Genomic DNA, 57,671 nt, shown 5'->3' with positions numbered 1-57,671 from the left:
ACTGAGACCCAAATAATTTCACCGGACTTACGAATGTATCGCTTTTCGTAGGTATATTCCGATCGAATCCCGCGAAAAAATTCGTCCGTCAGCACAATGTTGGCGGAAAGATCCTCCGGATGTGTAAACCGCGCATAGGAACTGCCGATCAGTTCATGTTCTTCATATCCTGTCAGTGCACACAAGGCTTTGTTGACGCTGACCAGTCGCCAGGTTCTATCGAGGATACCGAGGCCGACCGGGGCTTCGGCCAGGAAGCGCTGAAGCCTACCCTCGCTCGTGCGTAAGGCTTCCTCGGCACGTCTGTGCTCGGTGACATCTCGGAAACTCCAGACACGGCCGACGGTCTCACCATCGAGAATCTGCGGTCGAGAATAGCGCTCGAAGACCCGTCCGTCCTTGAACTCAAGGACATCGAAGCTCTCTTGTTTCGGATTCTGGTACAGCTCTCGAACCTTGCGCAGGAAAGCATCGGGATCTTGGAGTTGGTCCAAGACAAACGCCAGCAATGCCTCATCATCTCGGCAGTCGGCCAGGGACTGCGGAATATTCCACAGATGTAGGAAACGCTGGTTGGCGCTGGTCACCTTACCCTGCCGATCTATCACGAGCAGGCCGTCCGCGACCGAATTAATGGCGGCCTCAAGAAGTGAATAGGACCGTTTGCGATCGGAGATGTCGCGCACGATGCACCCGACCGTGGCGCGATCCGGTCCGCTTCCCGGAATAAGCGTCAGAATGCCTGAAAAATACCGTAACTCCCCACCCAACGACAGGGTATAGTCAACGGTCGCTGCTTCGCCTGTCGTAATGACGCGACGAATCGTTTCAAGATAGTAGGAACCTGTCTCGAGCCCAAAGATGTCGGTCAATCGCTTGCCGACCAAATCCTGCTTCGGCAGAAGCAGTTTGTCTGCATTGCGGGTCCACACATTGAGATATTGTCCGTTCTCATCGAACTCAAACGCGAGATCGTCCAGGGCGTCCAGAAATGAGCGGAGTCGGGCTTCGCTCTTAATCTTGGCTTCCTCGGCCCGCTTCAGGTCCGACCGATCCACATAGATACCGACGGCGACCGAGACCTGCTCGAACTCGTCGTAGATAAAAACGGGCCAGAGGAGGAGATCGAGCACAATCCCGTCTTTGCGCCGGCGTTTCAGCTCGATGGGGCCGGCCAACTTGCCTTGAGTGCCCGCTTGCCACAGGATATCAGCGACTGCCTCTTCGCCAGGTTGGATGTAGGGGAGTTCGCGCCCCAGCACTTCCTCTTCCGACCAACCAAACAGGCGTGTGGCGGCCTGATTCCAGCTGGTCACACGCGCGGCTCGATCGAGGCTGACGAGCGGGAGCGCTGATTCTCTGACGAGGGTACGGAGCAGGCCCGAGGTTTGTGTGAGCTGATTTTCCATCACCCTGGGCTCCGTGATGTCTTCGCAGACCACCAGAACGAGGATATGGCCTGTCTGGTCATGGATTGCCCGCGCTTGTTCTCTGACCCACAGCCTGGCTCCGTCCTTCCGAATCATTTGAACTTCCCATTGAAAGAGCTGGTAGGGACTGTCGGCACAGTCCCTCAGATGTGTCAGCACGGTTTGCTGGTCGCGTGAATCACACAGCTTCGCGATGGATTGGCCGATCAGGTCCTCCTTCAGGTATCCCAGACGATCAGCTCCCAAGCGGTTTACGGATAGCACGAGGCCGTCGGTGGTGAGGGCAAAACACATGCAGGGATTCTGTTCATAGAGTGCCTGGTATCGCTGCTCGCTCGCCTTGAGCGTTGATTCAGCCTGTTGACGCAGTTCGATTTCCTGCTTGAGTTCGCCGACGGTTCGTTCCAACGCTTTGCATGCCGAGCTGTGTTCTGGAACACGGTTGCGTTCGGCGTCGACCAACGCCTGTTGCAATTCGAAAACCTGGCGGCGGAGATCACCGAGTTCGGTTGATATTGAGCTGTCGGTACCCAGCGGCACAGTCATAGAGAAGGGCCTAGGTGTTACACATGGGGAAGCTATATGGCTAGTCCGCTTCCCGTCACAGGTGAGTCTATCTTGCGCGGGTAGTATAGAACCAGCGGGTCTACCGATGCCAGAGGGAGCGTCGCGGTCAGGAGGTCTTACGAAGGCGGACGCACCAGGGGCTCGAGCAGGTTACAGAGGCGCTAGAAGTTTTGACCTCGTGTGGCACCGGGCACATGGGCCTCTTTCATGAACCATGCGACGGCTTCCGTACGACGCTTGACATGAAGCTTATCGAAGATATTGGCCAGATAGTTTTTCACGGTTTTATCGCTCAATCGAAGCTGGACGGCGATCTCCTTATTTGTTTTTCCTTCAGCCAGAAGCGGCAGGATTAAGCGTTCTTGTGGAGACAGCCGGGAAGTCCCATTGGAGGCCTCCCCAAGATGTGAACTGGTCCGAATCCAATGCAGAGCCTGCTGGGTGACTCGCGGGTCGAGATAACCATGGCCACCAGCAACGGTGCGAATGGCACGAATCAGGTCATCCATACGGACATCCTTGAGGACGTATCCGTGGGCACCATTCTGGACTGCTGCCATCACCGTAGAATCTTCAGCGTAACTGGTGAGGACGAGAATCCGAAGTTTGGGTACAACGGCCAGAAGCCGCCGACAGGCCTCGGTCACCGAAGCGTCAGGAAGCTTCACGTCGAGTAGCACCATGTGGGGGGTCAGACGTTCAACGAGCGCCACGCCTGCCGCCACGTTTGCTGCCTCCCCGACGATCGCCAGATCCGGTTCGAGATGGAGCAGCGCACGTAGCCCTCTACGGACCATCTCATGGTCGTCGATAAGCACGATGCTGGTCTGTGACTGTTTCATATGGACACCTCATACGGACACTAGAAGTGGTTCCAAAGAAAACTCTGCGATGACTTGTGTGCCCTGTCCGGCCTTGGACTGAACCTTCAACGTCCCACCGAGTCGTTTCGCTCGAGCCTCCATATTGGCCAACCCATATCCTCGTGGCTGTCCGTCCGCCGTCGAAAATCCGATGCCATCGTCAAGGATACTCACCCGAATTCTGGCCCCTCGCATGCGAAGCGAGACGACGACCTCTGTCGCGTGGGCATGGCGGACGCTGTTGCTGAGGGCTTCCCGCACGATGTTCAGAATCTCTCGCTCTTCCTCATTCGTGAGAACATCAATGGCGCCGCGTTGGAGATCCAGCTGTACGTGTAGCCGTCCTGTTTGCTCATAGGTCGCGCACAACGCGACGAGCTCTGACGACAAGTCAAACGCCTGCACACTTCCCGATTCCAACTCTCGAATCATCCCACGGACCTCATGAATCAGTTGATTGAGCTGCAGGATTACCTGGTCGTCAGCCTCCGTTGCGTCCGCCGTTTGGTGGTTCCTCCGGGCCCGCTGATCCGTTCCAATGTTCAAGCCGATGGCATACAACGACTGCAGGACGCAGTCATGGAGATCGCGACCGATACGGGTGCGATCTTCCAGGAGGGTATTCAAGCGGCTTTCAGTCGCTTGAATCGCCGTCGTCAACTCACCCGCACAAGGCTTTAGCTGGTGCAGGTTGATCGAGGCTTCCGCCGGTCGGACCGACGTGGTAGCTGAGACTGCAGAGGTCGATCGACGTCTACCGTGCAATAATCGAAGCCGTGTCCTACCTTCTCTCATACTTACCTCCTTGGTTCCCGATCTTCTTGGTTCCCGATCCTCTTGCTTGAGCTTTGCGAAGCCAAACCACCCAGATGACGCTTGGATATTTAGTGCATCACGGACGGGAAATCACCTGGCGGATCCGCCAGGGGGTGGCTGGCGGCACTTCATGATTCATCGGCACCTGGCTCCAACTGGCGCAGGCCGAAGGATTCCTTGATACGTCCAACCCACCCCCAGCTAGACGGAGAGTGCTGTTGTGGGTCGAAGTTCGCCGTCCAACAATTCAATCGAAGACTGGTCTTGTCATCTGTCACGCCACTACCCCCCTTCACCTCCTCTGTGTTTTTTCAAAAGAGCCCACTCCTTCGAAATCGAATGGAAAATATTTGCGCTAAGGCGACAAGTAAAACGCCCACATATCAGCCAGGCAATTCCTAGGTGAATAAGCTGGAACAGCCTGCCTCGCTCTAGTACGTCAGCGTTTGCACTTCACGTAAGCCCTCAAAAAGCGGCCAGATCAGGTCCGAATGTCCAGTACTTGTAGGGTGTAATGACTAGTAAAACCCCTGGCTAATGCGCCAGGTGACCTATTGCTCCAGAAATGAAACCATCTGGACCCATTGAGGCAAACCATCCCGAACGACCCTATGTCCGCAAATAAATAGGGTTTATATCGGGCGCTTACCCCCCAAAGGAGGTCCACATGCAAGCCACAGCAGTCGGAGAGGAAAGAGGAATCGCATTCTACGAGGGAGAATTTCTTGTCAAGACACTCGAAACAAGGGAAGAGATGACCCAGGCCTATCGGTTACGACATCGCGTATTCGCTGAACGGCTGAAGTGGGTACCGGAACAGGCCAACCGACTCGAAGCCGATGTGTATGATGCGTGGAGTACTTCAATCGGGGTATTTGCAGATGAAACCAGATTGCTGGGATTGGTCCGCATGACCCATGCACCGGTCCCGTTCATGCTGGAGAGCGAATTCAGCGCCTGTCTCGTGGGTAGTCACCGGGTTCGAAAGGAAACCGATACGGCGGAAATTACTCGACTGGCCGTTGATCCAGCGATCGCGGATCGTGGTCTTTCGGCAAGGCTGATGAAAACAATCTTTAAGGGCATGTATCAATGGTGTCTGCTTCATGAAGTCCGCTACACCTATATGGTGGTGGAGCACAGGCTCTTGCGGGTGGTCCAGCGCATGGGATGGCCATGCCTGGCCATAGGTGAACCGGTAGCATTACCACCGGCCGAGGTTCTTTCTATCGGCGGATTACTCGATCTGGAAGAATTTCGCCTGCAAGCTTCAACGGATCGTCCCAGCATGCTCGATTGGCTCACAGCAACGAAGCCGGTCACCAGCCCGGCATACCTACCGTCTCTAAGAAATGGCCAGGAAAGCGACATACGGGAATATGCCGAATTGGCAGAAGATCGGCTTCTGGTACGCGCCGCCTAGCCGCTAGAAGCGGATTTGCAACAGCAATTGCGGGTGACCCGCAATTGCTCCAATTCATGCTTGGGTGGCGGCTGGCAACCCATGAATGGCTGGCAGCCCGTGTTCTATGGCAGTCGCAACGGCCTGAGAGCGGGAGGTCACCTCGAGTTTGGAAAAGATGCCCTCGATGTGGAATCGTACGGTTCGTTCACTGACTCCGAGAATCTTGCCGATCTCCCAATTGGTTTTTCCATTCTTCATCCAATTGAGTATCGTGACTTCTCGGGAAGAAAGCTCTTTGACGCATCGATTCGTTGCCGGCACCGATTTCGGCGCGGTTCTGAGCAGAGCCATATGTATGTAATATCCGATGTATTCGACAATGGGCATCACTCGCTTTGCATCAAGCGACTGCTCGCTGGCAAACGAACAGAACGTGGCGACTCCACAGGCCTGATCGACGGAGCCCGTGGTGATGCCGTCACGCAGACCGAATCGGCGCGCGGTGGCGATAAACTCCTGCTCCTTTTCGGAGGACATGTTCTGATAGATCTCTTGCCAATGTTGCGTGCCTGGTGATTTCAAGGCTGACTTGAACACCGGGTCGACCTCCGCAAACCCGTTTTTCCAGTACATGTAGAGCCAGTCATCAGGATAACTGGCGTTGACGACATTACCGAAGCCCGCAAAGGTTCGATTTGGTCCAAGGCGAACGAGTCCCCCAAGCGCCCTTGTAAAGGAGAAATAATTCTGGAATCGAAGAAGCACGTCCCGCACGTCATCAGGAGTCTCAACCTGCATCATGAAATGAAGAATCTCCATGAAGTTCCGGCAGTCGGTCTTGGAGAGCGTGTCGAACGTCTTGTGCGGGAAAGGCAGTCTTGTTGGTGTATGAGTCATCGGGGAACCTCCGGAGCTGACAGCACAAGTAGAACATACTATACAATCAAGTCAAGAATCACGACAAATTTTACTGGGATCGTCCCAGTTTTACTCTAGAGCTAATCGCCTCTATCCCTGTGACCCATTCCACCATTACGGTTAACATCGAATGAAATGCGTTGACGAGGATCACAGCCGGACATTGTAGCCGCTCCTCAGGCGGGAGGAACGTTTTGGAGAGGGTTCATGCCGTGACGCATGCATGGTATCTCGGCAGAGGTATCGTCATCGTCATCCTCTTGTCTTGTCTCATGGAACCCACGGGTGTCGAGGCTCAGGCGCTTCGTTTTCAGCCTCAAGGGGCACGCGCCGCAGGACAGGGGAATGCCTTTGCGGCCCAGGCCGATGATGCATCAGCTATCAACTACAACCCCGCCGGTTTGGCCCAAGTAGAAGGCATTCAAACCGTGTTCGGCTCCGCTGCGGTCGGCGGCTCTGTCGACTACCAGAGCCCTACCGGCGTTGACAGTCGCGGCGATTTCAACGGCAGCGTGAACTGGCCCCCTCCAAGCCACTTTTATCTCAGCACCAACCTCTCCTCGGTCAGATTTCCCATTCTTTCCTCCGTGACCGTCGGAATTGGGCTGACTTCGCCCTTCGGCCTAAATACGCGCTACCCGGTCGATGGTCCTTTCAACACGGCTGTAACCTCGGCTGCGCTGCCGTTAATTGATATCAAGCCAACCGTCGCTTACAGAGTGACCAAAAATCTGTCGATCGGGGTGGGCGTCGATATCTATACATTTGCGAGCTTTCTTGGCGAAGGCCAAGCGGAGCAAACAAGGATCAGCGCTGGAGCTCTCGGGATCCCACCGGGAGCATCAATCGAATTCAACGGAACCGGAACCGGCGCCGGTGTAAAGGCCAGCCTGCTCTATATACCTGTGAGAAACGGAGACGGTCGACCAATCGTCTCCCTCGGGTTCGTCTATCGCTCGCAGGCCGTCGTGCCCTTGAATGGGTCTCTGTTGGTCAACGGAGCCAAGATCGCCGACGCTTCCACCGATCTAGCGCTGCCGCAAGTCTTTACTGGAGCTGTGGCTGTTTGGCCGGTGCGCACAAGCAAACGGGAGTGGAAGGTGGAACTCGATGTCGAGTATGTGGGCTGGAGTTCAAATAAGAACCTTGATGTCAGCCTGTCGAACGGAGGAACGGTCCCACAACCTCAGGACTGGAAGGATGTCCCGGTCATCGCACTTGGAACCGAGTACCGATGGTTGAATCCTGCCTGGCTGCCTCACTGGGAGATAGCCGTTCGGTCCGGTTATACGTATACGGATGATCCCGTTCCCGATCGGACCTTTAGCCCTTCCACCATTTCCTTGCCGGCTCATACCCTGTCTCTTGGTACAGGTTTTCTTTGCAAGGGCACAGGGCGATTACTGGGGATAATTCCCTGCAGCGGACAGTCACCTCTTTGGCCGAAGGGCATCGGACTGGACCTCGCTTATCAGGAGTGGTTCTATGAATCACGCACCGTTGTGGACAATCTGAATCCGACCGTCAATGGAACGTACCACGCGTCCGTACACCTAGGAACGTTCAGCTTGCTCACTCTATTTTAGCGGCGAGTCGTGGCTGATGGATGCTATGTATCCAGCGCTCGACGGAGATTTGAGACGGTCGTTGCAGTGAGTCCGGCTTCCCGGAGAGCTTCGTCGCTGGCCGAAGCCAGGTTGTCGAGACTGCCGAATTTCTCTAACAGCTGATTGCGACGAATCTCACCGATTCCGATGACCTGATCCAATTTGGAGCCGACCAGTGATTTGCCGCGCAGCTTGCGATGGAATGTGATCGCGAAGCGATGGGCTTCGTCACGAATGCGTTGGAGCAAATGGGTGGAAGGAGATTGCGGCCTGAGCGCGATCGGGTTTTTTCTCCCCGCCAGGAAGACCCGCTCCTCCTTGTCGCCGCGTGCCTTGGCCAATCCAATCATGGGTAGCCCTTGTCGTCCGGCTTCTTTGAGCCCCTCCAGAGCGGCAGCCAATTGGCCTAATCCGCCGTCAATGAGAATCAGATCCGGCTGAGCCAACTGTTCACCGGTTCGACTCGGCTCGTCACAGGTCTCGCCATAGCGACGCATCACCACCTCTTTCATACTTGCGAAGTCATTGGCCCCCGTGACCGTTTGGATTTTGAACCGCCGATAGTCCGCCTTCTTCATCTGTCCGTCTTCCCAAACGACCATCGAAGCCACCGATTGGTCGCCCATCGTATTAGAGATGTCGAACCCTTCAATACGACGCGGAGCCTGTTCCAGACGCAGCAGCCGTTTCAGTTCTTCACCGGCCTGCCGGTCAAGCTCTTCATCACGGAGATGATCAGCGACGGCTGCAGCCGCATTTTCCTCGGCTAACAGGACGAGCTGATGCTTGGCGCCTCGCTCAGGCGAACGGACATGAACAGATTCGCCTCGCTTGTCGGAGAGCCATTGTTGAATCAGCGCAGCATCCTCGATGTCGGTTGGGATCAGAACCTCTCTCGGTGGCTGCCCGTCCTTGTTATAAAACTGCTCGATGGCGGAATGGACCAGCTCCTCATCGGGCACCTCGGCCGCCTGAGGCCAGAAGAAATCTTTCCGTCCGATCAGCAAGCCGCCGCGTACGAACAGGATCTGGAGGTCCACCGCCGAACCCTGTCTGGCCAAGCCGATCACGTCCTGATCGGTAGCCGAGGTCTGCGTGATCCGCTGCCTTTCCAGCATCCGTTCGATCTTGAAGAGGCGGTCCCGCAGTCGAGCTGCCTCTTCGAACTCTTCCCGCTCCGCCGCCGCTTCCATGCGGGCACGGAGATCGTCCAGCAACTCGCGATCCCGGCCCTCCAGGAATTGACGGACCTGTTTGACGATCTGATGGTACTCCTCCTTCGACTGATTGCCGGTGCAGGGTGCCATGCATCGCTTAATCTCAAATTCGATGCAGGCGCGGGCGGCGGTCCCGTCGATATCGATCGTGCACGTGGCGAGAGGAAAGACATGTTTGATGACTTTCAACGTCTCCCGAAGCGCGTTCGCCGGGGTATAGGGCCCGTAGTACAACGCCCCATCTTTTTGCACGCGGCGCACGATCGAGAGGCGAGGAAAATCGTCTTTGACCGGCAGCCGCACATAGGGATACTGCTTGTCGTCCCGCAACACGATGTTGAAGCGAGGTCTGTGCCGCTTGACCAGGTTGCTCTCAAGAATCAAGGCTTCGAGCTCGGAGCGAGTCACCATCGTTTCTACGTCGGCGATGTGGCTGACGAGAAGACTGGTCTTGGGGTTGTGGTCCGCCCCCTTCTGGAAATAGGATCGGACCCGGTCTGCGAGCACCGCGGCTTTTCCGATGTAGATGATATCTCCTTGCTCGTTCTTGAAGAGGTAGACGCCGGGGCTGCCGGGCAGGTGAGCGAGCTTGGACTGTAAGTCAACAGTCATTGGCCACGGTCAATGGTCATTAGTCATTGGCAGAGATGAATGAGAATATGACCTATTGTACAGCTCGACGATGGGCTAGCGTAATCCGCGCAAGAAGGATGGACTCAACGTGCCACGCGCGACTTCTGCTACCGGTCCTTTCATGGTCAGGCTGAAGTCCGGAGCCACATCGATTTTCAGAACCCCGCCCGGCATCTTGACGGTGACGGGACTCTTGACCAATCCTAACCGCACCGCTGCGCCGGCTGCGGCGCAGGATGAAGAGCCCGAGGCCTGCGTCTCCCCGGCTCCTCGCTCCCAAATCAGAATGGAGATTTCCTTAGGCCCGGTAGGAACAGCCAGTTGGACGTTCGTCCGTTTAGGAAACAGCTCGTGGTTTTCTATGGCCGGCCCAAGCACCAAGAGTTCTTCTCGTGACCAGGCTTCTTCGGCAGGCTTGAAGACGACACAATGTGGATTGCCGACGCTCACGCCGGTAAAAGTCAGGGCCCGTCCGGCAGCTTGGATCGACTGCTGAATCACCTCGGGTACGTCAAGTGAACAGGGGAGGGCACCTGGCTTGAACGTGGCGATCCCCATCTCAACGGTTGCCGCGCTCGCATCACCATGACGGTCTACATGCAGCTCAATGCTGACCAGCCCGCCCTTGGTCTCGACTGTGAAGTGCTTTTTCCTTGTTTTACCGGTCGCGTGAAGATAGCGCGCAAAGATTCTGAGGCCGTTCCCCGATTTTTCCGCCTCGCTGCCATCTGGGTTGAAAATGCGCAGCCCGAAATTGGCCCTTTGGGAAGGGATCAAGGCCAAAATCCCATCACTGCCTATGCCCCAATTGCGATCGCAAATAGCCTTGATGTTCTTGGGAGTCAATTGAAAGGTCATTTCCTTGGGATCCATTACCAGATAGTCATTGCCGAGCCCATGTCCGCGAAAGAAACCGTTCTTCATGCAGCGCTCCTTTGGTGTCGCAGTCTTCGTGAAGCGTGAAGCGGGTGCACAATACTGTGGGAACGCGGAATCGTCAATGGGCGAAGAAGTCCAGGATCGGAAACCGCCAGGTTGCTTTTGCAGCGACGAACGGCGCTCGCCTCGCACGCCTCGCGGCCTCGTCGACCCGGGCTGAGCTGACGAAGCGGGCTCTTCTCGGGTTACACGATCTTCATGCCCACCGGCCGTTCGATCAGCTCGATGTTATAGACATCGGGCGCGTCATTGAAGATCGACCGGCTGTCGGAAGAGTTTGAGATCTGACAGATATCAAAGTTGTTACTGTTGCTCGAGCGCCTTTCGTGCCAACATAGTTGGATCACCAAAGTGGAAATCTTTCAGCTCGTCCGGAGGAGGTGCTTCATGAGATAGTTCAAGTGGGTGAACTTGAAGGGCTGGCTTGCCTTTCTCTTCCAGAGCAGTGTGCCATTCCCAGGATACCCATGGAGAATCCTTGGCGTGGCGTGACCAAAACAACAAAAATAAGTCGCGCTGACAGATCTCTTGGTGTAACCGTGGTTTCCACTGCTCACCAGGATTCAGAGACAAACAATCCACCCATACATCAAGCCCCGCACTAATGCTTACGGCGGCGACGCGATCCAGAACCCTCGATCTATCTTGGGAAGCGTAGGAGGCAAATGCGGTTTGCGCGGTATAAATTGAAGCAGTTCTGACCATACGAGAATTCCGCAGGTGAGAAATTTCGATGTCCAGCCGTCCCTTGCAACGATAACGTCTTGCTTAATGACAACATCACGCTCAAGCCTAAGGTCGAAGGCTTTGTAAATCACCCCCATCCCGCCCTGGGCGATCTCCTCCCGAACCTCATATTTTCCGGCTAAGATGATTCGTCCCATAGACGTAAGAAACTCAGTTTCCGGACAAATGGCTGAGGTCGAACCTGCATAGAAGTCGGGACACAGTCGTCATATTACTTACCGAGTATTATCACTTAGATACCTATATGATTCGAACACCAGACTGACAGCTTTGCCCAACACCTTCGGCCATTTCTGTCCGCCATATATTTTGTCCTGATCACGCCATACAGAAACCTCCGGGTGGCTCTTGAGCTGTGTCTCAGGTTGCTCGATGAGTGGAAGGTCCTCGTGGGAATAGCTGAGAAAGACACTGGGCATGACAGGCTTGCGTCGGGTGAAAGCCAGTAACTTCGGATACGTACGCTACCCGAAACTTCTTACGCAGACAAGGGGAGGTGGAGGCGAATGACAGCTTGAGAGAAGCGGCTCGTTACGGTCTGGGAATCTGTTCGGTCTTCTGGTCCATTGAGGACGTTCCTCCCGAGGCACGAGCCAGCGCGGCCCGTAAGATTGCCGACTGAGGATTGGTCACGGTTTGTTTCACGAGGATATCGGTCGGCCTGACGTCCTTGCCATAATAGTCCCGATTCCATTCGTCTCTCGTAGCGATCACCGCTTCTTCCAAGGAGATCCCACCGAATAAACCCTTGGATCTGGCAAACGAGAGGAGGTCGACGCTGAGGTTCATGGCTGTCGAACCTTCGATGCCGCCGCCGACCGGCCCAACGGCGACGGACACGTCACCACCGAGCTTGAAGGTGCTGGAGAGCATCGATTCAACTCCCCGCTGCGACATGACGAGCAGGACCACTTCCGAAGCCTGGGCACCGAATTGAAACCCAAAACTGCCCGCCCCCATTGTGTAGAAGGCCGGCTCGCTCCAGTCCCCGGTCTTTTCATCCTTCACAAGGAAGACACCGCTTCCACCCGAAGCGCCGAAGAAGAAGGCTCCCTTGAGCAGTTGGGGTACGATAAAAATGCCCTTCGCGTCCTTGATGTGGTCACGAAACCACCCCATGTTGGAGTCTCCGAGGAAGCTGCGCAACGTCATCCTGGACTGATCCACGATGTTCTCTTGCTCGACGTCCGACGCAGACAGCAGCTGCGCCGGTATGACCGACAAGAGGAGGAACAACACAAAAGGCTTGACCAATCGAGCGATCGTCATGGCACATCCTCGGTTCAAGATGGAGTCTATTCCATGATTCTCTTCTCTCCGAGAGTCTGATGCAAGTGACCGTTGTTCGTCGGTGCCCTTGGTTGTGATAGACAAAGGTGTCTGGTATGGTGCGGGCTTACGATTATTTTGATGAAGGAGGGCGGCAGGGCTCATGGCAACGAACGACAAACAAGTTATTTTTTCTCTCGTCAATGTCGGGAAGGTCTATCCACCGAAGAAGCAGGTCTTACGGGAGATCTACCTGGGCTTCTACTACGGAGCGAAGATCGGGGTGCTGGGCTTGAATGGCTCAGGCAAGAGTTCGCTGCTCAAAATCATCGCAGGCGTCGATCTGAACTATACGGGCGAGATCACGCGATCCAAGGGCTACAGCGTCGGTCTGCTTGAGCAGGAACCCCAGCTCGATCCAAACAAGACAGTCAAAGCAGTCGTGGAAGAGGGAAAGCAGGAGCTGGTTGCCCTGCTCAAAGAATATGAGGATGTGAGCAACGAGATCGGGTCTGCCGACCCTGACACAATGGAAAAGCTGCTCGACAAGCAGGCTCAGCTGCAAGAGAAGATCGAAGCGGCCAACGGATGGGAGCTCGAAAACCAGCTCGACATCGCGATGGATGCGCTGCGCTGTCCCCCCGCCGATCAAAAAGTCGGGACCCTGTCGGGTGGTGAAAAACGCCGGGTCGCACTCTGTCGGTTGATGATCCAAGAACCGGATATTCTGTTGCTCGACGAACCGACGAATCATCTGGATGCCGAGTCGGTCCAATGGCTTGAGCAACATTTGCAACAGTACAAGGGAACGGTCATCGCCGTGACCCACGATCGGTACTTTCTCGACAATGTCGCCGGCTGGATTTTGGAATTGGACCGAGGCCACGGGATTCCATTCCAAGGCAATTACAGTTCTTGGTTGGAGCAGAAGAAGGACCGATTGGAAAAGGAGGAAAAGGCCGAGTCGAAGCGGAAGAAAACACTGGAACATGAATTGGAATGGATCAGGATGTCGCCCAAGGCTCGCCAATCGAAGGGCAAGGCGCGCTTGAACCGATACGAAGAACTGGTCAATCAGAAGCAGGACCAGGTGGCGGAGGATCTGGAAATTTACATTCCGCCGGGCCCACGGTTGGGCGACGTGGTTGTCGAAGCGAAAGGCATCAGCAAAGCCTTCGGTGACAACGTGCTCTATGAAAGCGTGAACTTCAGTCTGCCGAAGGGTGGCATCGTCGGTGTGATCGGTCCGAACGGCGCCGGCAAGACCACCATGTTCAAAATGATCATCGGCAAGGAAAGTCCGGACGCAGGATCAATCAAGCTGGGCGAGACCGTCAAGCTCGGCTATGTCGATCAGGATCGGAGCCTGGACGGCAACAAGAGCGTCTACGAAATCATTTCGGACGGCCAGGACAGCATCAAACTGGGCAAGACCGAAGTAAATGCCCGTGGCTACTGTGCCCGGTTCAACTTTGCCGGGACCGATCAACAGAAAAAGGTGAAGGATCTCTCTGGCGGCGAGCGAAATCGCGTGCACCTGGCCCGCATGTTGAAAGAGGGAGCAAACCTGATCATCCTCGACGAGCCGACGAACGATCTCGACGTGAATACCTTGCGGGCTCTCGAAGAGGGGCTTGAGAACTTCGCCGGCTGTGCCGTGATCAGCAGCCACGACCGTTGGTTTCTCGACCGGATCGCCACGCACATTCTCGCCTTTGAAGGCGACAGCAAGGTCGTCTGGTTCGAAGGGAACTACAGCGAGTACGAAGCGGATCGAAAGAAACGCTTGGGCAAAGAGGCCGATCAGCCGCATCGAATTCGGTACCGCAAATTGACGCGTCAGTAGGCCATCTGCCATGGCACCTCGGGTCATCGTCACCGGAGCGGCGGGATTGATCGGGCAATATGTTGTGAAGTCCGCCTCTCGATGGGCGCCTGGCCGGCAGGTTCACGGCCTCACTCGTGCTGATCTCGATCTGACTGATTCCGTCGCTGTCGAGCGAACCTGGCAATCGATCAAGCCCGATATTGTCGTTCATTGTGCGGCATTAAGCCGCACAAAGGATTGCGAGCAAGATCCTCAGCTGGCCCATCGTGTCAACGTGGAATCGACGGCCCATCTGGCTCGGTTGTGCAAAGACATCGCCTTCATCTTCTTGTCGAGCGGCGAAGTTTTCGATGGCAAGCGAGGCTGGTATCGGGAGGAGGACGCCCCCAACCCGATCAATTTCTACGGCAAGACGAAGCTTCAAGCGGAACAGCTTGTTCTGCAGAATCCTCGTCATACGGTGGTTCGGATCGTCCTCACGGCGGGAACCTCACAGAACGGCGATCGAAGTTTCGTTGAGGACATGTGCCGTGCGGCTCAGGGTGGTAAGCCCGTGACGCTCTACGGCGATGAATTTCGCTGTCCGTTGCCGGCAGGAGCCATTGCGCGTGCGCTCTGGGAGTTAACCGATAAGGACCTACCGGGCCTCTATCATCTCGGCGGTCAAGAACGGTTGTCGCGCTGGGAGATCGGCCAGACGTTGCTTCCATGGTATCCGGAGTTACAAGCCCGTCTGGCAGAAGGGTCCGCTCGCTCTCATACAGGTGCGTCGCGGCCTGCCGATCTCTCACTGAACTGTGAAAAAATCCAAACGCACCTGTCGTTTCCCATACCTGGTTTTCGGAGTTGGTTGAAGGATCGGGAACATCGAGATGTCGATTTGTGGGACTATGAGCCCGTCTGTCGTGAGGCGTAACAGATAATGGAATCAGAGAACGGGATCTTTGCATCAGATCCGTTGCCGCTTGTCCTGGCGGCGTATCTTTTCATGACAATAGTCATGGGGACTTTGTGGGCTGTGCAGCGGAAGACCAGGAACGCCTCGATCGGAGATGTCGGATGGTGCTTTGGACTTATTCTTGTCGTGCTGTGGTATGCCACACAGGCAAGCGGCGGTTTCGAGCGAGTCGCTTTGACCGTCATGCTGGTGGCCCTCTACGCCGGACGACTGGGTCTCCACATTCTCTTCAATCGCGTGATCGACAAGGAAGAGGATGCTCGGTATCGCCGCCTACGGGAGGAATGGGGCGAGTCGGAGTCGGCCAAAATGCTCGCGTACTTTCTCCTGCAAGCGCTGGCCGTTGCCGTCTTTTCGCTCCCGTTTCTGGTGCTGATGTGGAATCCCCGACCTCCCTCCGCATTGGTTGAGTTGATTGGTTTGATGATCTGGGGGGTGGCCGTGGCCGGGGAAGCAAGGGCGGACCGCCAACTCGCACATTTCCGCGCCGATCCAAGAAATCAAGGCCGCGTCTGTCGTGAGGGTCTCTGGAAATACTCCCGCCACCCGAATTATTTTTTCGAATGGCTGCACTGGTGCTCGTACGTTGTCATGACGTTGGGAGCACCAGGCTGGGTATTTACCTGGATCGGGCCGATCGGGATGGGGGTGGCGCTCCTCAAGCTGACGGGTATTCCACGGACAGAAGCGCAAGCCTTATCCAGCCGGGGAGAGGAGTATAAAGCCTACCAGGCGACGACCAATGCGTTTTTCCCGTGGTTCCCCCGGCGGACGCGGGATGCGCCCGCCGGTTCTTGAGACAAAATTGCCATTGCTACGGAGTCGCTATTGCCTGCTGTCTAGATCGGCAAGCCGTGCCCGAGCGATCTCGGCCACTTTGGTGGATGGGTAGACATTCACCAGTTCTTGGTAGAGCTGCTTGGCATGAGGGAAATTCCCTTGACTTTCTTCGAAGGCGGCCGTCTCAAACAGCTCCTTCGCCTTCTGATCGGAGCAGCCGAGCAGCATCAAACAGAGGGCACAGAGTACGAGTCGTGCAGTTATCATAATGATCCTTTCCTGGCAGCTTTCCGTCGTAATACCGTTGTCTTCGCGTGAGTAGAGCCTGATCCAAGAGAATCGATCCCGTAACGTGGGGCGGAAATCCCTTCGCTTCGACATTGTGGGCAGCGGCTTGGTCGCGTCAATCTCGTGCGGTCGCGGAACATAAATCCACAATCCAAGCAGATGGACGGTTCAAGGATAAACCGTCGTGAACGGTCCCGAGCCACCGTTTTTACCACATGAGCTAAGTGTTCCTCCACCTGCTGTTCCGGAATCCCGAGCATCGCAGCCAGTTGATGGGTCGTCATTCTGGCGTTTGTCAGAAGCTCGATGATGCGCTGACGCGGAGTCCGTTCGGGAGGCAACATCGCATTATGGTAAACATACGATCGAGCAAATGCCAGATGTCTTGCTCGGTTCGATCTTCGATGGCCTTGCGCTAAGCTAAATGGTTGCACCAGAGGCTCCATTCTGTCAGAATCCATTTCCGCGCCGATTGTCACCGGAATTAACCAGGTGGGCCGATCCAGTACTTCGTACTCCGAAAGGGTTCTCTTGCGGCCCAGCGTGCTATAGACGAGGAGGTTTGGGGCGATGAAGTTTCTCGCAGTCCATCCCGGTCCGCTCATGTACACCAAGATCTACCTGCGTCTGGAACCGCTCGGTCTCGAGATGGTGGCTCAGGCGTGCCGCCAAGCGGGACACGATGTCCGTTTGATCGACTTGCAGGCTGATACATGGAAGGACTACGAGGCGCTTATCCGGACCTGGAGGCCCGACGCAGTCGCATTCGGCTGTAATTACCTGGCGAATGTTCCAGAGATCGTGGATTTGGCGAAGCTGACGAAGCAGGAACTGCCGAACTCATTCGTGTTTGTCGGGGGCCATAGCGCCTCGTTTGTGGCCAAGGATTTTTTGGAACACGGCAACGGGGCCATCGATTGCGTGCTGAAGGGCGAAGGGGAGGTTGCCGCTCCCAAGTTGTTAGAGGCCGTGGAGCATGACCGCAACGCCATCACAAAAGTGCCCGGAGTCGTGACGCTCGACGGGGAAGGGCCGCCGGCGCAGTTCATCGAAAATCTGGACGATGTCCGTCCGGCGCGCGATCTGCTCCGAAACCGACACAAGTACTTCATCGGGGTGTTGGATCCCTGCGCCTCGGTCGAGTTTGCGCGCGGTTGCCCCTGGGACTGCTCCTTCTGCAGCGCCTGGACGTTTTATGGCCGCAGCTATCGAACGGTCAGCACGGAGAAAGCGGTCGAAGAGTTGGAACAGGTTCAAGAGCCGGGCATCTTCTTGGTCGACGACGTGGCCTTCATCCAAGCCAAGCAGGGAATGGAGATCGGCGAAGCCGTGGCGCAGCGAGGGATCAAGAAACAGTACTATATGGAGACACGCGGCGATGTCTTGTTGCGCAACAAGGAAGTCTTCCAATTCTGGAAAACCCTTGGGCTCCAGTACATGTTCTTGGGCGTGGAGGCGATCGATGCGGAAGGCCTCAAGATGCATCGCAAGCGCATCTCGTTGGGCAGAAACTTCGAGGCGCTCGAATTTGCTCGGTCCCTTGGGATCACGGTCGCCATCAACCTCATCGCCGATCCCGACTGGGATCGGGAGCGGTTCGAGGTTGTTCGACAGTGGTGTTTGGACATTCCGGAAATCGTGAACATCAGCGTGAATACCCCATATCCCGGCACCGAGAGTTGGGTCACAGAATCCCGCGAGCTCCACACGCGGGATTACCGTCTGTTTGATATTCAGCACGCGGTGATGCCGACCAAGATGCCGCTTCCGGAGTTTTACGCGGAACTGGTGAAGACCCAACAGGTCTTGAACAAGAAACATCTGGGCTGGGCCGCGCTCAAAGGGACGGCCAAGATCGCGGCTGGGCATTTGATGCGGGGACAGACTAACTTCATCAAGATGTTGTGGAAGTTCAACAGTGTCTACAATCCCGAGCTGCAAATGGCGGATCACCGCCGGTCGGTCGTCTACGAAATGACCCCGCCTCCGGAGAAGAAAGACAAGCTCGACGCGAAACAGCTCTACATCCTGCCCGCGAAAGGCCGCCATGGCCGGGCCATCGACGATGCCACCGAGACATTCGTCGATGAGTCTCGAATGGGAACCGCGGTCTAGGTCTGTAGCGGGTCTAAGCTCTGTAGTGGTGGATGGCCAATGGTGTGCCGGTTTTAACTTGAAGCGGCCTCCCGCCACCTAGATGCTCCCAAGGTTCAGCGCCTTTCGTTTTCCGGCTGCTCCGATAGGTCCCCTCGCCGGACGTCCATCTTCGATCGGCGCGAAGCTTTCAACAGCTGCGAATGGTCGGCCACGTGCGCCAAAAAAGTTTAGACATTCCCGAAGCCACCCCCATCGTACAAGAAAAAATCGCCACCGGCATCGCCGGACTGTTCTAGTCCGTTCGCATAGGAACTCGTACCAAACGTTCCCGCACCCAACACATTGAAACGGCAATGGCTCTGGCGTATCGTTCACCAACAGTTATGGCGTGTCACACAGACAGAAATGCGCAGATCCGGCTCTTACGCGGATCAGTCGAAACATTATTAGGCATCATCGTGATCGATTGGAGGTCCGAAATGAGCAATCGCGCAGTATGGAAATTACTACACTTACTCTATCTCTACGGCAGCCCGGCAGTCGCGCTGGATAAACTCAATAAAGCTGGCGCTGGATTTAACCCTAGGACATTCGATCTGCTTGAAAGTTCAGGTGGCATACAGACAGATCGTCACGGAGAAATTGTACTTGCACCTGCAGTCCGTCAGGTTCTTAAAGACTGCGTCGTCGCAAATCAGGCAACACATGGCATGAATCTCCGCGTGGATTATCCGCAAGTATTTGTCGTGATGCCGTTTAGAGAAGAATGGTCGGACACCGTATATGAGAACCTAATTAAGCCAGCAGCGAAGGCAGCGAAGCTAGATTGCGTTCGCGGGGATGAAACCGTTCGCATTGGAGCCTTATCCGATACAATTTGGAAAGGGATTTTAGAGTCTGGTCTTATTATTGCCGAGTGTTCTGTTCCAAATGTGAACGTATTCTATGAGTTAGGTCTTACGCATGCGCTTGGGAAAGATGCGCTTGTGCTCAAGCAACGGGGTTCAAGCCTGCCGGCTGACATAGGTGGAAAGCTGTACGTCGAATACGAGCTAGACAAGCTTTCCGCAAGCGTTGGCCGTCTTGAGGATTCCTTGAAAAATTGGGCACGTGATCGGAGTGCCCGTGGAGTCGGCGAGTTAGCCAAGAGCGCCGGCCTGCGAGATGCCTAACATATTGCACAACCCGGATGCGCTACCGTGCGCCGATTAGCTCTGTCGTTCACCCGATGCTTTGCATCGACTCAACGGCCCAGCGGAGCTCGCTCGTGGTTCCGAACGCGAAGCGCGTCCCGAGCCAGTGGATGCACCGGACGACCATTGCGCCACCTCCGAGTGCTCCACGTTTGTCGGTGAGTCACGGGGTCGTCCGGCGGCACGGCGCATAATCGCCATCTTGGTAGGAGTCAGCGAGGTCATGAGCGTTCAACGCATTGTCTTGAGACCGGACCATCATGAGCCTGCCTTGAATATGGTTGGTACACAGGTGACGGTGTTGGCGTCGAACGCGGAGACGCAAAGCTATGGGGTCACCTTGCAGCAGGGCGAGGAAGGAACAGGCCCTCCGCCGCATAGTCACCATTGGGACGAAGCATTCCGCAGGCTTCTTCAGCCGGCGTTGGACTTACTGGGCAAGGCGTACTGGCCTGTCGGCTCAATGAGCGATAAATGCGACAACATGCCATTGAATTGGATTCGAAGGCGGAGTATTCTGACACGATGACGACCAAACAGAAGGTCATACAGGCGGTCCAGGCACTTCCTGACGATGCCTCTTTCGAGGATGCTATGGAGCGTCTCCTGTTCCTGGCGAAGGTTGAGAAGGGTGTCCAGCAGGCCGACGCCGGGCAGACGATTCCGCACGAAAAGGTCAAGAAGATGATGAAGAAATGGTTGAAGTAAGGTGGACTCCTCAAGCAACGGAGGACCTTGATTCAATCGTCGAATTTATAGCCCGAGATTCTCCTCAGTACGCCCGTCTTTTCGTCCTAGATATCTTTTAGACTGTCGAGCGCATCTCCAAGTTCCCTCAATCTGGGCGGGTCGTCCCAGAGTTGAATAATCCAGTCGTGCGAGAGGTTATACTCGGTCAGTATCGTCTCGTGTATCGATTGATGGATGCCGGCCTCGACCTTCTGACGATTTACCATGGTGCGCGATTGCTGGATCCGTCGAAGCTCAAATGACCGGGATGGAGTGTGGGGCCTTCACTTGGCACTGGAGCTGACGGACCCTAGCCGAGCGGTCGTTAGACGGCACGGCACATAATCCCTATCTTTGCAGAAAGCAGGTACGTCATGAGCATTCAACCCAGTGTCTTGAGACCAGATCAGCATGAACCCGCGGTGAATGTGGTCGGAACGCAGGTGACGGTGTTGGCGTCGAACGCGGCGACGCAAAGCTACGGGATCACCTTGAAAAGTAGGATCACATCTTGTTCTGTGCACCGCTGTGCATCGCATTTCCTGGCGCGCCCTACCATGTGACGCCCCGTGGCAATGTCGGGGAAGACATCTTCAATGACGACGCGGATCACAGCGCCTGCTTGGAAGCACCAAGGCCAAGCTAGACAGCACAATCGTTCAGGCGGTCCAGTGTTAGGGGTACAGCCAGAGAGAGGTTGCGGATGTGCTGGGTTCTGCACTACGCTACAGTCAGCTGAATCGCTAACAGGCTGCGTACAAGTTACATAACTTGACCATATATAGGTCCGAAACGCTCATGAGGACTCGCGTGGCCCCAAATTCGTTATTGGCGACTTTGCTCATAGTGGTCTTCCTGTTTGCCGGATGTGCCTCCAAGCGGCCGCAGGAACCGATGGCCGATTGTCCTGATATCGCGACCACCGGACAACTGAACGTTCTTGTCCTCAATACCCTGTACGATGCTCCGGCCTCTCTGAGAGCGAAGACGTGGACTGATATCGCCGAATTTTCCGCAGCGAACAAGGTCCATGTGCTGTTGATCCAAGAAGCCGTCCTAAGCGATGTGGATCACATTCAAAAACTTTTGGGCACCTCTGACAGCGCGCGGGATTTGCAGCGAGTGCTCAATGCGCGAAGCTCCGAACCGTACGAACTCCGGGTCGCCTGGGAAACCGGCGTCCCGTTTGTGCTCACGACCGCCAATGCGATTCTAAGTCGTTGCGACATCACGCGCCATTTTTCGGCCTTCTTGCCGATCCAGTCGGAGGAGGTCTTCGAGGGGATCGAACTCAAGATCACGCGGAATGTGCAAGTCGCCCAGCTCAGCCTTCCGGGATATGGCACTCTTCACATCTATAACACACACCTCTGTTCCAATTGTTCCAGCGAAGGCCTTCAGCGGCAGGTCGAGGCCATCATAGCCTTCAGGCAACAAGTCGAGGGGAAGTCCCGAGGCGACCATGTCGTCTTTGGTGGGGATTTGAACCTAGACCTTGCCAAAGGACCGGCCGAACAGGCCGTGTATGCGACCATCACGCGAGCCGGCTTCCGGGACGTGTACGAGGAATATCGAAGAGTTCAATTTGGTGATGCGCTCGAAAGCCTGTGCTGGAATGGAAAACCCGACATCCATTGCACCGATGGAGTCAGTCCGATACAAGGTATCATCACGAGCCAGACAGGCGGAAATGTATCGACACCGCAACGGATTGACTACCTATTTCTTGGGGGCGCAGATTCGATCAGGAGCAGCAAAGTCGTCTTCAACCCCGGCAATGCCGCGACGGGCCCCATTAATCCTTCCGAACCGGCGGTCTCCGACCATAGCGGCGTCTTCGCTCAGATTACGTTGGGACGCAGGTGAAAGCACTTATCGTCGCGGCAGTTGCATCCGTCCTGCTCGTCTCCGCATGCTCGCGGTCGCTCCAAGAACAAGCGCCCGCTGAACCTGCGCCATCGGCCGTTGCATCACCGCACCAATCAGAATCGGCTATGGTCAGCTACCGCTGTGAGAGCGGTGAAACGATAAAAACGATCTACCCTTCCACTGATACAGCCATCATCCAATACAAAAGCCGGAGGCACGAAATGCGGATCGCGGTCTCAGGGAGTGGTGCACGTTATGTAAGCGATGGGTTGGAATGGTGGACAAAGGGAAGCGGAGCTGGTGCTGCAGGGACGCTGTTCCGTCACTTGGCGGACGGCACCTCGGGAGAGATCATAGAAAGCTGCGTAGAGTTCTGAGGGTGGTCTCACAACTCATTCAAGCCGATGTCGCAGTGCAAGGCCGGTTCGATCAATAAACCTGTGTGACCTATGGTATACAGATCAACACCGTAAGCAGCTTCGTGTGACAAAGTTTGTTGGTTCGGGAGTCGCCTGGCTACACAGTAGCGAGGCTCCGCTGGAGCAAAAGAAGGTTTTCTGCTATCGTGGCCATATTGTGGAGGTGTTTCCGATGAAGCATTACACTGCCGTTGTTGAGCGCGATTCCGAGACAGGCCTGTATGTGGGATATGTCCCCGGCTTTCCAGGAGCGCACAGTCAAGGAGAAACCCCTGGATGAATTGAACCATAGCCTTCGCGAGGTCGTTGGCATGCTGCTCGAGGATGGTGAACCGAGCCTAGAAGCTGAATTCGTCGGCATTCAAACCGTACAACTCCAATAGCGGACGGGCAAGCCACGTGTCCTCAAACCTCATGAAGGTGTGGCAATTCTAGAGCGACTTGGGTTCCAAGAAGTTCGCCAGCGTGGTTCGCATAAACAGTTCTGCCACGCTAACGGTCGTCTGACAACCGTGCCTTTCCATTCTGGCCGAGACATCTCGCCACCTTTACTCCGCCAAATAGCTCGTGATGTCGGGCTGTCAGTTGAAGAATTTCTCGCTGCGTTCTCTCATGTCACTGAGGTTAGCCTCATCGTTACGGCCTATTGGCAATAATGCTAGTTTGCCTTATACGATCCCGATGCACTCACCGCTTTGCTTGCCACCTGTCCTGCTGATCCAGTCTTCGTTCATGTTGCGGGTCGCTGCCTGAGGACTTCGACCAGGGGCGAACTCGCGGAACCTGTGCTGAAACGCATCGCGGTCGCGGGTACCGGAGAACAGCATATCGTCGGGGGCCCAAACTGTCCCGCCCGGCAATCCTAAACTCCTTCGCAGTGACCATTCCGCCTGCGGCTACAGCCTGCCAAAATCGGTCGAGTCGTGGGCATGCCCTGTCCGACGATCAGGCGCATTGTGAATGTACCGAAAACCGGCGATACCCGATATAGGAGGTGATCTCAAATTTCCTCAACAATATTCGTATATCGTCAAAGGAAGCCACGACTTCTTTGCCCTTCATTGGCTTGCCTGGTTCTCCTACCCTGGTCTTTATTTACGGTACGGGTCTGGATGGCGTAGGCCTTGTCCATCGGCTCGCTTGGTTCTCACGCTCTGGTCCTCAACGTTCGATAATCCCTGCTGGTCAGACGCGCTGATCATATCCGCTTGATTACCCTCGCCGCTGTGGACTATCTCATCTCCTTTCAGGTGCACGCGCTGACACGCAGTCAACAAGCATAACAACAAGACCGACCCCATCATGATATGTTGAACCTTCATTGCAGTGCCTCCTTACTACAGTGATTGTGATGCTTCGAACCTTTCTTGCAGCCCGCTTCCCCTCCATCATATCGATCACGGATTTCTTCGTTGATGCGAACATCGCCGACTCGTCGGGATTCGGCCCTTGGGCTTTGACAGCAAGCCAAAAGCCTTGTCGCCCGGTGTTTCTACCAATTAATAGCGATATCCGTAGTATCCTCGAAATTTACCTGCTATAGGGTGTCCGTAACCCTAGTATGGACCACTCTCGCCCTTGCCTCCCACCAGCATGAGTTTTCCCCGATAAGCCTCCGGGTTGTGCTTGATGTTGATGTATCGGAGATCTCGATCGACAATTCCATTGAGACGATCGGGAATCACATCCGGTGCGTGCTGACATGCGCCGGCAACAATGCATAGCAGCGCAATGTTCAAGGACAAACTCACGCACTTCGGAGCTACCTTCATTAGATCCCAATTAGGGTCTGGTCTTCGTATATGTATATCGCTAAGCTAGGGTGCCTGGCACGAGCGCTGCCCATCGAATCCTCTGGTGCGTTCTATCACGTCACTGAGGCTGAATTCATCACCAGTGTCCATCGACGGCAAGGCTAGTCTCGTTCGTTCGACCCGAAACGCTCTCCGTTTTGCTCGCCACCTGTTATACTGACCCATTATACTTATACCGACCCATTCTTCGTACACCTGAGAATCAAGCGGCATGAGCACTCCGGCTTGGGACGAATTTGCTGAGCTTGCGCTGAACCGCATTGCGGCTTCAGGCGCTGAGTATGGCGATATCCGTGTTCAGGACAGTAGCACGGAACACCTCCAAGGTGAGGATCGTCGAATCGCCTCGATTCGAGATACTCGAGATATCGGCTTCGGTGTGCGCGTACTCTATCACGGAGCCTGGGGGTTCGCGGCGAGTTCGGTTTTGTCACTTGAAGAGGTTCCCCGGGTGGCGGACCTCGCCATCGAAATTGCCAAGAGTTCCGCTTCGGTCGCCATTGAAAAAGTGCGCTTGGCGCCAGAGCCGGTCCATCATGACCGGATTGTCACCCCCTATCGCACCGATCCATTCAGCGTGCCGTTGGAGAAGAAAACCGACTTGTTGCTCAACACAATGGAAGTGTTGCAATCGCAGTCTGGTATCGCGAGGAGCAGCGCCAGCCTGTGGGCGCGCCGGGACAGAAAGTTGTTTGTTTCCAGTGAGGGAACACACGTCGAGTTCGATCTGTTGGCCGGGCAAGGCGACTGTATGGCGACCGCGTTGCATGAAGGCCGATTTGCGTCGCGCAGCTTCAATACGCCCCATCTCAGGAGGGGCTATGAATTGATCGAAGAGGCAGATTTCCTGCGGGAGGCCCCACGCGTCGCCGATCAAGCGATCGAAAAAGTGAAGGCATCGGCGGTCGACGCCGGCCAGTATGATCTGGTGCTCGATCCTGAACATCTGTCATTGACCATCCATGAATCCTGTGGCCATCCGAGCGAACTGGATCGAGCGCTCGGCTACGAGGCCAACTATGCCGGTACCAGTTTCTTGACGACGGAGAAGCGTGGCAACTTTCATTATGGTTCACGACATGTGAACTTAGTGGCCGATAACACCGAATCGGAAACTCTGGCTGCAACCGGTTACGATGATGATGGAGTGGCCTGTCAGAAGTGGGACATCATCCGTCACGGGATCTTCGTCGGATACTGTACGAACCGTGAAGTGGCGCCAAAGATCGGCGAATCCCGTTCATGTGGCTCGAATCGGGCCGACGGATGGGCGAATATTCCGATGGTGCGGATTGCCAATATCGGACTGGAGCCCGGCGAGGCGACGCGTGATCAGCTCATTGCAGACGTGAAACGCGGCATCTATATCGAAGGCCATGGATCCTACAGCATTGATCAACGCCGCTACAACTTTCAGTTCGGCGGTGACGCGTTCTGGCTGATTGAAAACGGCAGGCGAACCCATATGTTGCGGGACGTCATCTACCATGGGATCACGCCGGAATTCTGGACCAGCTGCGACGGAGTGGCTGACCGCTCTTTTCGGCAACGGTACGGATTCATCACCTGCGGGAAGGGCCAGCCTGGCCAATCCGGTTGGATGACCCATGCCGCCTCTCCTGCGAGATTTCGCCAGGTCCAGGTAATCCGAGGAGAAGGAAGCTCATGAACGTACTGAACGGCGCTTGGCCGAAGCTGACCACCTCGGACGAGTTTCGTTTTCTGAGCGAGCTGGTCATCACCCGCTCATCCGCTGACCATACGATCGTCCGTCTTCGCGATCACCATACGGGAACGACGAGATTCGCCAATAATCAAGTCATCCAAAATGTCGATGCGAGACGGGGCTCCCTGGCCGTGACGGTCGCCTTCGGGGGTCGGCATGGGACCGCCGCCACGACTGATTTTACCGCCGGTGCGATTCAGGACACCTTGGCTCGTGCCGAACGGATTGCTCGGATCTCACCGGTTGATCCCGAATACCTTGGACCTCCCGATCCATGCCTGATCCCTGTTCGAGAGACGGCGAAACCGGAAACCATGGCGGCGGGTCCGCCCAAACGTCTGGAGTATGCCAATGAAGCGATCGGGCACTGCCGGATGGAGAACATCATGGCGGCCGGCGTCGTCTCGTCGTCGGCGACGACAGTGGGGATTGCCGCCGACAACGGACTCTTCTGTTACGAACCTCGAGCAGATGCGAGGTTCAGCCTGACAGTCCAAGCCGGTGATGCCAGCGGCTGGAGCGCGGCTGCCCATCGGTCGATCGATCACTTGAGGATTCAAGAACGGACCTTGGCGGCCATCGCCAAATCCAAGCGAGGTCGTGATGCGTACGAGCTCCCGTCGGGACGTTATTCTGTCATCCTTGAACCGGCTGCCGTGGCCGGCCTGTGGGCGTGGCTGATTTGGTCACTGGATGCCAAGTCTTATATGAAAGGGACAAGCCCTTTCACCGGCAAGCTGGGACAAGCGATCGTGGATGAACGACTGACACTCCGGAACGTTCCGGACCATACCGATCTGCTTGGAGAGGGATTTACCCATGAGGGATTGCCCAGCTCGTCTTCAGAGTGGATCGACCATGGAACCCTCAAACAACTGGCTTACGACCGTTTTACGGCCAAGGCTCAAGGGGTGAAAACCATTCCGACACTGGAGGCTCCTGCCTTGGCGGTCGAAGGGCCTCCGTCCCATTCGATCCAGGATCTCATCAAAAGTACGGAACGCGCGATTCTGGTGACGAATTTCTGGTACATCCGCCCCGTGAATCCCCACGATCTCACGTTGACCGGTATGACACGAGATGGGACATTCCTTGTCGAGAAGGGGGAAATCGTCTCACCCATAAGAAATTTCCGGTTTCATGAAAGTCCGCTCCAGGCATTTCAACAGCTTACGTCTTGGACCGCGCCGATGGAGGCGGTCACGTCGGAAACCGGAAAGATGCTGGTTCCAGCCATGGCTCTCCCGCATTTTCATTTCTCGAGCGTGACGCGCTTCTAGGTTTATCTAAGGACTCCGAACATATTTCGACTTTTGCGGAACAAAAGGGTTGACTCCTCCATCCGTGAAGGAGTAGGTACATTGGTAACGTCACACTAGGTCCGAATGGAGAGGATCTGCCATATGGCCCCACGATTCAACAAAGAACCGATCAATCTCATTCATCGAATTCCATCGCAGAAACAGATCGACGAAGCTCGTCCGGTGCCCGCTCCCTATGGCCAACTACTGCTCGATGCGGGAGCTGTTTGCTGGCGCAAAGTAGTTGAGCTCTTCGCGTACGTGACGCGGTATGAGGACGAGGCTACTTCGCGGGTCCGTAAACCGCTCGCGCTACCAGACCGAACAATCGAACGCGCGGCGATCCGCCAAGCTGACGTCCAGCAGAACGGAAAGCTGGTTCAGGAAGCAAATCATCAACCGGAAGCAACGGTCACGATCCTACAAAAGCCGGCCCAGGCACCGACTCTTGTTCAGTCGGAAGAGGTCGCCGAACTCCGAGCCTGTCTGGTCGGGCAACAGGATGAGATTGCTCGGCTTACTTCACACATTCAGGAGCTCACCTCCCTGGTCAGCTCTCAGCAACAGGTCCTCGTTCATCTCGGTGAAGAGCTGGAAGCCGGTACATTTTCGACGACCACAACCGGCACCGCGGCCGCCACCGTCAAACGAAACCGCATCGGTCGGAAGAAACCGACTGAAATCGAGACGTCGAATCCTCCTGAGGAAGTTGAGCATCGGTTTTCTCCTCAGACAAGTGAACGCTCGTCGCTCAATTTGTAAGCTGTGCCCGATCCGGTCAGGGGCGACCGTCGGCTCCGAAAGCTTCTGAGCACTTCGCAGGCAAAAAACAGCGAATCCAACTGACCTGCGACAGGGATCCCCTCAACTCCAGCGCCCGTCCTCTAGCCAGACGTGGTTCACGTCTGCTAAAAACCGTCAATGAGCATCTTTTGCCTCTTTTTGTGGGGTCTACCCTGGCTCGGTCTGTTGGCGATTGATCTGGATGCCGCAGCTGAACGCCAGCCCACTCGGGTACCCCTCTTTGAGGATCTCGGCAACCTTCACCATCCCATCACAACAAGCTCCGCCGAAGCTCAACAATACTTTGATCAAGGCTTGCGGCTCCTGTACGCCTTCAACCACGAAGAGGCGATCAGGGCCTTCGAGGAAGCCGCTCGTCTCGATCCCTCCGCAGTGATGGCCTATTGGGGTGTAGCACTCGCATCGGGCCCGAACATCAACGCAGCGATGGATAAGGTAGCAGAACGGCGGGCATGGGAGGCTGTGCAAAAGGCACGGACTCATCGTGCCTATGCGAGCCCAGCCGAGCAGGCCTATATCGACGCGATCGGCAAGCGATACAATGTCAACGCACATGCACGACCGGCGCTCGATAAAGCCTATGCGGATGCTATGCGTGTGGTCTGGCGGCGGTTTCCGAGTGATCCCGATGCCGGCGTGTTGTTCGCCGAAGCTTTGATGGACCTACGACCGTGGGATCTCTGGACTGCGGCTGGTCGGCCAAAGCCAGGCACCGAGGAGCTGGTGTCTACATTGGAGTCGGTTCTGGCCCGGTTTCCGGATCACCCAGGAGCCTGCCACTACTACATTCATAGTGTGGAAGCTTCCCCGGACCCGGACCGAGCCCTGGCCTGTGCCGAACGATTGCCCAGGCTTATGCCTGGTGCCGGCCACTTGGTCCATATGCCGGCCCACATCTACATGAGACTCGGTCGATACCATGAGGCGGCTGAACGGAATAGGCATGCCGTCGATGTGGATCGCCACTATTTGGCCGGCCGAAAGTTAAGCGGCGACTATGCCGACGGTTACTACACCCACAATCTACATTTCCTTTGGGCTTCCCTCGCGATGGAGGGACAAAAAACTGAGGCCTTGAAGGTGGCACGTCAACTGGCGGGAACGATCACCGAAGACGAAGCGCGGAAAGACAAATGGAAGGAATGGTACCTTCCCACTCCTATGTGGTCCATGATCAGGTTCGGTCAGTGGGACGAACTGCTGCGCGAACCGCCCCCTCCCAAGTCGCTGCGTCTGCAACAAGGAATCTGGCGATTGGGGAGGGGAATGGCTCTCTCGGCCTCAGGTCGCTTACCCGGCGCTGAGGGTGAGCACGTGGTGCTGACAGGTATCGCCAAACGCTTCGGCCCGGATCGGACTCGGGAGGAGAAAACCGAACGGGCTCTGCTCAAGATCGCGGAGCGACTGCTGGCCGGTGAGATCGCGATGCACCGCCATAAGTACGACGAGGGCATCGCGTCGTTCACTGATGCCGTCAAGCTGGAGGAGGAACTCCCGTACAACGAACCTCCATTCTGGCCGATTCCGATTCGCCACTTTCTCGGCGCCGCCTTGCTGAAGGCCGGCAAACCCGGCAAGGCCGAAGCGGTCTACCGAGCGGACCTGGCGAAGAATCCACGCAACGGCTGGGCCCAGTTTGGACTCATGCAGAGCCTTCGTGCCCAGCGGAAAAGCCGTGAAGCGAACGACGTGGAGAAGCAATGGCAACAGGCATGGGAACATGCGGAGGTGACTCTCACGGCCTCCCGGTTTTAGAAGGAGAGGAAACGGACCGTAGGAGGAGTAATGCGATTTGTGGTTGGAGTAATGGGCCCGGCCAAGGCCTCAAAGAGGGATCTCGACAATGCCCGGGTCCTCGGAGAATTCATTGCACGGCGTGGCTGGGTCGTGTTGACCGGCGGTCGTGATGTGGGGGTCATGGACGCGGCTTGCGAAGGAGCCAAGCGGGTGGGGGGTAGTTTGACCATCGGCGTCTTGCCGACGGCCAAGGATAAGGTGTCTCGCCATGTGGATGTGCCGATCATCACGGAAATGGGCAGTGGCCGGAACAACATCAATGTCCTGACCAGCCATGTCGTGGTGGTGTGTGGATTGAGCGGATCTGGTACGGTGTCCGAGGTCGCCTTGGCGGTGAAGGCGGGGAAGCCGGTCATTCTCGTTGAAGCCTCTCCTGCCGACGTGACGTTCTTCCGCAAACTCGACCAGCGATTGGTCCATGCCGCTGCGTCACCGGAAGAAGCCATTGAGCTGATCATGAAGCTCATGGATGGGCCTCAACGACGAGGAAGCCGCACCGGGTGGGATGCCTACGACGACCTTCCTGTCTGAAAAGCGAACTCTTCAGAGACATCCTCGACCGAACCGTTTCTCTGGTGAGCTGAACCAACATCCTCTCTCCAGGGTCGCCGTAGTAGGATGTAAGAACTGCCGTACTACAACGACAATGGAGAGGGAGGAAACGCATATGACCATGCTTCAACGTTTGACGATCATGGCAGTCGGGTTGATGACTTGCACGCTTCTCACAGGCTGGCCTTCAAATAGTGTTGAGAGCGCACCGACTAGCGCCAAGGCCTACTTTGCCGGAGGTTGCTTCTGGTGCATGGAAGAGGCGTTTGAAAAAGTAGATGGCGTTATCGCGGTCGTATCCGGTTACATGGGAGGCACGGTCTCAAATCCCACCTATGAACAAGTCTCAGATGGGCACACGGGCCATGCCGAGTCCATCGAAGTGACGTATGATCCAGCGAAGGTCACCTATCAGAAATTGTTGGATGCCTTTTGGCGTAACATCGACCCTGTCATGCCAAACGCGCAATTCTGCGACCATGGCAATCAATATCGGTCGGTCGTGTTCTATACGACTGACGAGGAAAAGCAGCTCTCAGAAGAGTCCAAACGCCAGATCGAACAATCCAAGCGGCTTCCTGCACCGATCGTGACGCAGCTAGTCCGAGCGACCACCTTCTACTCAGCTGAAGACTATCACCAGGATTACTACAAGAAGAACCCGCTCCGGTATAAGTACTACAAGTACAGCTGCGGTCGCGCTCAACGGTTGGAAGCCTTGTGGGGAAAGCCGTAGCTGCGATATGCACTGCCGTGGAGGCAATTTGAAATGTCGCCGTGATCGAGGTCGGCATCGAGAGCACGTCCTACATGAGAAAGCCGGAGCCGATCGGTGCGCGATGCACAAGGCATGAGTCGGCTCCAATATCTGTAAGCACCAGGACTGTATCTGTAGGACACGGTCAGCTGCTCCTGTAACAAGGTCTGCGGAGGAGTGTTCGTCATTCCGGCATCAAGGAGTCTCTTGTGATTGTCAGAGGTTGCTTCTCTATTCAGATCGCAATGCATACCCTTCGACTTTGCCGTTGAAACCACGTCAGGCAATTTTTTATAGTGAGTGGCAATACTCTTTGTTCGGAACAGGGTGACTCTCATGACCCTGTGACCGCCTGATACTGGAGGAGCTTTCCATGCACGATCAGGAGGATGCACCAGCTGAGGAAGGCGGACGGCCCGCTGTCGAGGGCGAATCCCTTCTGGATCGACGGAGCCTTCTGGCCGGAACGGCCGGCTTAGTGGGCGCGATGCTCATCGGATCGATGAAGCCATCCGCCGAAGCGACCACTGAGGGTGCGTCGGGAGATCCCACGCGGGTACCAGGCACGGCGCCAACTGCCTATGGGCAACGATCAGCCTTTGAAAAATCCGTCCGTGTCCCACGTTCCTGGTGGTCGTCGCTGACACCTCTGCAAGACTCGCACGGGATCCTGACCCCTTCCTCCTTGCACTTCGAGCGGCATCACAACGGCGTGCCGACCATTCAAGCGGCACAGCACCGCCTCCTCATTCACGGCATGGTGGACCAGCCCTGGACCTTTACCATGGACGATTTGAAACGGTTTCCTTCCGTTTCGCGGTTGGCCTTCGTCGAATGTTCTGGCAATTCGGCGCCGGAATGGCACAAACCAGCCGGGCAGACCGCGCAGCAAACCCACGGTCTGACGAGCACGAACGAATGGACCGGCGTGGCCTTGAAGACCGTCCTGCAAGAAGTGGGAGTACATCCCGACGCATCCTGGATGTTGGCCGAAGGCAGCGATGCGGCTGCCATGACGCGCAGCCTTCCACTGGCGTCCATCCTGGAGGAGGCGATGCTCTGCTATGCCCAAAATGGCGAACCGCTTCGCCCGGAACAGGGCTATCCGCTCCGCCTGTTCATCCCCGGCTGGGAAGGCAACACCTGCATCAAGTGGTTGCGACGGCTGAAGTTCGGCAGGGCGCCCTTCATGACCCGCGAAGAAACGTCGCAATATACGGATCTGCTGCCGGACGGCACGGCCCGCCAATTCACCATGGTCATGGACGCCAAATCCGTCATTACGTCTCCGTCGGGCGGACAACGGATCCAGCCTGGATTTCAGGAGATCCGCGGGCTGGCATGGAGCGGGAGAGGCCGCATCGCGCTGGTTGAGGTGAGCACGGACGGAGGACGATCCTGGCAACAGGCGACCTTACAAGAGCCGATCCTGCCCAAGTGCCATACCAGGTTTCGCTTGCCATGGCGGTGGAACGGAGAGGATGTAATTTTGCAGAGCCGCTGCCTGGACGACACAGGATATCGACAACCGGACCGCGCGACCTTGGTGGCGATACGTGGGGTGAACTCGGTCTACCACTACAATGCGATCCAAAGCTGGCACATTGCAGCGGATGGGCAGGTGAGCAATGTCCATGCGTAACATTCTTACGACGGGACTCACCGTCATCCTGGGCGCAGGAATCTTATGGGCCGGCGGCCAGGCGGACAGACCGGAACGAACGCACGGCTATGGATTGGGACGGCCCGCCACAGATCAGGAAATCCAGGCATGGAACATCGATGTGGCGCCGACGGGCGAGGGATTGCCTGCCGGCCAAGGGACCGTCAAACAAGGGGCGGCCATCTTTGCCGCACGTTGCGCGACTTGTCATGGACCGACGGGGCAGGAAGGCCCGATGGACCGTCTGGTCGGCGGCGTCGGCACGTTGGCGAGTCAACACCCGATCAAAACCATCGGCAGTTACTGGCCCTATGCAACCACGCTGTATGATTACGTGCATCGCGCCATGCCGTTTCCCGCTCCGCAAAGCCTCTCGCCGGACGAAATCTACTCGGTCGTGGCTTGGTTGCTCTACCAGAACGGCATTATTGCAGAGGAGACCGTGCTCGATGCCCATTCACTGCCCGGCATCTCCATGCCGAACAGTCGAGGTTTTATTCCAGATCCCCGGCCGGACATACCCAAGCCCTGACGCGTGGGTCAGACGCCGCGCGCGGCTCACGATTATTCGCTTCCACAGCTAGCCTGGTACCGTTCTTCGGGAATCTCCTTCATCGCTTGATAGATCGCTGCGCGCTCGTCGTCACTGATCACTTGATCCATCGAGGGATAGAGAATCCGCTCTTCCTTCATGTTGTGTGATTTCAGCAGTTCCAACAACCGCTGCTCCTCTCGATCGCTCTCGGGACTCTGCTCCTGCACCTTGCGATGAATGGCCTCCAGACAGTCGCCGATCAATCGATGCTCTGTACGCATGACCTGCGTAGGGCCCCCTTCCGCCATGCCGGAGTTCTCCTCCCATTTTGGGAACAACAGATCTTCCTCCCACACGATATGACGCTGCAGCCCGAACTTGAACGCGACGAACGCCTCCTTGGCCTTGGCGAAATCCTTTCGCTTCTGTTCCTGGAAAGTCTGGAACAGCTTGTCCAGCCGATCGTGGTCCTGTTCAAACGTGACGCTGATCTTCGCTTCAGACATGCGTATCTCCCTTATTTTCCCTCTCCAGGCTTTCCTTCTTGAACGCTTCCATTCCCACGGTCACTGCCGCAGCGATGGTGACTTCCGCTTCCTTCACAAAGCGCCCGGCCTCTTCTTCATACCATGTTTGATCACTACTACGCGACAAACTCCTAGGCGACAGGACTCGACATCGTGGAACTGAGTTGCACACGTCGCCACATGGAATAGAGGACGGGAACGACGATCAATGTGAGCACCGTCGAGCTGACCATGCCGCCGATCATGGGGGCGGCAATCCGCTTCATCACGTCGGCGCCGGTACCGGTCGTCCACATGATCGGCAGCAAGCCGCCCATGATCGCCGCCACCGTCATCATCTTGGGTCGTACTCGTTGAACCGCACCCTCCATGATGGACTCACGGAGGTCCTGCGCCGTGGCCATGCGACCTTCGCGCACCCGCCGTTCATACGCTTCATCGAGATAGACCAGCATGACCACCCCTGTCTCCGCCGCCACGCCGGCCAGCGCGATGATCCCCACCCACACAGCCACGCTGAGGTTGTAGCCCAGGTAATGGAGATACCAGACGGCTCCGATCGCAGCAAAGGGGACGGACAAGAGCACGATCATCGATTTCGCGAGCGATCGGAAATTGAGATACAGGAGCAACAGAATCACGGCCAGGGTCGCAGGGACTACCAGCTTCAACCGTTCTTCCGCCCGCACCAGATGTTCGTATTGACCGGTCCATATCAGCCGGTAGCCGGAAGGTAATGTCACTCTGTCTCGCACCGCGCGTTGCGCGTCTAGGACATAACCACGTAAATCGCGGCCACCGACCGACACCGATACCAGACCGGCCAGTGCCCCCGCTTCATCCGCGATCGACGGCGGCCCCTGCGTAATCACCATCTCCGCGATTTGTCCGAGGGGGATCTGCGCGCCGGTCGCGGTGGGAATCAGCACTCGCTTGAGCCGGTCCGGATCGTCGCGCAGCTCGCGCTTGTAGCGAACGTTGACCGGATACCGTTCCCGCCCCTCGACCGTCGTCGTCACTGTTTCCCCCCCGATGGCCGAGGTGATCACCCTTTGCACATCACCCACCGTCAGGCCATAGCGGGCCGCCTCACGCCGATTGACGATCAGATCCAAGTAATAGCCTTCGTTGAGCCGTTCCGCGAATGCGCTTTTGGTGCCGGGGACGGTCGCCAAGGCCTGTTCGATCTCTAGGCCGATTCGCTCAATCGTCCTCAAATCTGGTCCCAGCACCTTGATCCCGACAGGGCTCCGGACACCGGTTGTAACCATCTCCGTGCGGGTCTGGATCGGCATCCACCAGATGTTCGGAAATCCAGGGATGCGCAGTTTGGCATCCATCTCATCAAGCAACCGGTCCCAGGTCATGCCAGGTCGCCATTGCGCCTCCGGTTTGGGCGTAACGGTGATCTCCGCCATGCCGACGAAGGCTGGATCAGTGGCGGTCGGAGCCTTTCCCATTTTTCCGAATACCCGTTCCACTTCCGGGAAGGTCGTGAGCAACTGATCCTGGACCTGCAAGACTTTCGTCGCTTCTGGAATCGAAAGGCCTGGAACAGTGGTCGGCATGTAGAGAATCGTCCCTTCATTCAGGGGCGGCATGAACTCCGCGCCGAGTCGCATGAATACCGGCAGCGTGATCGCCACTGCCGCGACGGCAACGCCCAGGGTCAGCCACCGGACTCGCAGGGCGCCTAAGAGGATGGGGCGATACAGGGCAATGAGCCACCGGTTCAGCGGATTCTTGGTTTCAGGACGAACTTTCCCACGAATCAACAACACCATCAGCACAGGCGCCAAAGTCACCGAGAGCGCGGCGGCAAAGAGCATCGAAAACGTTTTAGTATAGGCCAGAGGCGTGAACAGTCGCCCTTCTTGTGATTCGAGCGCAAAGATCGGCAGAAACGACACGGCGATGACGAGAAGGGAAAAGAACAGGGGCCGCCCGACTTCTTTCGCGGCAGCGATGATGATTTCAACCTGGTCGTGTGATGGAGATTGCTCCAACCGTTTGTGAGCATTCTCTACCATCACAATAGCAGCATCGACCATGGCTCCGATCGCGATGGCAATCCCGCCCAGCGACATGATGTTGGACGTGATCTTCAAGTAGGCCATCGGGATAAAAGCGAGCAATACCGCGATCGGGAGGATCAGGATGGCCACGCATGCGCTACGAACGTGAAACAGAAAGACCACCGCGATCAAGCTGACGATCACACTTTCTTCCACGAGTTTCTCGCGCAGAATCGTAATGGCCCGATGAATGAGATCGGACCGATCGTAGGTAGGAACTATGCTCACGCCGCCAGGCAAACCAGGGGCGATTTCTTGCAGCCGCTCCTTGATCCGCTCGATCACGGCGAGCGCGTTCTCTCCGGCCCGCATGATCACGATCCCGCCGACGGTCTGGCCCTTGCCGTCCAATTCGGCTATGCCTCGACGCTGATCCGGCCCCAGATGGACATGCCCGATGTCTCGCACGAGAATCGGCGTGCCTCGTCCATCCGTGCCGACGGGAATCAGCTCGATCTCGTCGACCGACCGCAGATAGCCTCTCCCTCGGATCACGTATTCTGTGCCGGCCATTTCCAACACCCGGCCACTCACCTCCGCGTTACTGTTGCGGACGGCTTCGATAACCCTCTGAATGGGCAGTCGATAAGCGGCTAACGTGTTGGGGTCCACTTCGATTTGGTATTGTTTGACGAAGCCGCCGATCGCCGACACCTCTGCAACGCCGGGCACACTCTCCAGTTGGTACCGCAGGTACCAGTCCTGAAGGCTCCGGAGCTGCGCCAGATCGTGCGTCCCGGACTCATCTATCAAGGCATATTGATAGACCCACCCGACTCCGGTTGCATCAGGCCCGAGAGTCGGTGTAACACCGACAGGCAACTTGCCGGTGAGCTTCTGGAGATATTCGAGAACGCGACTTCTTGCCCAGTAGAGATCGGTCCGGTCATCGAAAATCACATAGACATAGGAGACACCGTATTCCGACACACCTCGGACCCGTTTGACCTTAGGTCCAGCAAGCAGTGAGGTTACAACCGGGTAGGTAATCTGGTCTTCAATGAGCGTCGGGCTGCGCCCTTGCCATTCGGTGTAGACGATCACCTGAACATCCGAGAGGTCCGGAATGGCATCCAGTGGAACTTGAAACAAGGCCCACAGGCCCCAACCTGTCAACAGTAATACACAGAGAATGACGAGGACTGGATTACGGGCACTCCCTTCAATGAGTCGCGCGATCATTTCATCTTTGGCATGTCTTCCATGCTCTCCATATCTGTATCTGTACTGTTTTTCATTCTCTCTTCGCGTGCGCCGCGCATCTGCCAATCGCCCATGCCGATCCGACCCATCATGACTTGCATGCTGGAAGCCGACGTCAATTTGCTCTCCGCATCCAACAGGAAATTGGCCGAGGTGACGATCCGCTCTCCTTCTTTGAGTCCTTCTCTGACTTCCACTGAATCCTGACTCCGGCGCCCCAGCTTGACTGACACCGGCTCATACCGGCCTTGCCCCCGATCCAGGAATACGAGTTGGCGAAGCCCCGTGTCCAACACGGCTTCCTTTGGCACGACTAAGGTCCTGACCGCATTCGTCTGCAAGGTCACGTTCCCGTACAGGCCCGGCTTCAATTTCAACCCAGGATTCTGAAATTCCAGCCGCACCCGCACTGTACGAGTTTCGGTATTCACGGTTGGGTACACATGGGCCACCTTGCCCAGAAACGTTTCTCCTGGATAGGCAGCAAAGGTCACCGTTGCCGGCTGACCGACTTTCGTGGCCGCCATTTCTGATTCATAAATATCGGCGGAGATCCAGACCATGGAAAGATCCGCAATCTCGTACAGAATCGTGCCGGGCTCCACATATTTCCCCGGTACAGCCTCGCGTTTCATTACGATCCCTGAGGACGGCGCGTAGACCGTGAGCACCGGGTCGGCCTGGCCTCGATGATCAAGAGCCTCGATCTGCGCATCGGTCACATCCCAGAGTCGCAAGCGCTCTCGCGCGCTCGCCACAAGCGCATCGGCGTTGGTCTTCACTTCCTCGAGTGGGCTCTCGGCCAGTTGCGCACGCATTTTCAGAGCGAGGAGATACTCGTCTTGCGTGGCCAAGAGATCCGGCGAGTAGACAGTGAAGAGTGGGTCACTCTTGCGAACCGACCGCCCAATCGAATTGACGAAGACCTTTCGAACCCACCCGGAGATTTTCAGCGTGACTTGCGCGAAGCTCCGCTCGTCGTAACCGACCGTGCCGACCGTACGAATCTCTTCAGCCAGCGTTGCGAGGGCAACCGGAGCGCTACGGACGCCGATCAACTGGCTCATCACAGCCGGAACAACCACAGCCCCAGGTGCAGCGGCTGACGTGCCAGGTATTGGTTCCTTGTCTCTCACGGATTTCGCGCCTTCCATCGACATCCCCTTCATGTCGCCCATGCCCGCCATCCCTTTCATGCCATCCATACCTTCCATCTCATGGCCCTGCACTCCTTCACTGTTCTTTGTCTCCGACATGTCACTCATCACTCGATGAGCGCCGAAGAACCCGGCGATGGCCCCGACGAACAGGCCGGCTGCCGCGACACCGACAACAAGACCTTTTCTGCGCAGGTCCTGATTCATGGCCATTCCTCCCTTCTTAGCTGCCATTCAGGTCAGTTCCAATCACCTGTTCAAGTTCCGCGAGACGACGCTGCCGCTCGACCAGCGCTCGATAGTACTCCTCTTGATATCCTCGCCAGGCCCGCTGGGTATCGATAAGATCCAGGAACCCTCCCGTTCCCGTGCGATACCCCGCTCGCGCCGATTCAAGGTTCTGTACGGCCTGAGGCAGAATCGTGGTGTGATACAACCTGGCCACCTGCTCACTCGCCCGGACCTTGGCCAAGAGGTCGTTGACCTGAAAACGAGTCAGATTTTCCAGCTGGTGTTGTTGTGCCCGCGCGGCTGCGACCGATGCCGCGGCTTCTTGGACGCCGGCGTCATACTTCGGTTTGGTCCAAAACGCGAAGGGGACGGTCATCGCCACGTAGGCTCCGAATCCGTCGTTGGCCTGAAAGTTTTGGAAACGCTGAAACATCACGTTGAAGTCAGGGTAGTACTGACGTTGAGCGAGCGCGCGCGACTGTTCACCCTGTCGGACCGCCAGTTCTGCGGCTTTCAACTCCGGTCTGGCATTCAGGGCAAGGCGATGCAGATCGGTGATGGTGGTGTCGAGCGGGATCAGAGACGGCTCCTGAGGAATGCCGAATGGTGATCGAGGGTCTCGGTCCAGAATCGTATTCAGCAGCGCTGCGGCAGTCTCCCGACTCTGTTCCAGAACGGGAAGTTGCTGGTGCAACACAGACAGCTCGACCTGGGCCTTGAGCACATCAGCCTGTGATCCTTTTCCAGTCCGGAACTTCGCGTTCGCAATCTCGATGAACTGCCTGAGCAATTCGGCCTGTTCATGATGAATCTGGATCGTCTTGTGCGCGAGAAACAGTTCATAGTAGGTCTGCTTGAGACGGGCGATCAATTCTCGTTCCTTCGCACGCACCACCTGCTCGGTCATCTCGGCCGACCGGCTCGCGATTTCGCTTTTCAGAGCCAGCTTGCCCGGGAAGGGGAGATTCTGCGAGAGACCAAAGATACTGTTCTGCGTCTGCATGACATTGAAGTTCTGCGGAAAATTCCACAAGTGGACGGACAGAGTGGGGTCATCCAGAGACCGAGCCTGGGCGATTCGATTCGTGGCGGCCTCCCATTGCTTGCGTCCGGCCACAAGTTCAGGATTTCTGGCCAAAGCTTCCTGGATCAGATCTGGTAACGCCAAAGACGATTGTGCAGTCTGATCGGCGGCATGAACAGCCTGGCGTCCATCCATCGCGAAGGTCATGATCAAGACCGTTATCGCCGGCAGCAAAAATCGACTTGAATGAGTCATGGGATGGTCCTCCTCAAGAGCTTTCCTGCCCACAACTGTCACGGATCTCGGACCGCGTCCTGCTACAGGAGAAGCGGCGGGATGAACCGAGATCCAGCGCCGGGCAGATCACACGATGCTGAAACGGTGTAAGGAAGAACCGGAGAGATCAGATACGAAGCACTGTGCTGGAAAGAGACTGATGCGGAGGAGAACTCGATTCGAGAGAGTGATAGGGACTGGAAATTCGTACGAGCCTGCAACTCGAGGATAAAATTGCAGCCGGCGCCTGGCCAGCCGCTGACCAGTGATGGTCCGTGTGCAACGAAGACGCCTGAGGGGAAGACTCAACGCCGAGAGTTTTGAAAGCATCGCACAACTGCCGAACGGGCTGCTCCACGGGGGTGGTACAGCCGTTTGCCATTGAGTCATCACTGGTCCCCGAGAGCGGCAGGAGACAGGCGTATGCATTGAAACTGAACGCCAGCAGGAGCACCACGATGGTCACAGCAAGAACGGATCGGGAACAATACGACCTTAATCGCATAGGGGTAAGTCTATGCTCCCGTCAACTTAACCGTCAACGGCATTTCTCTCATACATAGGAACTCGGCAGATGCCGTTCCTGAACTACCTCATGAAACGTTACAGAGCTATCTTCCGCAACCGAAGTGCGTTCGCGATGACCGACACAGAACTGAACGTCATCGCTGCGCTCGCGATCATGGGGCTCAAAAGGACCCCGACGAACGGATAGAGGACTCCGGCCGCGATCGGCACGCCCAGCGTATTGTAAATGAAGGCGAAGAACAGATTCTGGCGAATATTGCGCATCGTGGCGTGACTCAGTCGCCGCGCACGTGCGATGGCTCGAAGATCGCCCTTCACGAGCGTGACGCCAGCGCTTTCCATCGCCACATCGGTCCCCGTCCCCATCGCAATCCCCACCTGCGCCTGCGCCAAGGCCGGTGCATCGTTGATGCCGTCTCCGGCCATGGCCACGACGTGCCCTTCGGCCTGGAACCGCTTGATGACCGCCGCCTTTTGCTCGGGTAGGACGTCGGCCTGCACTTCGTCGATTTGGAGCCGGTGCGCCACGGCCTCGGCGGTCGTCCGGTTGTCTCCGGTCAACATCACAAGACGCAGACCTTCACGGTGCAACAAATCGATGGCTTCCGGCGTGGTGGCCTTCACTGGATCCGCCACCCCCAGCAGCCCCGCCGGCTTGCCGTCGATCGCCGCGAACATGACTGTCTGGCCCTCTTGCCTGAGTGGTTCGGCCTGGGCCAGGAGCGGTTTCGTCTCGATACCCAGTTCATTAAGAAGCCGCACAGTACCGACAGCCACTGCACGACCTTCGATCATCCCGGTGATTCCCTTTCCCGTGAGAGAACGAAAGTCCTCTACCTTCGATAGCAGAATCCCCTTGTCTCGGGCGCCGGATACAATGGCCGACGCCAACGGATGCTCGCTGTTCTGTTCCAGGCCGGCGGTAAGCCGGAGCAGCTCCGCCTCACTAAAGTCCGGCAGAGGGCCCACCGTGATTAAACGCGGCTTGCCCTCCGTCAATGTCCCTGTCTTATCGACCACCAGAACATCAACCTTGGCCAAGGTCTCGAGCGCTTCGGCATTGCGGATCAGCACCCCTGCTGTCGCGCCACGACCAGTTCCGACCATGATCGACATTGGTGTCGCGAGCCCCAAAGCACAGGGGCAGGCGATGATCAACACCGCCACGGCATTCAAGAGAGCATAGGCCATCCGAGGTTCCGGGCCGTACAGAGCCCACACCGCAAAAGTGATGGCGGCGACCAAGATGACAATCGGCACGAAATAGGCGGCCACGACATCGACCAGCCGTTGAATCGGCGCGCGCGTGCGCTGCGCCTCGCTGACCATGCGCACGATTTGCGCCAGCAGTGTCTCGCGGCCGACTCGCTCAGCCCGCATGACAAAGCTCCCCGTTCCATTGACGGTGGCCCCTACCACTTTCTGGCCCGGCTGCTTCTCCACCGGGATCGACTCGCCGGTTACCATCGATTCGTCGACAGCGCTCGCGCCTTCCAACAACACTCCATCGACAGGAATCTTCTCGCCCGGTCGTACGCGCAACTGATCGCCTACCTGAACCCGTTCCAAGGGAATATCTTCTTCTCGCCCGCCGTCGCGGACAACGCGGGCTGTTTTCGGTGCCAGCCCCAACAGCGCTCTCAACGCACTACTCGTTCTGCTCCGTGCCCGAAGCTCCAGCACCTGTCCCAATAGGACAAGGGCGATGATGGCCACTGCCGGTTCAAAGTAAACGCCCAGCTCGCCACCGTGGACACGGAATGAATCGGGGAACATACCAGGTGCGAGCGTGGCGGCAACGCTGTAGAGGTAGGCAGCGCCGGTGCCCAGACCGATTAAGGTAAACATATTCAGATGACGGTTGACGATGGAAGACCAGGCCCGTTCAAACAGCGGCCAACCGGCCCAGAATACAACCGGTGTCGCAAGGACAAACTGGAACCACACCAAGACTCGACCAGAAAAAAGATGCTGTAACGGCTGGTTTGGCAACATCTCGGAAATCATCAGGGCAAAAATCGGAGCGCCAAGAATGACGCTCTGCCAAAACCGGCGGGTCATATCGACCAGCTCCGGATTGGCTTCCTCCACCGTCACCGTGCGCGGCTCCAATGCCATGCCGCAAATCGGGCAATTTCCAGGCTGGGTTTGCACAATCTCCGGGTGCATCGGACAGGTATACTCGGTGCGGGTATCAGGAGCGGTTACATCGGCCGGCTCCAATGCCATGCCACAGACAGGACAAGCCCCGGGTTCGTTCTCGAGCACCTCAGGGTCCATCGGGCAGACATACTTGACGGTTCCGCTGCCTGAGATAGGTGCTGGTTGAGGAGGACGCCGTTCCGGCGGAGTGAGGTAGTACTCGGGATCGACTCGGAACTTATCGAGACACCTGGCGGCACAGAAATAGTATTTCTTCCCGCGATACTCATACGAACCTGCCGCCGCGTCTGGTTGTATCGTCATCCCGCACACAGGGTCGATTTCATCGATTATCGGCTCCGGCTGAGCCGGCATCATCGGCAATGGCCTCTTCTTGCTCAGTGAAATGAGATCGGCCGGCGTCGGCTTCACGAACCGTTCTGGATCGGCTTTGAATCTGGCGAGACAGGACACCGAACAGAAATGGTACGTCTTGCCTCGGTAGTCGAAATGCCCTGCCGCAGTGGTTGGGTCCACCGTCATTCCGCATACCGGGTCGATGTCCGATCCCGCGCGCGATGGGGTGTGGATCATCGGTCTCTGTTCGCTCATATCGTTCACTCCTAGATGGTGACTCCCGCAACAACCGCCTATCGATCGATCGGCCATGGTCCGCCTCCTTTCATCTTATCCGGTCTGCTTACTCAATGTCGCCTTCACCCTTAAGGACGGACCGGGCCGCCAAATATTACAGCGAGCTGTTGGACACAATGAAATAGATCAGGAATAGGGCAGAAACAGGCGGGACAGTCAGCCGCAGGTACAGTTCAAACAACCATGTGTGCTGCAAATACCGCAAGCCTCTTCCAAAGAAGCGCGTAAGGACTGACGAGCTCTATGCAAGCGAACCGTCAGATTGTTCCGCGAGATCTTGAGCTCCTTCGCGACCTGTGTCGGTGATTCGCCATTGAGATCGATGCGTTTGATGAGTTCGGCATAGTTTCGATGGAGGTTCGGCAGAAGCCCGTGAAGGCAGGTGCAAGCGGTGGCTTGTAGCTCATTCAGTGACGGCTCCAGATGACTGCTCGAAATGGTCAATTCACGTTGGAAAGCCTCATTCCGACGAGCCTCGGCTCCGTGAGAGCGATAGTAATCGGCCACCGCGTGCCGGAGGATTCGATAAAACCAGGCAAGAACGCTCTGCTCATTATTCAACGAGTGGGAACGCTCGACCGCTCTGGTGAGGCTTTGTTGCAGGATATCGTCCACGATAGCTTCATCACCGACTCGACGGCGGACAAATTGCCTGAAAGCGGACTCGTGTTCAAGAAGTCGTTGTATGACCCCATTCGTTCTCGCCTCCTGCATCCTAACTCCTCACCCGTCACCTCTTTGCATCGGCCTCAAGGATGCTCCGAATGATGGTGACGACATTTTCTTGGTTCATATTGACGCCGTCGACTTTGATATTCCCATCCAGCAAGAGCGAGGGCGTCGACGACACCTTGATCCGCTCTCCCCAACGACGCCCTTCTTCAAACAGCCTGGCAGGCTTTCCACTCTCCAGACCTGCTTCGAACGCCGCGACGTCCAAGCCGGCCTCTTTGATCAACAAGGCACGTATGGAGCGATCCAACACACCATCGACTTTGTCCTTGTGGATCGTGCGGAACAAGATCGCCCTCATTTGATCGCCCTTCCCCATCAGCTTCGCTTGCTCATACATATCGAATACGGTCGGAAGTTTTCCGGGGATGACGGGGAATCCGACCATCGTGATGTCAACCCTATTCCCGAATTCTTTCAGAAGGAGCGGCACCCCGGTTTCCTCGAAATGATGGCAATGAGGGCAGTAGAAGTCTGCGAACTCGACGACTTTCACCTTCCCCGGCTGATGGGTCGACGTCTCGTCCTTCAGTATTTCGAATTGTCCCTTGAATTCGAGTTTAGCGGCCATCGCGTTCAACGGTACGGTCAGTAACCATACGACCCCGACTAGGACTACAAGGCTCCTCATCCACTTCTGCGAACGATTCATCTGATTCTCCTTTCCCTGTAACTGCCGCTGCCATTATAGCGGATGATGAGCTTCATTGCCCTTTGTTATAATCGCGCCATGCTGAAACTCTGGTATGCCTTGATGACTTCGATGCTCTTGATCGCGCTTGGCTGTGCCTCAAAGGGCAGGCAGGTTGACCAACAGTCGGCCGGTACTCCGCAAATCACCTATACGGAGGTGACAGCGGCGCCCAGAACATTCAACGGGCAGCCAGTAACTTTCGGGGGGAAGGTACTGAGTGCGAGACGTTTGAAGGAGGGAACGAGGATCGAAATTCTGAACTACCCCTCACGCCTTCATCCCAACCAACGATGGACCTTAGCAAGTCTGACGGTCGTTTCCTTGCCCTGCAGAGAGAATTTCTTGACCCGACGACGGTTCCGCCAGGCACATTTCCTACCGTGACAGGAGAGATGGATGGCTCGATAACCTTGCCGCTCGATGAGACGGAGTACAGCTACCCGCTCGTGCGCATCAACGATCTGCGCGTGTGGACCGACAGCGAGCAAGAAGCCCCCCTCGTGCGACCCTGCATGGGGCCTGGTCCTTATTGGGGTCCCTACTGGTCCCCCTTCTGGGGGGCATGGCCTTATTGTTGGTAACGCGCCACAGGGCGGAGGCCAAGGGAGGCGCGCCTCCACCCCGCGCTTGGTCCGAGCCGGAGGCAGCCTGCTCGGACAAAATATATACCCAAATCAACCAACGCTTCGTGTTGTTGCTGGATGATCCATCGATGAAGCCTCAATAGATCGACCGATCCACCTCGGACTAATTGCTCGCCTGGTTGCCGGCGGCGGCAGCACCGGGGTAATACACCAACACTGCTCCAGGACTTATCCCAACAGTTACGTTCTCTTTGATCGCATTATCCACCGCATTGATGATGGACACCGAACCAAGAGCACCAAAATTAGACACCACCACGTACTTGGCTTCACCGGCTCCCTGCACCAAGACATCCATGCTATGTCGCCCTGTTGGCAATAAGGTGATTTCTCCGTTCGGAAGAAGCGTCAGCGTCGACGGCGTCGCGGTGAGGGTCGACGAATCATACGCAAAGAGGCGATCTTTCTTCGTCACTGTCGCCGCTGTGGAATTTCCGACTAAGAGGTAGAAGCGATGTCCGTCGGCGGAAAATTTGAATGACGAACCTCCGGTCAGAAACGTCCCGGTCGTTGCCCCATCCAGTTCCGGAGTGTTCAAGTCTGCTACAACCGGATTCGTGGCGCTGAGATCGATGACGCCTAGTTTCATCGCCTGTGGAGCAATTGTCTCTCCGCGCAGCATGAGAAACCTTCCATCAGGGCTGATTCCATACGACGTGTACGGTGTGCCGGCGAGATCGAAGGTCCTCGTGATGGCAAACGTTGTGGGATCGATTTCTGCGATCTGTCCATATCCTTCTTGAATGCTGTAGATTTTCTTCGTGAGTTTCGACCAGCGAATTCCATGGGGTCCAGAGCTATTAGGTGTGAACGGAGTCGTCAAAGGAGTGAGCGACTCATCATTGCAAGGGGTCGTTTCCTTGGTCGAATCGCATAGATCAATGCGCGCGACCATCTTGAGGTAATCCGCCGATGACTCCTCGTCGTCGATCACGGCGATTTCACCGCTGGTTTCGCTGGAAACGAAGGCTCGTTTGGGAACGCCAGCTCCGGATGAGAAAGCAGTCACGCGGTGTCCGGCGGCCAGCACACAGATCGTTTTCTCGACCGTGGGTGCTGTTCCTCCCGGTCCAAGATGAGAGTTGTGAATAATTGTGACCGAGCCGCCCGGGACTGCACCGCCGGGGCGAGCTGGATTGTTGCAGTTGACCAGATCTTCACCCGGAGTAGTTGCGCCAGGGGTGCTGTCGCCATCGTTCATGATCCAGATCACTTCTCCATCGTTTGTATCGCGGTAGATATGGACCGGTCTGGTGCCGGCAGGCAGATTCACCTCGTGTACGGGAGTTGCCGCCGTCAAGGGATCGATCGTCGCAACTTTGTTGGCAGCTGTCAGATTGACGAAGACCCATTCTCCGATTGAAAACTGCATATCTCCCAAGGCCACATTCTCGAATTGCGCCGCGGGGATTGTGTTAACCACGACATTCCCTGAGTCGCCTTTCAACGCGACGCTGGTCAGGCTCTTGTCGCCCGTATTATTCACGAATGCCAAGGGGCTGCTCGCTCCGGCGCTGCCGCCGGGCGCCGGTGTTCCCGTGGTCGGAGTGGATTCCCCTGAACCGCACGCAGCAAGGCCGATCAACGCGAGTCCTAACGCGCCAGTTGTGATACTGGGTAGATAACTTCCTCTCTTCGTAGCTTCCATGGACCGGTCCTTTCTGGTTAGTGTCGTTTTCTAAATATTGACGGGAGCGCATCCGGCTCCCTGAGTGAACATGGTTTTATGCGGTCTGACGAACAACCTGCGGCGGGCCACGAGGCGGGAATCCGCCGGCAAAGACAGTATCCAATAGGGAAATACCGCCTAGGCTCCAGGCGCGGTTTACGTGAAGGTCGGCGAAGACTTCGCATCGTCCAACGCCGCCCTGGATATCGAGCCCGCCACAGTGCCAGGCACAATGACTGGCAGCGGACGCCGCATCATGGGGACAATGAGATGCCATCGCCCCCTCTTCATGGGCATGGGCAAGCGGAGCCAAGCACAAGGTCAACGCAGCAACAAGCGCACCGCATCGGGAGCGATAACCCCATGCAAGCAAAGTCCTCAGCCTGCCGTTCGTCTCACGGTTCATACGCGGCACGCGGCTTACGACCCTCCCAGGACTTGAAAACTCCTCGTCACCCCTGCCACAAAGCTCGTGTCCTGTTGCAGGTTGCCGTTGAAATCTCGGTAGATCGGAATCTGCGCGATGAAATAGGCCTGGGCATAGTCCCACAGATTGACCAGCAGGCCGGTCGAAAACCCGACAAACGTGAAGTTCGTCGTCGGGACAGAACGGCTGGTTACGGTCAAATCAACCGGTAACGCCCGATCGATCGGTGGTCCGACGAACTGGTACAGCGCCGCGTCCATACTGTCCTGAGTCTTGTACCGGAAGTTGATCTGTTCGGTCAGAACCAGCCAGGGAACCGTCACAATATTGAACCCCGCATTGAACGAGAATTCCTGTCCGAACTGATAGCCGTCAGAATTGCGGAGGCTATAGCGCCAGGTCCCCTGTGAAAACTGATTCAGCCGATGGGGGAGAATTTCGTAGGTCTGGTAGAAGCCCGGCTGGAAACCGAACGCGCCCCGGCCGAGCTGGAGCGTGGATTCCGCATATTGACCGTTCGGTCCCGTCTGCTGATATGTGCCCGTCGGAAAATAGACGGCCATATCCAGCACGAACATGCTCCGTAGGGTTGGGAGCATGTTGTATTTCAGCCTCGCCATCACATCGCCCAGTCCGTTGTTGTCATAGTTCGAGACCGTGCCCGGTCCAAACTGGCCGATGGACTGCACCCACTTATACGGCAGCATCACTTCGAGTCCAAATCGTTCCGTAAGGCCATAGTTCAGATTCAGCGCCGCCGTTTGTACGAGCGTTTCCAGTTTGTCGACCTGGGTATTGCCTAAAATGAGTTGTTTGGTTTGCTGGTTCGCAAAGGGGATCGTGTTCGCCCCCTCCGGTCCGGGAGAGGAAGGCGTGTAGTTGTACATGAGGTTCGTGGTGAGTATCCCCGCAGGCGAGACCTGCTGTTGCGAGCCGATGACGACAAAGCAAGTGACCGCGCCGCAAGAAGCGTGGGCAGTGGATGGCCAAAGCGTGGAGCCCCACATTCCCACTGCACCCACAAGCGCAATGACAGAGAACAAGAGCTTACGTAGCATAGATCCATGGTCTTTCTGTTAGTCCCGCCATAAACGGGGTCCAAACGGTTCCCCTCGCCGCACTACAGAATTGATAACGGAGCAAGTGCGGACTTGGCGCCAGAAGCCGGATGGCCGCCGGCCCGGACAACCCACCCCGCTTGTCGTTGTTGCCTGAATGCGCCGAGGCTCAATAAGCAGAGGCGTGTAGAGTGAACCTATCGGCTACTGCTTATCCGATCCTGACGAGGGAGAACGATGGAGGCGCGCGAGTCTGAACGGTTGAAGACGGTTGCAAGAGACAAAATCGACCGGAGGCGAGAGCGGCGGGCCTCATCGCCAGCTGAGTGACAGTCGACGGAGACCCGCTTGTTTCGGCGGCATCTACTGTTGCCTGGCAAACCCAGGCGCAGAGTAGATTCTGATCGGATGACCCTTTGTCGCTATGATGGTGCTGATGACTCCGAAACCGGTCCGCATGAGTCAGGGCACACCCCGCAGTCATCACGAGCAGTGTGCTGTAGATCAACACCACAAACCCGATGAGCCACACGGTATAGCGGGAGAGCCGGGGTCGCATCATGAATCTCACCACAATAGCCGTCTCTATACGGCAGACCCGACAACTTGTCTACCGACGATTGCTCATCGTTGCAACAAGTAGCGATTCTCAATTAACATTTGTCACTGATCTATTCGACGCTATCACTGCCTGACGCTCGAGGCATACGGAATGTGTCGCTCTCATTGCTTTCAATATGGAGTTTTGCGGTGCCGGCGGCCAAAATGTGGGGGTCTTCGTGGAGTGGCACGACCAGCACCTCGCAGCGATTCTGTGCGGGCAAGAGGACCGGATGGTGGGTAAGGACAACGTCGTGAGGTATCAGGAGCTGAGGCTGCAAAGTCCACCGGATCAACACCGGTTCTACTATACATGCAGCAGGACTGCACATCCGGCGATTGAGAGCTGATGAAAAGATCGGCGGGAACTTTTCACGGGCATCCCTTGGTCCGCCGGATGACGATGGTGGGTCAAGGCGTGCGGGCACGGATGGAGCCAGACAACGTGCCGTCGCTGAGAACCGCAGACTTCTGAATCAAGCATTGAACCGACTCATTAAAAATGCGCAAACTGCCCTTCCCGATCTTGGCGCCCCGCAACTTGCCCTCTTCCACCCATCGGTAGATCGTCCATCGGCTTACACTCAAATATTCTGCCGCCTCGTCCACACGCAACAGCAATTTGTCCATATGACACCTCCGTCAAATTCGTCGTCCAGCCCATGCAAACCTTGTCTCTACCCCGTGATGCATCCATAGCTTCCTAAAAGAGTCCTAACGTCACCCCTCCATAAATAGCTCGCCCGTAGCCGGCATAGAACGCCTGTCGCCCCGCAGCTTGGGCATGTGTTTCGCCGGTGATCACTTGTCCGGAGGCGGCATATGTCGTGTCTGCGATGTTGTCGACTTGAACGAACAGCTTGGCGAATCGGAACCAGGAGGATTTCGACAGTTCGATATTCTTGTGCACATTGATGTTCCCGGTCACATAGGAAGGAAATCCGAACGTATTACTGTTGTTCAAGAAATAGCTATTGGAGTAATTCCCTTCGACCCAGGCACCCCATCCGGTCGGCGCATGATAGTACTCCAGCTTCCCGTTTAGAGTGTCGGTCGGCACATTCGGCACTTGGTTGCCGTCACGCACAATGAATCCGGAAGCTGTCCGATCGGAAAAATTGATGTACTCCGTATTGATGTGGGTGTAGGCGCCGGATACCCGCAGACCTGAGACAGGCCGCCATTCGGCGAAGAGTTCGACACCGCGATACCTGGAGGAGGGTGCATTGACCGATGCGGTGTTATTCCCTGAAATCACCTGTGTGATGATTTCGTCTCGAAAGAACGTATAAAATCCGACGAGGTGGACGAGCAAGGTCGGATGCAGCCTCATCTCCGTCCCGAGTTCAAGGTTGAGATTCTTTTGGGGTCTCAGGTCGAAATTGCTCCCGGGAAGTCCCGTGACAGGATCTCGCAAGAGATTGTTGAACTGCGGAATCCCATACCCAGTCGAGGCCCGGATCCAATTGCGATAGTCTACCGATGGTTTCCAAATCAGCGCTCCTTCCGGCGCCCAGTTTAGATAGGACCGATTGATGCTGGCGCGCGTGTCTACCAAAGCAGTGGTTGGATTATAGTTCGTGGCATCCACGCTGATAGTCGATTGTTCAAAGCCGAGGCCGACCGCGAAAGTCCAGTTCTGATAGAATTCCAATTCCTCACGAAACCGACCGCCGATGTTGAAAATAGATCCACGGGTGTTCTGCAGCAACGTCCCTTTCGTTCCAAAGCCATCCGCAAGATTCTGGAAGGTGTTGCCCTTCTGATCCATGTAATTGACAAAGAAACCGACATAGCTCTTCAAGGGCATGGCTCCCAGTCGGCCGTCGTGTCGCAAGTCGGCATAGCTCTTGTAGTTGGGATTCGTGTTCTCGATAATCTGCGAAAATGATTGCTGGATGTCTTTGAGGTCGTAGTCTGCTTCCACCGTCAAGACAGTGTTTGCATCGATCTGACGTTCGTAGATCCCTCCGATAATCGTTCTGGTATCGACGCGGCTTTGATCGAGCAGAATCGCATTGGCGCAACCGGGGTTGTAGGTGCCGGGCGTACAAGGCGTCTGCGCGCCACCGGCCTGCCGTTCATCAGCAAAGAACTGTCCCTGTGTGAGTCTGGTGGGCACTTTGGTATTGAGCCAGTTGGTGATCGCTTTGAAGTAGAAATTCTGCCGGTCATCCAGTTTGTACCGAATATTGAAATTAAGGGTTTGCGTGTTGTAGTTGCTGTGTTGGATAAATCCATCTGCCGCCATCTGACTGCCGAACATCGCGATATCGAACCGGTCCGTTGCCTGGCCGAAGGCGAGGCCGTACTTCTGGAAGCCAAAGGATCCTCCCGATAAGAATGTTTCCAGCCCGTGAATGTCGCTCCCTCGTCTCGTTCGGAAGTGAACCATTCCACCCAATGCGTAGTTGTCGTACAAGGAAGAGGATGCCCCGCGAATGACTTCAACGCTGCGCATGAACCAGGGATCTTGCATATCCAGGCGTGAAAGGCCGTCGGACTGGGTCTGAGAGATTCCGTCTTCGTACACCTTGATATCCCGAATCGCAAAGGTGGTCTTGGCGCCTTGTCCTCGGATCATCATGCTGAAATCTCGAGGCCCATTGGCCTGTCGCAAGACGATACCGGGAAGCGATTCCATGGATTCTTTCATGGTTCTGGTCGGCTGGGATTCCGTTTCGGAAGGGACCGTTGCCGAAAGCGACAACCCTTCAGGCCGATTCTGTTGACGCTTGCTGACGATGCTCATGTCAGCGAGATCGAAATCCGGTTTCGCAGATGCGGCTTCGGTCGCAGCCTCCTCTGAGGCAGGCTCCGTGTCCTCCTTAATAATCGTTGGACGTTCTCCTTCAGGCTTGCCGCTCTCCTTCTTCTGCTGCAATTCCTCAAGTTCCTGAAGAATATCCTTAAGTTGATCGCGCAGCTCTTTCTCGCGCGCCGACGCAGATGGATCTGAAGAAGACGTTCCTTGCGCGAAAACGTCGTTGCCGGTGGCCGCACAGATCACGAAGATACCTACAGCAATCCCATAACCCCATCGAGAAATACGTGCCAATTCGGACATGATCGCCGACTCCTCGCTCGATCAGATTGGTGAAGAGCATAGTCCGACGTATAGCCTGATCTGGCCAGCGACGCCGGTAACCAGCTTACGACTGATACGGATCTAGAAAGGGATCACTGAGGAGGTGCGCGAGAACGAGAAACCGTGGAAATGAAATGAAGTTGTGGTGCTGCATCAACCAACCGCTGCAGTGCTACGACGGCGAAGAACCCGAGGAGAGGTGCGGCTGCGTGGATGCTGGCCGTCGGGTGAACCTGACAAACCCAGGCACAGAGCGTGGAGTGAGCAGCATGAGACGGAGTGTGGTGAGCATGGCCCGACTCTTCTGTGTGCATGACGAGACAGCCTGCCGCGCTCACCGCAAGAGCGGCATAGAGCAGGACCATCCCAACGGCGAAGGGTGCAAACCAACGTTTCATTTCATCCCATCAAGAACATGCCGTATCAGCGCGACCGACTCCTCGCTGTCCCAGGCCCTCGGCCCGACTGCGCGACCGACGGCTCGCCCCTCTTGCGTAATGAGCACGGTCGTCGGCAGCCCTCTGACCATAAAGGACCGCGACACATCTTCATTCTCGTCGAACAGCACGGGGAGCCGGATGCCTAGGTGATCGAGAAACTGCTTGATCCCCTGTGGATGCATGTCCGTCGTAACGGTCACCACCTGGAACTGTGTGGAATCGAACTGTGATTGGAGTCTGGCGAGCGACGGCATTTCTTCTTTGCACGGCCCACACCAGGTTGCCCAAAAATTCAGAAGGATGGTTTTTCCAGCCAATTCCTTCGAGTGGACGGTCCTGCCGTCAAGCTCCTTCAGGTTGAACGATGCGATCGGAGAACCACCCACTACTCGACTGACACGGAGCGCGGCAAAGGGATCGATGACTGCGGCGGCTGAACGCAGCGGAACATCAACGGAGCCGAACAGGATCACGCACCCGACGAGCAAGAGACCGTTCAGAATCTTACCGTTCATGGCCCCCGGTCCTCTCAGCCATCACGTTCTGCATCGGGAATTGCAAGGTTTGGATCACGAGCCGATGCGCCGGCATGGCATGTTCCTTCCAACCCATCACGACTGTCCCATGCTGATTGACCGCCACGGTCGGCGTCTGGCCGTTCTTTTCGTTCAGTTTGATCGGAACGTTGAACGACCGGCCGCGATCGAGCGAATAGCTGACCACGACTTCTCGACGGACGGGTGATTGTTCTTCCCAGATGACGGCAATCCTCCCCGCCGGATCGACCGCCATCTGCGGATGGTCTGGGAAGGTCCCTTTGGACCGGTTCAATTGCTTCTTGGCCGAAAACGTCTGCCCTTGGTCATCGGAGTAGGCCAAATAGATTGCGGGCGTTTCGTCGGCGCCCTCCGTGTACCACACCACATACAGTCGCCCTTGCCGATCGACACCGAGCGACGCCGGACGATGCGGGCAGGCAGGATAGACCCACCGATCGTCGCCGACGATCACTGACGGCGAAAATGTCTCGCCGCCGTCCATCGATCGAGAGACCACGGTCTCCCGAAGATTGCCGTCAAAAATCTTTCGCCACGCGACATAGACAGTTCCCTCCGCGGACGTCGCCACGGCTGTTCTGCAACAGACACAAGTATCATCGTCGATCTTGAGATTCTTTGAGATCGTGTGTCCATGATCCGTCGATCTCGCGACGAACGTTCCGGGCTCTTTCTTGCCTTCGCGGCCATCGATCCAGGCCATGTGCAGGGCTCCGTTCGGAGCTGTCTGGATCGAATCGAAGGTGTGCTGGACGACTTGGTCGTCATCATTCACCAAGATGGACGGGATAAATGAGCGTCCACCGTCCATGGACCTGCTGAGCCTCAGTTCGCCGGAAAACGGCTTATCAGGTGTGATGTTCGGGTGGGTCTGCGACCACGAGACAAAAACCTCATCTCCACGAACTGCTACGGCCGGGGATTCCTGGCGATAATAGACATGCTCAGTCGGTTGGTTCACAGAGACGGGCCTTCCAATCGGCCCACCTGGTTGTTCAGATCTCGCAAAGAGAATGGTACGGGTTTCCCTGTCTTCCTCCACCCAGGCGGCCGAAATGACACCCTGTTCATCGATCTGTACCGATGGCCCGACGACACCCTTCACCTGGTGAACCGTCATATGCTTAGGACCAAAAATGACGGCCGGTTCGGAAGTCTCGGCCCAGACTTGCATCGACATCAAAAATGACAGGATCACGATGAATGTAGCAGTGAAGGTTCGCATCACTTATTATCCTTCCGGATCTTGGATGATATCCCTCATAAGCTTGGACGAGTCGCGTTCATGAAGGTGCCTCACCTTCATTCGACTCACTAATTGGCCAAGCTATACACGATCGGAAGACTCACGACGATCTGCGGCTTCCCGATGGCATGTTTCATGTGGAGTGGACAGGCCAGTTTCACCGCCTCGATCGCCGCGTCGTCAAGTGCGCTATGTCCGGAACTCTTCTGGACGGATACGTCGGCCAAATGGCCGTCCGATCGGATGATGGCTTTCAAGACCACTTTCCCTTCTTGACCGTTCATGCGGGCCTGATTCGGATAGCGCTTGAGCTCGGCCACCCGCCGCCACAGCGACTCGGCCAACCACCGATGATCCACTTTCGTTTCCGGACCGGGCGCCGGAGCCTTGGCCATCTCCATTGGCGTGGTATCCACGCGAGCTTCCTGGGACGGGGATTCTGCCGACATCTCTTGTTGGGCGACGGCCTCATGCGATGAGGTAGGAGCTGCTGCAACAGCTACCGACTCCTGTTGAGCCGGTGAAGCCTCAATCGGCTCCGGTTGCTTTTCTTCTACGACCGGCTCGACCTTTGATTCAGTCCTCTCGACAACACGTTGTTCAACCGGCTCCTCCCGTGGCTGAGGCTCGATTTTCCGCTCCAACGGCGTTACCGCCTGGGTTACTTCCGTCATTCGTCTAGGACGTGGCTGAGACACGACTTTCGCCGGTGGCTGTACAGGAGCCACGACTGACGGCGCTTGTTCCGATATGGATTCCGTCTTCGTCGCCTCCACCAACGCCACATCCCACTCGAATAAGTCCTTCTGCACGAGGGGCTTGATCTGCCCGGCCAGAAGAAACGCGACACCAACCACCACGCCATGGAGAGTTACCGAAATTCCCCAGGCTGGGAAAAAGAATCGGTTTTCATCTGTTGAGATCATGTCGATTTCTGCCCTTCCCCTTTCCGCTAATCAGGTCGCCAACCCCCGTTCTTCGTCTACATATGGCTACCGCAGAGCGGCAGCCTTCATGGGTTCCGACTGTTGGATACGAGCCACGGTGTCGAGGATCACTTGTTCGGTCAGAAGACCGCCCTTGATGTATTCCTGAACGACACCCTTCTCATCGATGAACACGCTCACAGGCAAGCCGAAGACTCCGAACTGGTTCGCGACCTTGTTGTCTCGATCCATGAGCACCGGAAACGTGTGGCCATATTGCTTGATGTGCTCACGCACTTTGGCATCGTCTTCCAATTCATTGATAGCCAACACCACAAACCCCTTATCACGGAGCTGGTCGTACGTTGCCTGCATGGCAGGCATTTCCGTCGTGCAGGGCTTGCACCATGTCGCCCAGAAATTCACCAGCACGACTTTCCCGCGATATTGACTCAAGCTCTGTGACTTGCCCTCCAGATCGACCAAGCGAAAATCCTCTGCGGTTGTCCCCACCGCCGGGACCCGCGAACCCATTCCCCACACCAAGCTGCCGGTGAGCACGCCTGTTAAACTCAGGGCCAACAGCCCCAACATGGTCTTGCTGTACATCCTCTTCATGATTATCTCCTCATCACCACTGTGGCTCCTTTGAGAACTAACTCTTCATCAACTGCAACGATCGAGTCACACCGAAGATAAAACTTGTTCCCTGAGCGAGATTGTTGTTGGAATCCCGCATGATCGGAATCTCTGAGTAGAAGTACAGCGATGTCATCTTCGTCAACGGTGAATCAATCACTCCTTCCAGATTGACCTGGAATCCCGGTGAGAACGCGAAGTAGGTGGAGCCGGTGTTCGGCACATCGCGGTTCAGGATCGTGGGATCGATCACAATCGGTTCACCTGGGAAGTCGGGAGCATCAGCAGGCGTGGCCGATCGCTGCAACGATGCACTGATATTGTCGTGGACTAAATACCTCCAATGGAACTGGCCCATCAGCGCCAACCACGGCGCTTTTTCTAGCGGGATTCCGCTCGCGCCCAGGCTGAGATTGTACTCATCACCGAACTGATAACCGTAATTATTGCGGAACGTATGGCGATAGCTCCCGAAAAAAAACTGGTTGAGCCGATGGGGAATCAGTTCGTAGGTCTGATAGAGCGACCCAATGAGTCCCACATTGCCTCGTCCCAATTGTGTCGGCGACTCCATGAGGTCCCCGTTCGCATCGTTGGCGCTCGTGTTGCCGGTCGGCACTTGTACCCCGAATGCGGGGACGATCATGCTTCTCAGCGTCGGCAGCAGGTTGTACTTGGCCGTAATGATCATGTCGCCGATTCCGTTGTCTTTGAAAGGCACCAATTCACCCTCGCCGTTGGGGCCGTCTTCCCCGAGTCCATCGATATGCTTGTGCGTCCTCCACAGATACGGAATGGTGACCTGCACACCTAGGCGTTCCGTGATACCGTAATTAAAGTCAAAGGCGACCATCTGCGTGATTGTCCGAATTTCTTGGTGATGGTCCAGGATTAGAACGCGATCCCCTTGATCGATCCCCGGAATCACACCGTTGGTCCCGTCGAGCAAGCGCATCGGTGTATAACTGTAAATGGTGTTGAACGTTAAGAGACCGGCTTGCGGCACCTGTTGCTGAGAGCCGATGACGACGAAACAGGTCACAGCCCCACAAGCTGCTTCGGCATCCCGAATGGTGGGCCAGCCAAGGATCAGGGCAGATCCGAGCACACAAGCGAAGAGAGAATGTTTGACCGCCATAATGCTCCGGACGCCTTATTGTGACGTTTACCTCGAACCACGTGTAGCCTAGCTCATCACGTAGTCACGTGCGGCTAGACGGCTCTGAACGAACGCAACGAAGATTACAAGGAGAATGGAGGAGCACGGCTGGAGGAAATGGGAGACGGCTCAGAGATTGAACCGTTCGAATGAGCGATTGGAACAAGGGCAATGGGGCTGCGCTCGATCTGAATCAGCACGACATCACTGTCAAGAACCGTGCCGGCAGCACACATCCACGAGCAGAGCAGCGTCCCATGCGTGGCCGCTTGATGCTGAGCGTGATGTCCCGCATGTTCGGCAGATTGCGCCTGCGCCAATCCGCCAACCGCAAGGACACAGAGCACAAGTGCGGTGGAAAGAACCTTATAGAACGATTGCTTCATCGGCGGCTTCTTTTTCAAGCGGCGACACCCATCCTTCAATGAGGAGCTGACCCGTCAGTCCAACAATT

52 protein-coding genes (1 of these 52 running past the window's edge) are annotated in these 57,671 nt (G+C 56.3%); 21 read left to right on the top strand and 31 right to left on the bottom strand.

Going from position 1 to position 57,671, the window contains the following annotated elements; all coding sequences use genetic code 11:
• The 3 genes from P0119_02170 to P0119_02160 form a co-directional block, all read right to left on the bottom strand.
• Positions 1-1,976, bottom strand: the 5' portion of a protein-coding gene (locus P0119_02170) for a PAS domain S-box protein (GenBank protein MDF0664861.1). 715 nt of this gene lie to the left of the window's left edge; 1,976 of the gene's 2,691 nt are visible here — the first part of the coding sequence; it begins with the start codon at positions 1,974-1,976; the stop codon falls past the left edge of the window.
• A 182-nt stretch (positions 1,977-2,158) separates the two neighbouring features.
• Positions 2,159-2,839, bottom strand: coding sequence for a response regulator transcription factor (locus P0119_02165; protein ID MDF0664860.1), 681 nt, complete (start codon positions 2,837-2,839; stop codon positions 2,159-2,161).
• A gap of 9 nt (positions 2,840-2,848) precedes the next feature.
• Positions 2,849-3,655, bottom strand: coding sequence for an ATP-binding protein (locus P0119_02160; protein MDF0664859.1), 807 nt, complete (start codon positions 3,653-3,655; stop codon positions 2,849-2,851).
• A gap of 688 nt (positions 3,656-4,343) precedes the next feature.
• Between P0119_02160 and P0119_02155 the strand changes: the two genes are divergently transcribed.
• Positions 4,344-5,099, top strand: a complete 756-nt coding sequence (locus P0119_02155) for a GNAT family N-acetyltransferase (protein ID MDF0664858.1) — start codon at positions 4,344-4,346, stop codon at positions 5,097-5,099.
• A 54-nt stretch (positions 5,100-5,153) separates the two neighbouring features.
• On the opposite strand, the gene P0119_02150 is transcribed toward P0119_02155, so the two are convergent.
• Positions 5,154-5,978 (bottom strand): LuxR family transcriptional regulator, encoded by an 825-nt coding sequence (locus P0119_02150; protein MDF0664857.1) that lies wholly within the window; start codon positions 5,976-5,978, stop codon positions 5,154-5,156.
• Positions 5,979-6,211: 233 nt separating this feature from the next.
• Between P0119_02150 and P0119_02145 the strand changes: the two genes are divergently transcribed.
• Positions 6,212-7,585: an outer membrane protein transport protein gene (locus P0119_02145; GenBank protein MDF0664856.1), complete on the top strand. Its 1,374-nt coding sequence runs from the start codon at positions 6,212-6,214 to the stop codon at positions 7,583-7,585.
• Positions 7,586-7,608: 23 nt separating this feature from the next.
• On the opposite strand, the gene uvrC is transcribed toward P0119_02145, so the two are convergent.
• From uvrC to P0119_02125, 4 genes are all read right to left on the bottom strand, one after another.
• Positions 7,609-9,435, bottom strand: a complete 1,827-nt coding sequence (gene uvrC / locus P0119_02140; GenBank protein MDF0664855.1) for an excinuclease ABC subunit UvrC — start codon at positions 9,433-9,435, stop codon at positions 7,609-7,611.
• A gap of 75 nt (positions 9,436-9,510) precedes the next feature.
• On the bottom strand, positions 9,511-10,380 hold the full coding sequence (gene dapF / locus P0119_02135; GenBank protein MDF0664854.1) for a diaminopimelate epimerase: 870 nt from the start codon (positions 10,378-10,380) through the stop codon (positions 9,511-9,513).
• Positions 10,381-11,003: 623 nt separating this feature from the next.
• Complete coding sequence (locus P0119_02130; protein MDF0664853.1) at positions 11,004-11,279, bottom strand: hypothetical protein; 276 nt, start codon at positions 11,277-11,279, stop codon at positions 11,004-11,006.
• Positions 11,280-11,673: 394 nt separating this feature from the next.
• Entirely contained in the window at positions 11,674-12,411 is a 738-nt protein-coding gene (locus P0119_02125; protein MDF0664852.1) for a lipid-binding SYLF domain-containing protein, read from the bottom strand.
• A 163-nt stretch (positions 12,412-12,574) separates the two neighbouring features.
• Here P0119_02125 and ettA point away from each other — a divergent pair, with 163 nt between their 5' ends.
• The 3 genes from ettA to P0119_02110 are packed head-to-tail and all read left to right on the top strand — an operon-like array spanning position 12,575 to position 15,995.
• Positions 12,575-14,257, top strand: a complete 1,683-nt coding sequence (gene ettA / locus P0119_02120; protein MDF0664851.1) for an energy-dependent translational throttle protein EttA — start codon at positions 12,575-12,577, stop codon at positions 14,255-14,257.
• A gap of 10 nt (positions 14,258-14,267) precedes the next feature.
• Positions 14,268-15,155, top strand: coding sequence for an SDR family oxidoreductase (locus tag P0119_02115; GenBank protein ID MDF0664850.1), 888 nt, complete (start codon positions 14,268-14,270; stop codon positions 15,153-15,155).
• A gap of 6 nt (positions 15,156-15,161) precedes the next feature.
• Positions 15,162-15,995: a DUF1295 domain-containing protein gene (locus P0119_02110; GenBank protein MDF0664849.1), complete on the top strand. Its 834-nt coding sequence runs from the start codon at positions 15,162-15,164 to the stop codon at positions 15,993-15,995.
• 27 nt (positions 15,996-16,022) lie between these two features.
• Here P0119_02110 and P0119_02105 read toward each other — a convergent pair whose 3' ends face one another.
• The gene (locus P0119_02105) at positions 16,023-16,244 is read right to left on the bottom strand and encodes a hypothetical protein (protein MDF0664848.1); all 222 of its coding nucleotides are present in this window, start codon (positions 16,242-16,244) and stop codon (positions 16,023-16,025) included.
• 591 nt (positions 16,245-16,835) lie between these two features.
• Between P0119_02105 and hpnR the strand changes: the two genes are divergently transcribed.
• The 4 genes from hpnR to P0119_02085 all read left to right on the top strand — a co-directional run bounded on the left by hpnR (position 16,836) and on the right by P0119_02085 (position 20,263).
• The gene (hpnR, locus tag P0119_02100; protein MDF0664847.1) at positions 16,836-18,380 is read left to right on the top strand and encodes a hopanoid C-3 methylase HpnR; all 1,545 of its coding nucleotides are present in this window, start codon (positions 16,836-16,838) and stop codon (positions 18,378-18,380) included.
• Positions 18,381-18,841: 461 nt separating this feature from the next.
• Entirely contained in the window at positions 18,842-19,534 is a 693-nt protein-coding gene (locus tag P0119_02095) for a hypothetical protein (GenBank protein MDF0664846.1), read from the top strand.
• Positions 19,535-19,778: 244 nt separating this feature from the next.
• On the top strand, positions 19,779-20,084 hold the full coding sequence (locus P0119_02090) for a hypothetical protein (protein MDF0664845.1): 306 nt from the start codon (positions 19,779-19,781) through the stop codon (positions 20,082-20,084).
• Positions 20,081-20,263 carry a hypothetical protein gene (locus P0119_02085; GenBank protein MDF0664844.1) on the top strand — a complete coding sequence of 61 codons (183 nt, stop codon included), beginning with the start codon at positions 20,081-20,083 and terminating at the stop codon, positions 20,261-20,263. The genes P0119_02090 and P0119_02085 overlap by 4 nt, the downstream gene beginning before the upstream one ends.
• An 86-nt stretch (positions 20,264-20,349) precedes the next feature.
• On the opposite strand, the gene P0119_02080 is transcribed toward P0119_02085, so the two are convergent.
• Positions 20,350-20,511: a hypothetical protein gene (locus tag P0119_02080; GenBank protein ID MDF0664843.1), complete on the bottom strand. Its 162-nt coding sequence runs from the start codon at positions 20,509-20,511 to the stop codon at positions 20,350-20,352.
• 583 nt (positions 20,512-21,094) lie between these two features.
• Here P0119_02080 and P0119_02075 point away from each other — a divergent pair.
• On the top strand, positions 21,095-22,150 hold the full coding sequence (locus P0119_02075; protein ID MDF0664842.1) for a hypothetical protein: 1,056 nt from the start codon (positions 21,095-21,097) through the stop codon (positions 22,148-22,150).
• Positions 22,151-24,128: 1,978 nt separating this feature from the next.
• Here the strand turns inward: P0119_02075 and P0119_02070 are convergent.
• A complete protein-coding gene (locus P0119_02070) occupies positions 24,129-24,311 on the bottom strand; it encodes a hypothetical protein (GenBank protein ID MDF0664841.1) in 183 nt (60 codons plus the stop codon).
• 286 nt (positions 24,312-24,597) lie between these two features.
• Here P0119_02070 and P0119_02065 point away from each other — a divergent pair, with 286 nt between their 5' ends.
• The 8 genes from P0119_02065 to P0119_02030 all read left to right on the top strand — a co-directional run bounded on the left by P0119_02065 (position 24,598) and on the right by P0119_02030 (position 33,518).
• Positions 24,598-26,055 carry a TldD/PmbA family protein gene (locus tag P0119_02065; GenBank protein MDF0664840.1) on the top strand — a complete coding sequence of 486 codons (1,458 nt, stop codon included), beginning with the start codon at positions 24,598-24,600 and terminating at the stop codon, positions 26,053-26,055.
• Complete coding sequence (locus P0119_02060; protein MDF0664839.1) at positions 26,052-27,392, top strand: TldD/PmbA family protein; 1,341 nt, start codon at positions 26,052-26,054, stop codon at positions 27,390-27,392. Before P0119_02065 ends, P0119_02060 begins: the two co-directional genes overlap by 4 nt.
• A 123-nt stretch (positions 27,393-27,515) precedes the next feature.
• Complete coding sequence (locus tag P0119_02055; GenBank protein ID MDF0664838.1) at positions 27,516-28,175, top strand: hypothetical protein; 660 nt, start codon at positions 27,516-27,518, stop codon at positions 28,173-28,175.
• Positions 28,176-28,334: 159 nt separating this feature from the next.
• The gene (locus P0119_02050; GenBank protein ID MDF0664837.1) at positions 28,335-29,972 is read left to right on the top strand and encodes a hypothetical protein; all 1,638 of its coding nucleotides are present in this window, start codon (positions 28,335-28,337) and stop codon (positions 29,970-29,972) included.
• 30 nt (positions 29,973-30,002) lie between these two features.
• Complete coding sequence (locus P0119_02045; GenBank protein ID MDF0664836.1) at positions 30,003-30,545, top strand: hypothetical protein; 543 nt, start codon at positions 30,003-30,005, stop codon at positions 30,543-30,545.
• 136 nt (positions 30,546-30,681) lie between these two features.
• Positions 30,682-31,302 (top strand): peptide-methionine (S)-S-oxide reductase MsrA, encoded by a 621-nt coding sequence (msrA, locus tag P0119_02040; GenBank protein ID MDF0664835.1) that lies wholly within the window; start codon positions 30,682-30,684, stop codon positions 31,300-31,302.
• 394 nt (positions 31,303-31,696) lie between these two features.
• Positions 31,697-32,965, top strand: coding sequence for a sulfite dehydrogenase (gene soxC, locus P0119_02035; protein MDF0664834.1), 1,269 nt, complete (start codon positions 31,697-31,699; stop codon positions 32,963-32,965).
• The gene (locus P0119_02030) at positions 32,958-33,518 is read left to right on the top strand and encodes a cytochrome c (GenBank protein ID MDF0664833.1); all 561 of its coding nucleotides are present in this window, start codon (positions 32,958-32,960) and stop codon (positions 33,516-33,518) included. The genes soxC and P0119_02030 overlap by 8 nt, the downstream gene beginning before the upstream one ends.
• A 32-nt stretch (positions 33,519-33,550) precedes the next feature.
• Here the strand turns inward: P0119_02030 and P0119_02025 are convergent, their stop codons facing one another.
• From P0119_02025 to P0119_01990, 8 genes are all read right to left on the bottom strand, one after another.
• Positions 33,551-34,027: a hemerythrin domain-containing protein gene (locus P0119_02025; protein MDF0664832.1), complete on the bottom strand. Its 477-nt coding sequence runs from the start codon at positions 34,025-34,027 to the stop codon at positions 33,551-33,553.
• Complete coding sequence (locus tag P0119_02020) at positions 34,020-34,175, bottom strand: hypothetical protein (protein MDF0664831.1); 156 nt, start codon at positions 34,173-34,175, stop codon at positions 34,020-34,022. Before P0119_02020 ends, P0119_02025 begins: the two co-directional genes overlap by 8 nt.
• 4 nt (positions 34,176-34,179) lie before the next feature.
• Positions 34,180-37,305: a CusA/CzcA family heavy metal efflux RND transporter gene (locus P0119_02015; protein MDF0664830.1), complete on the bottom strand. Its 3,126-nt coding sequence runs from the start codon at positions 37,303-37,305 to the stop codon at positions 34,180-34,182.
• Positions 37,302-38,690, bottom strand: coding sequence for an efflux RND transporter periplasmic adaptor subunit (locus P0119_02010; protein MDF0664829.1), 1,389 nt, complete (start codon positions 38,688-38,690; stop codon positions 37,302-37,304). Before P0119_02010 ends, P0119_02015 begins: the two co-directional genes overlap by 4 nt.
• A 16-nt stretch (positions 38,691-38,706) precedes the next feature.
• Positions 38,707-39,993, bottom strand: coding sequence for a TolC family protein (locus tag P0119_02005; protein MDF0664828.1), 1,287 nt, complete (start codon positions 39,991-39,993; stop codon positions 38,707-38,709).
• 624 nt (positions 39,994-40,617) lie between these two features.
• The gene (locus tag P0119_02000) at positions 40,618-43,296 is read right to left on the bottom strand and encodes a heavy metal translocating P-type ATPase (GenBank protein ID MDF0664827.1); all 2,679 of its coding nucleotides are present in this window, start codon (positions 43,294-43,296) and stop codon (positions 40,618-40,620) included.
• A 198-nt stretch (positions 43,297-43,494) separates the two neighbouring features.
• Complete coding sequence (locus P0119_01995) at positions 43,495-44,052, bottom strand: sigma-70 family RNA polymerase sigma factor (protein ID MDF0664826.1); 558 nt, start codon at positions 44,050-44,052, stop codon at positions 43,495-43,497.
• 16 nt (positions 44,053-44,068) lie between these two features.
• Positions 44,069-44,722, bottom strand: a complete 654-nt coding sequence (locus P0119_01990) for a thioredoxin domain-containing protein (protein MDF0664825.1) — start codon at positions 44,720-44,722, stop codon at positions 44,069-44,071.
• Positions 44,723-44,800: 78 nt separating this feature from the next.
• Between P0119_01990 and P0119_01985 the strand changes: the two genes are divergently transcribed.
• On the top strand, positions 44,801-45,148 hold the full coding sequence (locus P0119_01985; GenBank protein ID MDF0664824.1) for a Slp family lipoprotein: 348 nt from the start codon (positions 44,801-44,803) through the stop codon (positions 45,146-45,148).
• Positions 45,055-45,345 carry a Slp family lipoprotein gene (locus P0119_01980; GenBank protein MDF0664823.1) on the top strand — a complete coding sequence of 97 codons (291 nt, stop codon included), beginning with the start codon at positions 45,055-45,057 and terminating at the stop codon, positions 45,343-45,345. Before P0119_01985 ends, P0119_01980 begins: the two co-directional genes overlap by 94 nt.
• 166 nt (positions 45,346-45,511) lie before the next feature.
• Here the strand turns inward: P0119_01980 and P0119_01975 are convergent, their stop codons facing one another.
• The 12 genes from P0119_01975 to P0119_01920 all read right to left on the bottom strand — a co-directional run bounded on the left by P0119_01975 (position 45,512) and on the right by P0119_01920 (position 57,196).
• Positions 45,512-47,056, bottom strand: coding sequence for a hypothetical protein (locus P0119_01975; protein MDF0664822.1), 1,545 nt, complete (start codon positions 47,054-47,056; stop codon positions 45,512-45,514).
• Between the two features lie 76 nt (positions 47,057-47,132).
• Complete coding sequence (locus P0119_01970) at positions 47,133-47,492, bottom strand: hypothetical protein (protein MDF0664821.1); 360 nt, start codon at positions 47,490-47,492, stop codon at positions 47,133-47,135.
• A 5-nt stretch (positions 47,493-47,497) separates the two neighbouring features.
• Entirely contained in the window at positions 47,498-48,562 is a 1,065-nt protein-coding gene (locus P0119_01965) for a transporter (GenBank protein ID MDF0664820.1), read from the bottom strand.
• Between the two features lie 211 nt (positions 48,563-48,773).
• On the bottom strand, positions 48,774-49,124 hold the full coding sequence (locus tag P0119_01960) for a hypothetical protein (GenBank protein ID MDF0664819.1): 351 nt from the start codon (positions 49,122-49,124) through the stop codon (positions 48,774-48,776).
• Positions 49,125-49,573: 449 nt separating this feature from the next.
• A complete protein-coding gene (locus tag P0119_01955; protein ID MDF0664818.1) occupies positions 49,574-49,792 on the bottom strand; it encodes an excisionase family DNA-binding protein in 219 nt (72 codons plus the stop codon).
• A 73-nt stretch (positions 49,793-49,865) separates the two neighbouring features.
• Positions 49,866-52,229: a TonB-dependent receptor plug domain-containing protein gene (locus tag P0119_01950; protein MDF0664817.1), complete on the bottom strand. Its 2,364-nt coding sequence runs from the start codon at positions 52,227-52,229 to the stop codon at positions 49,866-49,868.
• A 113-nt stretch (positions 52,230-52,342) separates the two neighbouring features.
• The gene (locus tag P0119_01945; GenBank protein ID MDF0664816.1) at positions 52,343-52,648 is read right to left on the bottom strand and encodes a hypothetical protein; all 306 of its coding nucleotides are present in this window, start codon (positions 52,646-52,648) and stop codon (positions 52,343-52,345) included.
• Positions 52,645-53,205, bottom strand: coding sequence for a TlpA disulfide reductase family protein (locus P0119_01940; protein ID MDF0664815.1), 561 nt, complete (start codon positions 53,203-53,205; stop codon positions 52,645-52,647). Before P0119_01940 ends, P0119_01945 begins: the two co-directional genes overlap by 4 nt.
• Positions 53,195-54,472: a sialidase family protein gene (locus tag P0119_01935; protein MDF0664814.1), complete on the bottom strand. Its 1,278-nt coding sequence runs from the start codon at positions 54,470-54,472 to the stop codon at positions 53,195-53,197. The genes P0119_01940 and P0119_01935 overlap by 11 nt, the downstream gene beginning before the upstream one ends.
• Positions 54,473-54,561: 89 nt before the next feature.
• Complete coding sequence (locus P0119_01930) at positions 54,562-55,419, bottom strand: energy transducer TonB (protein MDF0664813.1); 858 nt, start codon at positions 55,417-55,419, stop codon at positions 54,562-54,564.
• 66 nt (positions 55,420-55,485) lie between these two features.
• Positions 55,486-56,037 (bottom strand): TlpA disulfide reductase family protein, encoded by a 552-nt coding sequence (locus tag P0119_01925; protein MDF0664812.1) that lies wholly within the window; start codon positions 56,035-56,037, stop codon positions 55,486-55,488.
• Positions 56,038-56,074: 37 nt separating this feature from the next.
• Positions 56,075-57,196, bottom strand: coding sequence for a hypothetical protein (locus tag P0119_01920; GenBank protein ID MDF0664811.1), 1,122 nt, complete (start codon positions 57,194-57,196; stop codon positions 56,075-56,077).
• Positions 57,197-57,366: 170 nt separating this feature from the next.
• On the opposite strand from P0119_01920, the gene P0119_01915 reads away from it, so the two are divergent.
• Complete coding sequence (locus tag P0119_01915) at positions 57,367-57,645, top strand: hypothetical protein (GenBank protein MDF0664810.1); 279 nt, start codon at positions 57,367-57,369, stop codon at positions 57,643-57,645.
• Positions 57,646-57,671: the final 26 nt, after the last annotated feature.

The sequence above is a fragment of the Nitrospira sp. genome (assembly GCA_029194665.1).
Classification (GTDB): Bacteria; Nitrospirota; Nitrospiria; order Nitrospirales; family Nitrospiraceae; genus Nitrospira_D.
The sequence above is the reverse complement of the archived record's forward strand: the minus strand, read 5'-3'. Positions and strand labels throughout refer to the sequence as shown.

Coding starts and splice junctions, on each gene's coding strand:
- P0119_02165 (MDF0664860.1), bottom strand. CDS start 2,839: ATGAAACAGTCACAGACCAGCATCGTGCTTATCGACGACCATGAGATG.
- P0119_02160 (MDF0664859.1), bottom strand. CDS start 3,655: ATGAGAGAAGGTAGGACACGGCTTCGATTATTGCACGGTAGACGTCGA.
- P0119_02155 (MDF0664858.1), top strand. CDS start 4,344: ATGCAAGCCACAGCAGTCGGAGAGGAAAGAGGAATCGCATTCTACGAG.
- P0119_02150 (MDF0664857.1), bottom strand. CDS start 5,978: ATGACTCATACACCAACAAGACTGCCTTTCCCGCACAAGACGTTCGAC.
- uvrC (MDF0664855.1), bottom strand. CDS start 9,435: ATGACTGTTGACTTACAGTCCAAGCTCGCTCACCTGCCCGGCAGCCCC.
- dapF (MDF0664854.1), bottom strand. CDS start 10,380: ATGAAGAACGGTTTCTTTCGCGGACATGGGCTCGGCAATGACTATCTG.
- P0119_02130 (MDF0664853.1), bottom strand. CDS start 11,279: ATGGGACGAATCATCTTAGCCGGAAAATATGAGGTTCGGGAGGAGATC.
- P0119_02125 (MDF0664852.1), bottom strand. CDS start 12,411: ATGACGATCGCTCGATTGGTCAAGCCTTTTGTGTTGTTCCTCCTCTTG.
- ettA (MDF0664851.1), top strand. CDS start 12,575: ATGGCAACGAACGACAAACAAGTTATTTTTTCTCTCGTCAATGTCGGG.
- P0119_02115 (MDF0664850.1), top strand. CDS start 14,268: ATGGCACCTCGGGTCATCGTCACCGGAGCGGCGGGATTGATCGGGCAA.
- P0119_02110 (MDF0664849.1), top strand. CDS start 15,162: ATGGAATCAGAGAACGGGATCTTTGCATCAGATCCGTTGCCGCTTGTC.
- P0119_02105 (MDF0664848.1), bottom strand. CDS start 16,244: ATGATAACTGCACGACTCGTACTCTGTGCCCTCTGTTTGATGCTGCTC.
- hpnR (MDF0664847.1), top strand. CDS start 16,836: ATGAAGTTTCTCGCAGTCCATCCCGGTCCGCTCATGTACACCAAGATC.
- P0119_02095 (MDF0664846.1), top strand. CDS start 18,842: ATGAGCAATCGCGCAGTATGGAAATTACTACACTTACTCTATCTCTAC.
- P0119_02090 (MDF0664845.1), top strand. CDS start 19,779: ATGAGCGTTCAACGCATTGTCTTGAGACCGGACCATCATGAGCCTGCC.
- P0119_02085 (MDF0664844.1), top strand. CDS start 20,081: ATGACGACCAAACAGAAGGTCATACAGGCGGTCCAGGCACTTCCTGAC.
- P0119_02080 (MDF0664843.1), bottom strand. CDS start 20,511: ATGGTAAATCGTCAGAAGGTCGAGGCCGGCATCCATCAATCGATACAC.
- P0119_02065 (MDF0664840.1), top strand. CDS start 24,598: ATGAGCACTCCGGCTTGGGACGAATTTGCTGAGCTTGCGCTGAACCGC.
- P0119_02060 (MDF0664839.1), top strand. CDS start 26,052: ATGAACGTACTGAACGGCGCTTGGCCGAAGCTGACCACCTCGGACGAG.
- P0119_02055 (MDF0664838.1), top strand. CDS start 27,516: ATGGCCCCACGATTCAACAAAGAACCGATCAATCTCATTCATCGAATT.
- P0119_02050 (MDF0664837.1), top strand. CDS start 28,335: ATGAGCATCTTTTGCCTCTTTTTGTGGGGTCTACCCTGGCTCGGTCTG.
- P0119_02045 (MDF0664836.1), top strand. CDS start 30,003: ATGCGATTTGTGGTTGGAGTAATGGGCCCGGCCAAGGCCTCAAAGAGG.
- msrA (MDF0664835.1), top strand. CDS start 30,682: ATGACCATGCTTCAACGTTTGACGATCATGGCAGTCGGGTTGATGACT.
- soxC (MDF0664834.1), top strand. CDS start 31,697: ATGCACGATCAGGAGGATGCACCAGCTGAGGAAGGCGGACGGCCCGCT.
- P0119_02030 (MDF0664833.1), top strand. CDS start 32,958: ATGCGTAACATTCTTACGACGGGACTCACCGTCATCCTGGGCGCAGGA.
- P0119_02025 (MDF0664832.1), bottom strand. CDS start 34,027: ATGTCTGAAGCGAAGATCAGCGTCACGTTTGAACAGGACCACGATCGG.
- P0119_02015 (MDF0664830.1), bottom strand. CDS start 37,305: ATGATCGCGCGACTCATTGAAGGGAGTGCCCGTAATCCAGTCCTCGTC.
- P0119_02010 (MDF0664829.1), bottom strand. CDS start 38,690: ATGAATCAGGACCTGCGCAGAAAAGGTCTTGTTGTCGGTGTCGCGGCA.
- P0119_02005 (MDF0664828.1), bottom strand. CDS start 39,993: ATGACTCATTCAAGTCGATTTTTGCTGCCGGCGATAACGGTCTTGATC.
- P0119_02000 (MDF0664827.1), bottom strand. CDS start 43,296: ATGAGCGAACAGAGACCGATGATCCACACCCCATCGCGCGCGGGATCG.
- P0119_01995 (MDF0664826.1), bottom strand. CDS start 44,052: ATGCAGGAGGCGAGAACGAATGGGGTCATACAACGACTTCTTGAACAC.
- P0119_01990 (MDF0664825.1), bottom strand. CDS start 44,722: ATGAATCGTTCGCAGAAGTGGATGAGGAGCCTTGTAGTCCTAGTCGGG.
- P0119_01985 (MDF0664824.1), top strand. CDS start 44,801: ATGCTGAAACTCTGGTATGCCTTGATGACTTCGATGCTCTTGATCGCG.
- P0119_01980 (MDF0664823.1), top strand. CDS start 45,055: ATGGACCTTAGCAAGTCTGACGGTCGTTTCCTTGCCCTGCAGAGAGAA.
- P0119_01975 (MDF0664822.1), bottom strand. CDS start 47,056: ATGGAAGCTACGAAGAGAGGAAGTTATCTACCCAGTATCACAACTGGC.
- P0119_01965 (MDF0664820.1), bottom strand. CDS start 48,562: ATGCTACGTAAGCTCTTGTTCTCTGTCATTGCGCTTGTGGGTGCAGTG.
- P0119_01960 (MDF0664819.1), bottom strand. CDS start 49,124: ATGATGCGACCCCGGCTCTCCCGCTATACCGTGTGGCTCATCGGGTTT.
- P0119_01955 (MDF0664818.1), bottom strand. CDS start 49,792: ATGGACAAATTGCTGTTGCGTGTGGACGAGGCGGCAGAATATTTGAGT.
- P0119_01950 (MDF0664817.1), bottom strand. CDS start 52,229: ATGTCCGAATTGGCACGTATTTCTCGATGGGGTTATGGGATTGCTGTA.
- P0119_01945 (MDF0664816.1), bottom strand. CDS start 52,648: ATGAAACGTTGGTTTGCACCCTTCGCCGTTGGGATGGTCCTGCTCTAT.
- P0119_01940 (MDF0664815.1), bottom strand. CDS start 53,205: ATGAACGGTAAGATTCTGAACGGTCTCTTGCTCGTCGGGTGCGTGATC.
- P0119_01935 (MDF0664814.1), bottom strand. CDS start 54,472: ATGCGAACCTTCACTGCTACATTCATCGTGATCCTGTCATTTTTGATG.
- P0119_01930 (MDF0664813.1), bottom strand. CDS start 55,419: ATGATCTCAACAGATGAAAACCGATTCTTTTTCCCAGCCTGGGGAATT.
- P0119_01925 (MDF0664812.1), bottom strand. CDS start 56,037: ATGAAGAGGATGTACAGCAAGACCATGTTGGGGCTGTTGGCCCTGAGT.
- P0119_01920 (MDF0664811.1), bottom strand. CDS start 57,196: ATGGCGGTCAAACATTCTCTCTTCGCTTGTGTGCTCGGATCTGCCCTG.
- P0119_01915 (MDF0664810.1), top strand. CDS start 57,367: ATGAGCGATTGGAACAAGGGCAATGGGGCTGCGCTCGATCTGAATCAG.